This is a genomic window from Aminobacter sp. P4_D5 (assembly GCF_056401815.1).
Map to the genome: position 1 here is coordinate 1 of NZ_JBFUIP010000011.1, position 57,671 is coordinate 57,671.

General features: G+C 59.1%; 50 protein-coding genes and 2 pseudogenes (1 of these 52 running past the window's edge). 38 read left to right on the forward strand and 14 right to left on the reverse strand.

Annotated features, from left to right (window positions below; all coding sequences use genetic code 11):
* Nucleotides 1–174: 174 nt before the first annotated feature.
* The gene (gene tssH, locus AC1DWF_RS04520) at nt 175–2,940 is read left to right on the forward strand and encodes a type VI secretion system ATPase TssH (RefSeq protein ID WP_476841473.1); all 2,766 of its coding nucleotides are present in this window, start codon (nt 175–177) and stop codon (nt 2,938–2,940) included.
* A gap of 386 nt (nt 2,941–3,326) precedes the next feature.
* Here tssH and AC1DWF_RS04525 read toward each other — a convergent pair whose 3' ends face one another.
* Entirely contained in the window at nt 3,327–6,098 is a 2,772-nt protein-coding gene (locus AC1DWF_RS04525) for a caspase family protein (RefSeq protein WP_476841474.1), read from the reverse strand.
* Nucleotides 6,099–6,356: 258 nt separating this feature from the next.
* Between AC1DWF_RS04525 and AC1DWF_RS04530 the strand changes: the two genes are divergently transcribed.
* The 15 genes from AC1DWF_RS04530 to AC1DWF_RS04600 all read left to right on the forward strand — a co-directional run bounded on the left by AC1DWF_RS04530 (nt 6,357) and on the right by AC1DWF_RS04600 (nt 21,472).
* Nucleotides 6,357–8,414, forward strand: a complete 2,058-nt coding sequence (locus AC1DWF_RS04530) for a serine/threonine-protein kinase (protein ID WP_476787830.1) — start codon at nt 6,357–6,359, stop codon at nt 8,412–8,414.
* Between the two features lie 1,150 nt (nt 8,415–9,564).
* On the forward strand, nt 9,565–10,536 hold the full coding sequence (trbB, locus tag AC1DWF_RS04535) for a P-type conjugative transfer ATPase TrbB (protein WP_476787829.1): 972 nt from the start codon (nt 9,565–9,567) through the stop codon (nt 10,534–10,536).
* Complete coding sequence (locus AC1DWF_RS04540; protein WP_476785246.1) at nt 10,526–10,900, forward strand: TrbC/VirB2 family protein; 375 nt, start codon at nt 10,526–10,528, stop codon at nt 10,898–10,900. The genes trbB and AC1DWF_RS04540 overlap by 11 nt, the downstream gene beginning before the upstream one ends.
* A complete protein-coding gene (locus AC1DWF_RS04545) occupies nt 10,893–11,192 on the forward strand; it encodes a conjugal transfer protein TrbD (protein WP_476785247.1) in 300 nt (99 codons plus the stop codon). Before AC1DWF_RS04540 ends, AC1DWF_RS04545 begins: the two co-directional genes overlap by 8 nt.
* A gap of 14 nt (nt 11,193–11,206) precedes the next feature.
* Nucleotides 11,207–13,678: a conjugal transfer protein TrbE gene (locus AC1DWF_RS04550; RefSeq protein WP_476841475.1), complete on the forward strand. Its 2,472-nt coding sequence runs from the start codon at nt 11,207–11,209 to the stop codon at nt 13,676–13,678.
* Nucleotides 13,650–14,459 (forward strand): P-type conjugative transfer protein TrbJ, encoded by an 810-nt coding sequence (gene trbJ, locus AC1DWF_RS04555; RefSeq protein ID WP_476785249.1) that lies wholly within the window; start codon nt 13,650–13,652, stop codon nt 14,457–14,459. Before AC1DWF_RS04550 ends, trbJ begins: the two co-directional genes overlap by 29 nt.
* Before the next feature lie 68 nt (nt 14,460–14,527).
* Nucleotides 14,528–14,668 (forward strand): DUF2749 domain-containing protein, encoded by a 141-nt coding sequence (locus AC1DWF_RS04560; RefSeq protein WP_476785252.1) that lies wholly within the window; start codon nt 14,528–14,530, stop codon nt 14,666–14,668.
* Nucleotides 14,662–15,852: a P-type conjugative transfer protein TrbL gene (trbL, locus tag AC1DWF_RS04565; protein ID WP_476785250.1), complete on the forward strand. Its 1,191-nt coding sequence runs from the start codon at nt 14,662–14,664 to the stop codon at nt 15,850–15,852. The genes AC1DWF_RS04560 and trbL overlap by 7 nt, the downstream gene beginning before the upstream one ends.
* 14 nt (nt 15,853–15,866) lie before the next feature.
* Nucleotides 15,867–16,529 (forward strand): conjugal transfer protein TrbF, encoded by a 663-nt coding sequence (locus AC1DWF_RS04570; RefSeq protein ID WP_476787827.1) that lies wholly within the window; start codon nt 15,867–15,869, stop codon nt 16,527–16,529.
* 17 nt (nt 16,530–16,546) lie between these two features.
* Complete coding sequence (gene trbG / locus AC1DWF_RS04575; protein ID WP_476787826.1) at nt 16,547–17,380, forward strand: P-type conjugative transfer protein TrbG; 834 nt, start codon at nt 16,547–16,549, stop codon at nt 17,378–17,380.
* A gap of 2 nt (nt 17,381–17,382) precedes the next feature.
* Entirely contained in the window at nt 17,383–17,817 is a 435-nt protein-coding gene (gene trbH / locus AC1DWF_RS04580; RefSeq protein WP_476787185.1) for a conjugal transfer protein TrbH, read from the forward strand.
* Nucleotides 17,818–17,831: 14 nt separating this feature from the next.
* Entirely contained in the window at nt 17,832–19,142 is a 1,311-nt protein-coding gene (trbI, locus tag AC1DWF_RS04585; RefSeq protein ID WP_476787825.1) for an IncP-type conjugal transfer protein TrbI, read from the forward strand.
* 252 nt (nt 19,143–19,394) lie between these two features.
* On the forward strand, nt 19,395–20,102 hold the full coding sequence (locus AC1DWF_RS04590) for an autoinducer binding domain-containing protein (RefSeq protein ID WP_476787824.1): 708 nt from the start codon (nt 19,395–19,397) through the stop codon (nt 20,100–20,102).
* 159 nt (nt 20,103–20,261) lie between these two features.
* The gene (locus AC1DWF_RS04595) at nt 20,262–20,714 is read left to right on the forward strand and encodes a transposase (RefSeq protein WP_476787823.1); all 453 of its coding nucleotides are present in this window, start codon (nt 20,262–20,264) and stop codon (nt 20,712–20,714) included.
* 176 nt (nt 20,715–20,890) lie between these two features.
* On the forward strand, nt 20,891–21,472 hold the full coding sequence (locus tag AC1DWF_RS04600; RefSeq protein ID WP_476786271.1) for a hypothetical protein: 582 nt from the start codon (nt 20,891–20,893) through the stop codon (nt 21,470–21,472).
* 639 nt (nt 21,473–22,111) lie between these two features.
* Here AC1DWF_RS04600 and AC1DWF_RS04605 read toward each other — a convergent pair.
* The 5 genes from AC1DWF_RS04605 to AC1DWF_RS04625 form a co-directional block, all read right to left on the reverse strand.
* Nucleotides 22,112–22,879 carry a transporter gene (locus tag AC1DWF_RS04605; protein ID WP_476787890.1) on the reverse strand — a complete coding sequence of 256 codons (768 nt, stop codon included), beginning with the start codon at nt 22,877–22,879 and terminating at the stop codon, nt 22,112–22,114.
* 112 nt (nt 22,880–22,991) lie between these two features.
* Nucleotides 22,992–23,786, reverse strand: a complete 795-nt coding sequence (locus AC1DWF_RS04610; protein WP_476786269.1) for a hypothetical protein — start codon at nt 23,784–23,786, stop codon at nt 22,992–22,994.
* Nucleotides 23,787–23,910: 124 nt separating this feature from the next.
* Nucleotides 23,911–24,084 (reverse strand): hypothetical protein, encoded by a 174-nt coding sequence (locus AC1DWF_RS04615; RefSeq protein ID WP_476786268.1) that lies wholly within the window; start codon nt 24,082–24,084, stop codon nt 23,911–23,913.
* A gap of 58 nt (nt 24,085–24,142) precedes the next feature.
* Nucleotides 24,143–25,039: a DUF1254 domain-containing protein gene (locus tag AC1DWF_RS04620; protein ID WP_476841476.1), complete on the reverse strand. Its 897-nt coding sequence runs from the start codon at nt 25,037–25,039 to the stop codon at nt 24,143–24,145.
* A 232-nt stretch (nt 25,040–25,271) separates the two neighbouring features.
* Complete coding sequence (locus AC1DWF_RS04625; RefSeq protein ID WP_476786131.1) at nt 25,272–26,096, reverse strand: acid phosphatase; 825 nt, start codon at nt 26,094–26,096, stop codon at nt 25,272–25,274.
* 201 nt (nt 26,097–26,297) lie between these two features.
* On the opposite strand from AC1DWF_RS04625, the gene AC1DWF_RS04630 reads away from it, so the two are divergent.
* The 3 genes from AC1DWF_RS04630 (at nt 26,298) to AC1DWF_RS04640 (ending at nt 29,732) form a co-directional block, all read left to right on the forward strand.
* Nucleotides 26,298–27,299: a helix-turn-helix transcriptional regulator gene (locus AC1DWF_RS04630; protein WP_476786132.1), complete on the forward strand. Its 1,002-nt coding sequence runs from the start codon at nt 26,298–26,300 to the stop codon at nt 27,297–27,299.
* A 665-nt stretch (nt 27,300–27,964) separates the two neighbouring features.
* The gene (locus tag AC1DWF_RS04635) at nt 27,965–28,705 is read left to right on the forward strand and encodes a GHMP family kinase ATP-binding protein (RefSeq protein ID WP_476786133.1); all 741 of its coding nucleotides are present in this window, start codon (nt 27,965–27,967) and stop codon (nt 28,703–28,705) included.
* Complete coding sequence (locus tag AC1DWF_RS04640) at nt 28,695–29,732, forward strand: PLP-dependent cysteine synthase family protein (RefSeq protein WP_476787820.1); 1,038 nt, start codon at nt 28,695–28,697, stop codon at nt 29,730–29,732. Before AC1DWF_RS04635 ends, AC1DWF_RS04640 begins: the two co-directional genes overlap by 11 nt.
* Before the next feature lie 16 nt (nt 29,733–29,748).
* On the opposite strand, the gene AC1DWF_RS04645 is transcribed toward AC1DWF_RS04640, so the two are convergent.
* Both AC1DWF_RS04645 and AC1DWF_RS04650 read right to left on the reverse strand, forming a co-directional pair.
* A complete protein-coding gene (locus AC1DWF_RS04645) occupies nt 29,749–31,035 on the reverse strand; it encodes a threonine synthase (protein ID WP_476786459.1) in 1,287 nt (428 codons plus the stop codon).
* On the reverse strand, nt 31,032–31,253 hold the full coding sequence (locus tag AC1DWF_RS04650) for a hypothetical protein (RefSeq protein ID WP_476786458.1): 222 nt from the start codon (nt 31,251–31,253) through the stop codon (nt 31,032–31,034). The genes AC1DWF_RS04645 and AC1DWF_RS04650 overlap by 4 nt, the downstream gene beginning before the upstream one ends.
* Nucleotides 31,254–31,306: 53 nt before the next feature.
* On the opposite strand from AC1DWF_RS04650, the gene AC1DWF_RS04655 reads away from it, so the two are divergent.
* The 3 genes from AC1DWF_RS04655 to AC1DWF_RS04665 all read left to right on the forward strand — a co-directional run bounded on the left by AC1DWF_RS04655 (nt 31,307) and on the right by AC1DWF_RS04665 (nt 33,146).
* Nucleotides 31,307–31,567: a helix-turn-helix domain-containing protein gene (locus tag AC1DWF_RS04655; RefSeq protein ID WP_476786457.1), complete on the forward strand. Its 261-nt coding sequence runs from the start codon at nt 31,307–31,309 to the stop codon at nt 31,565–31,567.
* A 398-nt stretch (nt 31,568–31,965) separates the two neighbouring features.
* Nucleotides 31,966–32,610, forward strand: a complete 645-nt coding sequence (locus AC1DWF_RS04660; protein ID WP_476787819.1) for an acyl-homoserine-lactone synthase — start codon at nt 31,966–31,968, stop codon at nt 32,608–32,610.
* Between the two features lie 23 nt (nt 32,611–32,633).
* Nucleotides 32,634–33,146 carry a GNAT family N-acetyltransferase gene (locus AC1DWF_RS04665; RefSeq protein ID WP_476786947.1) on the forward strand — a complete coding sequence of 171 codons (513 nt, stop codon included), beginning with the start codon at nt 32,634–32,636 and terminating at the stop codon, nt 33,144–33,146.
* 325 nt (nt 33,147–33,471) lie between these two features.
* Here AC1DWF_RS04665 and AC1DWF_RS04670 read toward each other — a convergent pair whose 3' ends face one another.
* Nucleotides 33,472–33,768, reverse strand: coding sequence for a hypothetical protein (locus tag AC1DWF_RS04670; protein WP_476786949.1), 297 nt, complete (start codon nt 33,766–33,768; stop codon nt 33,472–33,474).
* Nucleotides 33,769–34,172: 404 nt separating this feature from the next.
* Between AC1DWF_RS04670 and AC1DWF_RS04675 the strand changes: the two genes are divergently transcribed.
* The 7 genes from AC1DWF_RS04675 (at nt 34,173) to AC1DWF_RS04705 (ending at nt 42,245) form a co-directional block, all read left to right on the forward strand.
* Entirely contained in the window at nt 34,173–34,433 is a 261-nt protein-coding gene (locus AC1DWF_RS04675; protein WP_476786950.1) for a type II toxin-antitoxin system TacA family antitoxin, read from the forward strand.
* Nucleotides 34,434–35,499: 1,066 nt separating this feature from the next.
* The gene (locus AC1DWF_RS04680) at nt 35,500–37,080 is read left to right on the forward strand and encodes an ABC transporter substrate-binding protein (protein ID WP_476841477.1); all 1,581 of its coding nucleotides are present in this window, start codon (nt 35,500–35,502) and stop codon (nt 37,078–37,080) included.
* 11 nt (nt 37,081–37,091) lie between these two features.
* Complete coding sequence (locus AC1DWF_RS04685; protein ID WP_476785340.1) at nt 37,092–38,027, forward strand: ABC transporter permease; 936 nt, start codon at nt 37,092–37,094, stop codon at nt 38,025–38,027.
* Between the two features lie 2 nt (nt 38,028–38,029).
* Nucleotides 38,030–38,914 (forward strand): ABC transporter permease, encoded by an 885-nt coding sequence (locus tag AC1DWF_RS04690; RefSeq protein ID WP_476785339.1) that lies wholly within the window; start codon nt 38,030–38,032, stop codon nt 38,912–38,914.
* Between the two features lie 43 nt (nt 38,915–38,957).
* On the forward strand, nt 38,958–39,929 hold the full coding sequence (locus AC1DWF_RS04695; RefSeq protein WP_476841478.1) for an ABC transporter ATP-binding protein: 972 nt from the start codon (nt 38,958–38,960) through the stop codon (nt 39,927–39,929).
* Complete coding sequence (locus AC1DWF_RS04700; protein ID WP_476785337.1) at nt 39,916–40,947, forward strand: ABC transporter ATP-binding protein; 1,032 nt, start codon at nt 39,916–39,918, stop codon at nt 40,945–40,947. The genes AC1DWF_RS04695 and AC1DWF_RS04700 overlap by 14 nt, the downstream gene beginning before the upstream one ends.
* A 53-nt stretch (nt 40,948–41,000) precedes the next feature.
* Nucleotides 41,001–42,245 carry an aminotransferase class V-fold PLP-dependent enzyme gene (locus AC1DWF_RS04705; protein WP_476841479.1) on the forward strand — a complete coding sequence of 415 codons (1,245 nt, stop codon included), beginning with the start codon at nt 41,001–41,003 and terminating at the stop codon, nt 42,243–42,245.
* Here the strand turns inward: AC1DWF_RS04705 and AC1DWF_RS04710 are convergent.
* A complete protein-coding gene (locus tag AC1DWF_RS04710; protein WP_476804343.1) occupies nt 42,232–43,281 on the reverse strand; it encodes a M24 family metallopeptidase in 1,050 nt (349 codons plus the stop codon). The genes AC1DWF_RS04705 and AC1DWF_RS04710 overlap by 14 nt on opposite strands.
* Nucleotides 43,282–43,433: 152 nt before the next feature.
* A complete protein-coding gene (locus AC1DWF_RS04715) occupies nt 43,434–44,168 on the reverse strand; it encodes a UTRA domain-containing protein (RefSeq protein ID WP_476786409.1) in 735 nt (244 codons plus the stop codon).
* Between the two features lie 760 nt (nt 44,169–44,928).
* Here AC1DWF_RS04715 and AC1DWF_RS04720 point away from each other — a divergent pair.
* The 5 genes from AC1DWF_RS04720 to AC1DWF_RS04740 all read left to right on the forward strand — a co-directional run bounded on the left by AC1DWF_RS04720 (nt 44,929) and on the right by AC1DWF_RS04740 (nt 50,365).
* On the forward strand, nt 44,929–45,846 hold the full coding sequence (locus tag AC1DWF_RS04720; protein ID WP_476841480.1) for an ABC transporter substrate-binding protein: 918 nt from the start codon (nt 44,929–44,931) through the stop codon (nt 45,844–45,846).
* 71 nt (nt 45,847–45,917) lie between these two features.
* Nucleotides 45,918–47,588, forward strand: a complete 1,671-nt coding sequence (locus AC1DWF_RS04725; protein ID WP_476789297.1) for an ABC transporter permease — start codon at nt 45,918–45,920, stop codon at nt 47,586–47,588.
* A gap of 6 nt (nt 47,589–47,594) precedes the next feature.
* Nucleotides 47,595–48,680: an ABC transporter ATP-binding protein gene (locus AC1DWF_RS04730; protein ID WP_476804342.1), complete on the forward strand. Its 1,086-nt coding sequence runs from the start codon at nt 47,595–47,597 to the stop codon at nt 48,678–48,680.
* Between the two features lies 1 nt (nt 48,681).
* Entirely contained in the window at nt 48,682–49,527 is an 846-nt protein-coding gene (locus AC1DWF_RS04735; protein WP_476787205.1) for an inositol monophosphatase family protein, read from the forward strand.
* 55 nt (nt 49,528–49,582) lie between these two features.
* Nucleotides 49,583–50,365 (forward strand): MurR/RpiR family transcriptional regulator, encoded by a 783-nt coding sequence (locus AC1DWF_RS04740; RefSeq protein ID WP_476789299.1) that lies wholly within the window; start codon nt 49,583–49,585, stop codon nt 50,363–50,365.
* Between the two features lie 174 nt (nt 50,366–50,539).
* Here AC1DWF_RS04740 and AC1DWF_RS04745 read toward each other — a convergent pair.
* Nucleotides 50,540–50,961 (reverse strand): annotated as a pseudogene (locus AC1DWF_RS04745) (PIN domain-containing protein).
* A complete protein-coding gene (locus tag AC1DWF_RS04750; protein WP_476789300.1) occupies nt 50,958–51,212 on the reverse strand; it encodes a type II toxin-antitoxin system Phd/YefM family antitoxin in 255 nt (84 codons plus the stop codon). Before AC1DWF_RS04750 ends, AC1DWF_RS04745 begins: the two are co-directional and overlap by 4 nt.
* 639 nt (nt 51,213–51,851) lie before the next feature.
* Here AC1DWF_RS04750 and AC1DWF_RS04755 point away from each other — a divergent pair.
* Nucleotides 51,852–52,610 (forward strand): LuxR family transcriptional regulator, encoded by a 759-nt coding sequence (locus tag AC1DWF_RS04755; RefSeq protein WP_476841481.1) that lies wholly within the window; start codon nt 51,852–51,854, stop codon nt 52,608–52,610.
* Between the two features lie 313 nt (nt 52,611–52,923).
* Here AC1DWF_RS04755 and AC1DWF_RS04760 read toward each other — a convergent pair.
* Nucleotides 52,924–54,079: pseudogene (locus AC1DWF_RS04760) on the reverse strand (IS30 family transposase).
* A 559-nt stretch (nt 54,080–54,638) separates the two neighbouring features.
* Here AC1DWF_RS04760 and AC1DWF_RS04765 point away from each other — a divergent pair.
* The 3 genes from AC1DWF_RS04765 to AC1DWF_RS04775 form a co-directional block, all read left to right on the forward strand.
* A complete protein-coding gene (locus tag AC1DWF_RS04765) occupies nt 54,639–55,328 on the forward strand; it encodes a FadR/GntR family transcriptional regulator (protein ID WP_476786138.1) in 690 nt (229 codons plus the stop codon).
* 77 nt (nt 55,329–55,405) lie between these two features.
* On the forward strand, nt 55,406–56,908 hold the full coding sequence (locus AC1DWF_RS04770; RefSeq protein ID WP_476841482.1) for an ABC transporter substrate-binding protein: 1,503 nt from the start codon (nt 55,406–55,408) through the stop codon (nt 56,906–56,908).
* Between the two features lie 75 nt (nt 56,909–56,983).
* Nucleotides 56,984–57,671 carry the 5' portion of an ABC transporter permease gene (locus AC1DWF_RS04775; RefSeq protein ID WP_476789303.1) on the forward strand. Its footprint extends 260 nt past the window's final position, so the window shows 688 of its 948 coding nt (coding positions 1–688); its start codon is at nt 56,984–56,986; its stop codon lies off the right edge, out of view.

Below are 57,671 nucleotides of genomic sequence, written 5' to 3' on the forward strand. Positions count from 1 at the left end.
CGCTTCGCTTAAGCTTTGGTAACCAGCCTGGCACGAATTGTTCCCGTCGCTCCTGGTGCTCCAACGGATGCCCTGGTGCCATAGCTGGGCACGGCTTTGTAAAGTCGTACTTTGTGTGGCAAGTTATTGCGAACGCAGTCCGGCCATTGGAGAAACTCCGTGGAACCAAAGGGCATGCAACAGCGCAGGGCATCACAAGGCTTCAAGCGCAAGGAACTGGTCGGCAAGCTCAACCCCACCTGCTTGCGCGCCTTCAAGGCGGCGGCTGATGCGGCAAAGCTGCGTGGTAACCCCTACGTTGAACTCGTTCATTTCATTGAACAACTTGTTCTTTCGGATCGCTCGGACGTGCAGATGATCCTGGCCGATGCGGGCGTTGATGCTGCCCGCATCGCCAGCGACATGACGCGCGCGGTCGACAAGCTGCCTTATGGCGCGACCTCGATTGAGGAATTCTCCGACCATATATTTCACGCCATCCAGGAAGCCTGGAACTTGGCGACGCTCCAATTCGGTAGCGAAGAGGTGCGCAGCGCCCACATCATCCTCGCATGCCTGAAGACGCCGGTTCTCGAAGGGCTGGTGTCGAAGATCAGCACGGAATTTGACAAGATCGACGCGGATGGCGTGATCACGCGTTTCGCTGACGTGGTCGACGGCTCGCTTGAGGGATCGGCCACTGGGGCTGCGGCACCTTCTGCGGAAGCTCCGCGGCGCCCATCGATGGGAGGGGAGTCGGCGCTGGCGAAATATGCAACAGATCTCACCCAGCGGGCACGTGACGGCAAGATCGATGCCGTCGTCGGCCGCGACCCGGAAATCCGCCAGATCGTCGACATCTTGATGCGGCGGCGGCAGAACAATCCGATCCTGACCGGCGAGGCCGGCGTCGGCAAGACGGCGGTGGTCGAAGGGTTCGCGCTGCGTATCGCCGAGGGCGATGTTCCGCCGATGCTACAAGGTGTGAGCCTGCGCATGCTCGATGTCGGGCTGATGCAGGCCGGTGCCAGCGTCAAGGGCGAGTTCGAGAAGCGGTTGAAGGCAGTTATCGACGAGGTGCAATCCTCCGAGACGCCGGTGATCTTGTTCATCGACGAGGCGCATACGCTGATCGGCGCCGGAGGGGCTGCAGGTACCGGCGATGCGGCGAACCTGCTCAAGCCAGCGCTGGCACGCGGCGAGCTCCGCACGATCGCGGCGACCACCTGGGCCGAATACAAGCAACACATCGAAAAGGACCCAGCACTCACTCGCCGTTTCCAGGTGGTCAAGATCGACGAGCCCGATGAGGCGGCCGCAATCCTGATGTTGCGCGGCGTTGCTGGCGTGCTCGAAAAGCACCATCAGGTGCAGATCCTCGACGAGGCGATCGAGACGGCGGTCAAACTCTCGCACCGCTATATTCCAGCGCGCCAGCTTCCCGACAAGGCGGTCAGCCTGCTTGACACCGCCTGCGCTCGCGTCGCCATTTCGCAGCACTCCCGGCCGGGCGAGGTTGAGGACCTGATGCGCCGAAGGCAGGCGCTGGTGGTTGAACAAGGTATCATCGGACGCGAGGCCGCCATCGGTATAGATGTCGACGAGCGTCAAGCTCGCGTCGAGACGGGACTGAGTGATACCGACACAGCGCTCGCCTCTGCCCAGGGGCGCTGGGATCGAGAGAAGGAAGTCATTGCTGAAATCCTCGAATTGCGTGCCAGATTACGTGGGCTAGGCGTGGCGCTCGATCCCGTCGTTGCGGAGACGTCCCCGAAGGGCGAAGCAATTGAGGAGCCGGTCGCCGCCAATGATGATGACGCCGCACAGTCAGCGCCAGTCGAAACGGCGACAGCAACTGAACCAACCGCAGATCGAGCCGCTGATCTGGCGCGGCTCAAGGAATTGATGGCGGTGCTTGCTGAAGCACAGGGCGAGACGCCGTTGATCCTGCTCTCCGTCGACCGCAATGCGGTTGCGGCGGTGGTGCAGGATTGGACCGGCATTCCCACGGGGCGGATGCTGACGAGCCAAACTGAAAAGGCATTGCGCCTGGCGCAGACGCTATCCGAGCGCGTGGTGGGCCAGGATCACGCAATGGAGATGATTGCCAAGCGCGTGCAAACCAGTCGCGCTGGGCTCGGCGCGCCGGAAAAGCCGGTCGGAGTCTTCTTGTTGTGCGGACCGTCGGGCGTCGGCAAGACGGAAACCGCGCTGGCACTGGCCGAAACACTATACGGCGGCGAGCAGAACCTGATCTCGATTAACATGTCTGAGTTCCAGGAGGCGCACACGGTCTCGACGCTCAAGGGAGCGCCGCCTGGATATGTCGGCTACGGCAAGGGCGGCATCCTGACTGAGGCCGTGCGCCGCCGGCCCTATTCGGTGATCCTGCTCGACGAGGTCGAGAAGGCGCACCCCGATGTGCATGAGATCTTTTTTCAGGTCTTCGACAAGGGCATGATGGACGACAGCGAGGGCCGGCGGATCGACTTCAAGAACACGCTGATCCTGCTCACGTCGAACGTCGGTTCCGAAGTCATCATGCAAAAAACCAAGGGCGGGGAGCTGCGCGAGAAGATGGAGAACCTCGACGYGGCCTTGCGTGCGCCGCTGCTCAAGGTATTTCCGGCCGCCTTCATAGGGCGGGTGGTGACCATTCCGTATTATCCATTGTCTGATTCGATGATCGAGGCGATCACGCGGCACCAGTTCGGCAAGATTGCACGGAGGCTGCAAACCAGTCACGGCGCGGAACTGGTAGTCGGCGATGGCGTGATGGAACTGATCAAGGCGCGCTGCACCGACATCGAGTCCGGCGGCCGCATGATAGACGCGATCCTGACCAATACGTTGCTGCCGGAACTCAGCCGCGGCGTGCTCAACCGCTCGCTTGACGGCGAGAAACTCTCCAAGGTGACGGTCGGCGCGTCAGGCGAAGGATTTACCTACGAGTTTGCGTAGCGCGATACTGGCAATTCGGGGTCGCGCGGACAAATCCTCTACCAAGGATTGGTATCACCATCGCCGGTGCCCCCGCCATCACCGGTGCCACCGCCACCACTGCCACCGCTACCAGTGCCACCGCCACCAGTGCTGCCGCCACCACTGCCACCGCCACCGCTGCTGCCACTATTGGCGCTATCGCTGTGCCCACTGCTAGAATTGGCAGCCACTTTACGTGATGGAGCCGCCGCCGCCCTCCTCGCCGGGGGCGCTTTCTTGACCTGCGACGTCTGTGCGACAGAAGGGTCGCCAGCGTTCGTCAGCGAACCGCATCCCCCTAGCGGTATGAGCGCGGTCGCCAGAAGTAGCCTGAGGGTAAGCGATCGCATGTAGCGTCTCCCTTTCTAACCCAGCATGTCCAGCCGTGGTCGTGACTCGATCCATTCCTTATGGAGGAGGGCAATTAGAAGCTCACGAGGATCACGAGGCGCAGCAGCCCCCAGAACGGCACCTGCGGCCTCCCGTGTTCGCGCACCGAGCTTTCCGTCGATGTCGCCGACGTCCTGCCCCGCTCGTTTAAGCGCCAATTGCACTTCCTTGCCGATCGCCAAGTTGTCTATGTGATCCAGTGCAGCCTGTGCCTGATCGGAAACATCCTTGATGTTTTGTGAGGCAGATAGGGCATAGAGACGCGCCATCTCACCACTGTCATGCTGTAGCGTAGGATTGTCCTTCAAGAGTTCGGCGGCAAAGAACGCTCCCCAAGCGTCGCCGCGTTCGGCGCTTTCCCGATACCAGCCAGCAACAGTTGTCAGGTCGGCGCTCTTGTCGCGCAGAGCCATGCGCCCTAGCAACCTACCTGCATAAGGATGGCCCTGCGCACGTGCCCTTTCAAACAAGTCGGCCGCGCGCGCCGGGTCTTTCTGCACGCCCGTACCATCGCGATATAGGACGCCAAGCAGGACCATGCCATAGACGTCATTGCGATCGGCAGATTCCGTGATGAATTTTAGAGCGCGTGCCTCATCCTTCGTGACATGGTCTCCAGACAGATACTCTCCCCCGAGCATGTTCATCGCGTAGGTATGTCCGGATTCGGCCGCTTGCGTGACTAGGGCCATGCCTCGTTCGACATCCGGTTTGCTGCCCAGCCCGATGACCAAGGCGCGTCCGAGCGCGTATTGCGAATAGGGATCACCCCTCTTCGCGCCGGTTTCATACAAGGGGATGGAGCGCTTGGGGTCACGTTCCACAGCTGCGCCAAATTGATAAAGCCTGCCAAGTAGATAACTGGCGCGGACATGTCCTTGCCCGCTCGCGGCATTGAGCTCGGCCAGCGCCTCCTTGAAATCGCCTTCGGCATAAAGCGCGCGCGCATACTGATATTTGAAGCGTGCGACATCGGGGTGTTCGCTCACCGCCGCCTTGCACGCCGTCAGCGCTTTGGGCACATCGATATCGTTGGGCAGCTTGCCGTCGGCAACCGCCTGGACGTCAAGCGGCTCGGCCGCAAGCGTGTCGCACTCGTTGACCGAGACGGCCACGTTGATGGTGATCGGCGCCGGGGTGACGGTCTTGATCGCCGGAACCAGAACGACGGTTCGCACTGGAGCACTGGCGGCTTTCTTGTCCACGGGCAAGGGGATCGGCTTGACCTCCATGCTGTCCGTACCCGTGTCGAGCGACTTGGATTGTGTGGTTGCGGAAACGGTCTTGACCGCTGGCCCTTCGCTATCGGCAGCACTTACCACCTTGAGCGACGGTCGAATGCGCAGTTTGGTTATGTCCTCGGCTTTGATCAGGTCACCTTCGGAGACGATCTGCCCGCCGACCGCCACCTGGGTTTCGGGATCGCGGCTTTCGAGGCGGAGCCAGCCGGTCGACGCGCTGGATCGCACGACCTCGTCAGGCATGGCGGCAAATCCGGTGCCGATATCAGACGCCATTGCGACCAGGATCGGCTTGGCCGTTTCGGCCTGTTTCGGCTGCGGTTCGTCGCCTTGCTGGATGGTCAGAGCAGGTTTAACGGGCACCTGTGCGACTGCCTGGGCATCGACGACGACCCGGACAATGCCGCTCGCGCTTCGGCCACTGTCGGTCGTGACGGTGTAGCGCACCTCTTCCTTGGTCATGTCATCTGACGATGATTTGAACATGACATCTTCGACACGGTCGGCAGATATCTTGCTGTCGAGGTTGAGTTGTTCGTCGCCCAGCCAAAGCGTTCCCTGGTCCGGAAGCTTGGTGAAGCTTACGGTCAACGGCGTGTTGCCGCTGGTAATTGGCGGTGAAATGCGTAGCGCCACTTCCTTGGAATGCGGCGGAACGCGAACCTCGCGCAGATCCTCGATGATCAGAAGGTTCTGCCGGGTCACGAAGAAGAAAGAAGAAGTCAGGCTCGATGTGTCCCAAGGCGTCTGCCGTCCGTCGGTGCGCTTGATGACCTCGGCGCGGATATCGCTGAGCAGCTTCCTGATCTCGACATTGGGCTTCAATGCATATTCGGCGAAGGTGCCGGTGAAGGGGCTGAGGCCATTATTGCCGTCCAGCGCTACCCTGTCGGGTGYGGTCGAGTAGACGATCAGCGTGCCATTTTCGGGAGCGACCGAGGCAAGTCCTTTTTTGCCTTCGACGGCGACCTTGGCCTGGCCGACATAGTAGGAATTGTTGGCGAAAGGATTGTCGCGGCAGGCGTCCAATATCGCGATCTGCAGCGAGGAGGTCTCGCGCATATATTCGAGCAGGCTCGACATGTTGTAGGCCTGAACCTCGAGATCATAGGAGGTCTCCAGGCTGGCATCGACCGGCAGCATGAAGTTGTGGCCACCAACCTGTACGGCATGGCCGCTATAATAGAACAGCGCGACGTCACCATCGTTGAGCGTCCTGAGGAAGCCGAGGATAGTTTCTTCAAGACCCTTCTTGTTCAGGTCCTTGCCGAGCGTGACCTCAAAATTTGCCCGCTCCAGCACTTCGCGGATGCGGTCCGCATCATTGGTTGCATTGGGAAGCTTGGCGAGATGCTCGTAGGCCGAATTGCCGATGACCAGCGCGGCGCGGCGACCAGAGACGCCCTCGGCAGCGAGAACCGTGCCAACAGCAAGCAGTAAGAAGAGGCCGCACGCCAAAATGGCGCCGGTCAGACGTGCGACAATGCCAATATTGCGAGCAGGCAAGCAGCCCCCGCATACCATTACTGCCCCCTTGGGATTGCAGTCTTTAAAGGCTTGGCACGGCTTGCATTCTTAGAAGATCAGCATCCTCCTTGTGACGAAAGCTGTCAACGGCGATCAGACACTGGAAATTGCACGGTCCTGTAGGCCGGCAAGAGCAGAGCCCATCACGAAAATCCGTGTTATTGTCGAGGCATGATCCAAACACCGCAGGTGTGAAGCAATGGCCGGATGGCGCTCACGCATGGATGGAACCAGGTCATGACGCCGGAGGACAAAACACGCATCGCCCCTGATAGCGGTGTTCACAAGGGCGTGCAGCTCAACGGCATCTATGAGATCGACGAGCACATCGCCACGGGCGGCATGGGCGAGGTCTATCGCGGCCACAACATCCAGACCGGCGACCCCGTAGCGATCAAGCTAGTGCTGCGCGAATTCGCCCGCGACCAGGGCATTCTCGCGCTGTTTCGCAAAGAGGCCTCGATCCTCAATCATCTCTCCAACGATGCCATTGTGCGCTATCACGTGTTTACGATCGACCCGACGATCGGCAGGCCGTATCTCGCCATGGAGTTCGTCGATGGGCAGTCGCTGGGCGAGCGCATCCGCAACGGGCCACTCGATACGCGGGAAGCCCGCAAGATGCTGGCCAGGGTGGCGTCCGGGCTCTCCGTTGCTCATGAGGCGGGCGTCATCCACCGGGACCTGTCGCCCGATAACATCGTGCTGCCGGGCGGAAAGGTCGAAAAGACCAAGATCATAGATTTCGGTATAGCGCGTTCGGCCGACGTTGGCGGCGGCACGCTGCTCGGCGGCAGCTTCGCTGGCAAATACAGTTTCGTTTCGCCCGAGCAGCTGGGCTTGTTCGGTGGCGATGTCACTGAGCAGTCGGACATCTACAGTCTCGGGCTGGTGCTCGCAGCGGCGTTGCGCGGCAAGCAGCTCGACATGGGGGGCTCGCCGGTCGAGGTGATCGAAAAGCGGCGGACTGTGCCCGACCTGACAGGGGTTGACCCAGATCTGCTTCCGCTGCTTGAATCCATGCTCCAGCCGGATCCACGGGATCGTCCGGAAAGTGCCGCGGCGATCGTCGAGTGGCTGCGCGAGACGAGTGGGGTGACGGCAGCGCCTGGAACATTTCCAGGGGTCGACGCCCAACATGATCAGCAGCAACGAAATGATCAGCAGCAACGAAAGCCTGCGGACCTTGCCTGGCGACCGCCGGGCTCGGGCGCTGTTGGGCAAAAGCCTCAACCGCCTGAGGCCCTGTTGCCGCGCGATGCCCCGTGGCGCCATGCCGGAGCGGCCGGAAAATCCGCGACGGACACTCGGCATAAAACAGCTTCTCGGCCTTTGCCTGTCCGTCAACCGCCAAAATCCGGACGTCGTGCGCTGATCGGTACTGTCATGCTCGTTGCGCTGGCAGCGGCGGGCGGCGGCGCCTACTATTCGGGGTTTCTGGGTGGCTTTCTGCCCGGGGGCACAACGTTGACGCCAAGTGATGAAGCTGCCAGCGGCAAGCTTACGCCCGCGCCACCCAAGGCCCCCGTGCCATCTCAGGAGCCGACGGCAAAAGACCCGCCGACTGCCAACACTGAGGTGAAAACACCCATCCCGCCCGAAATCGCCAAGCCAAAACCGCCGGAGCCGATCAAGGAGGTGGCTGTCCAACCAACTCCAAAGACTGCGATTACGGTGGCGGAGTGGTTCAAATCCTTTGACGGCGGCCCATGCTTCTACGTCTCGGTCGCGGACGCGTCAGCACCGCGCCCTCAGGTGGAGGGGCTCGCGACCTCAAAAGCACCGTTCGACAAACTTTCCCGGGATTTTGCTTCCGCCTTCGGGGCTGGTCCGGTCGTCAATCCGAGGATGATCGAAAGAGAGCAGTGCCCCGTGGCCGATTTTCTGGAGGCCGTGCACCCGGACAAGGGCAACGGACCAATCCTCGAACTGAGCAAGGACAATCTCAAGGTCGGAGACTCGCTCCAGGGCAAGTTGAGTGGGACCGGCAGCCGCGACATCAATCTGCTTTTGGTCGGCAAGGACGGCGTGGTCTACAATTTCGCTAGTCTGCTGAAGAAGACTGGAGCTGACGAAGCTTCCTTCAGTATGAAGCTCTTCCCGCTCAACGACCAGGAGGCATCGGCACCGGAACCGCATCTGATCGTGGCGCTTGCCAGCGACAACGGCATCAGGTCGGCTGACATTAAGGATCCCGAGTTGGCGTCAGACCTGTTTCCCAAGATCCGGACGGAGATCGAGGCGCAACAAAACGGAGCTGGCGTCGCCTTCGGCTATTTCCTGTTCGACCGTTGAGCGGTTGCCCAGAGGGCTGCGATTGCTTCAAGCTTCGTATCTGGCCATCAGGCCAATATATCTTTCAGGTATAGGAGTTCACGTTGTTTGAGATCGGTCCGATGTACCACCAAGAGCTATGCATCGAGGATACATGTTGGGACGCGACTATTTTAGTGCAATGCCCGGAATTAGAGGCTGTGGATCATCGCTTTCGACCGAGTGCCCATGAAGTGATTCATGGACACTCCGACGGCGCCTGGTGAGCCGCGATTGTCGTGTTCCAATGCAGATGTTTGCGGAGCTCTACCCCCGTCTGGTACTGCGAACCGCCTTTGGACAGGCTTCCTTGGAGCGCGCAACTTTGTTGCAAGTTGCCTAGCTTGGCCTACCGGTTCGACCGCGCTCCCTAGCGATAGGGGAGCGCTGCGAACGAGTCGGCGCGCGGGTGGGGTATGACGCGCCGATCGCCCGCGGCCTTTTTGGGGGAGGATAGGGCYGCAGTCAAAGGCCGGATGCAGTCCGGCCGTTGATTTCAGATTGGATGTTGGGAGCTGGCAGCGGCATTAGAGATGCCACCGCCAATTTGTAACACGGTTCGATCCTACCACTTGACCCTGGAGCCGGCGGTGCCGGCAAGGCGTAGCTGTCGCCGAAGTTTTCGAGCGACCTGTTGACCGAGCCCCCCCCAAGGAGCGCCCACCTGCGTCCTAGAATTGGGACATCCGGCGATCATCTCACCCGACTGTAGAATTCTACACTCTCCCCAAGACTTAATCTGTGATGACTTCGCGTGCATCTGGCAACCGGGGGCTTAGAGGGACGATGACACGTGCAATACATGGTTCTACGCCGAGCCAGCTGCGAGCGAGCCACCATCGCAAGCGGGTGCGAAGCTTCCACGAGCGGTGTCTCTGGAACCTCAAAGCTGCGATGATCGAACACTCGTGTTTTCGCGCTGATGCCGGGCATGCTGCAAGCAGGGCAGGAGGGATGTCCCACGAGGCAAATTTCCTGAGATTGTGCGATCCAAATGCACTTGCAAACAGCTCCAACGGCGCGTTGAGCGGACGTTTCCAATCGTGGCGTCGCCGGCCGATTGTGGGTTTGCTCGCGTCGTTTTGCTCCGAAGTCTCAGTCACCTGTCATCGAGAAGCTTGAGGCAGGCGACATGGCGCAACTTCGCTCCCATCCCCGTCTCATACGCAAGCTGCAGGAAGCCCTTGGGGACGACCTTTGCATGGCGCTCGATGATGAATGTGTCGTCGAGATCATGCTGAACCCCGACGGACGGCTTTTCATCGAACGGCTTGGGCACGGGATTGCGCCAGCCGGCAAGATGACTGCCGCAACGGCCGAGATCGTCATCGGCAGTGTCGCGCACGCGCTTCACTCCCAAGCTGATGAGGACCGCCCGATCATCTCTGGCGAGCTGCCAATAGGTGGGCATCGTTTCGAGGGGTTGCTGCCGCCTGTTGTCTCGGCTCCGACTTTCACCATCCGGCGGCGCGCCTCGCGGCTGATCCCGCTCATCGATTATGTGACTTCGAACGTTATGACCAAGAACCAAGCATCGGTGATCAGCAACGCGATCTCTTCGCGGTTGAACATCGTTATTTCGGGTGGCACGGGGTCGGGCAAAACGACGCTAGCCAATGCGGTCATCGCCGAGATCGTCGAAACGGCGCCGGAGGATCGGTTGCTCATTCTTGAGGACACGGCGGAGATCCAGTGTGCGGCTGAAAACGCGGTGGCGCTGCATACGAGCGACACTATCAACATGGCCAGTCTGCTAAAGAGTACAATGCGGCTGAGACCGGATCGCATCATCGTCGGCGAGGTGCGTGATGGTGCGGCTTTGACGCTTCTGAAGGCCTGGAACACTGGTCATCCCGGCGGCGTAACAACGATCCACTCCAATACGGCGATGTCGGCGCTACGCCGCCTCGAACAGCTGACTGCTGAAGTCAGCCAGCAGCCGATGCGAGAAGTGATCGGAGAAGCCGTCGATCTCGTCGTGTCGATCGAGCGAACGCCGAAAGGTCGAAGGGTGCGTGATGTCGTCCATGTCGAGCGCTTTGCCGGCACTCACTATCAGACCGAGAATTGCGCGCAGATCGAGGAGCAGCGCCATGTCGCATGACCATCAAACCGTTGTCGTCAGTGCGTTCGTGCTGTCACTTTCACTTATGCTGGCCGATCCAGCGCTTGCCAGTTCAGGCGGTGGGCTGCCTTGGGAAGGCCCGTTGCAACGGATCCAGCAATCGATCACTGGGCCCGTCGCGGGCTTCATTGCGCTGGCAGCTGTGGCCGTTGCCGGCGGCATGCTGATCTTCGGTGGCGAGCTCAACGATTTTGCGCGCAGGCTTATGTATGTTGTGTTGGTAGCCGGCATCCTGCTCGGTGCCACTCAAATCGTTGCGCTGTTCGGTGCAACAGGCGCCTCCATCGGCGATGTCGTATCCTCTGCCGCTTTTCCCCAAACAGGGGAGGGGCCGCATGGCTGATGTTGGCTCCAATCTCCAGCGCAACCGCATCCATCGCGCTCTGTCGCGCTCGAACCTGCTGATGGGCGCGGACCGCGAACTGGTGCTCGTCACAGGGCTTGCGGCAGCGATCCTGATCTTTGTGGTGCTGACGCTCTACTCCACTCTGTTCGGGATCGCCGTCTGGGTCTTGGTGGTTGCTGCACTTCGCATGATGGCCAAGTCCGACCCAATGATGCGGCGCGTCTATATCAGACACATCTCCTACCGGCCGCACTACCGGCCCACTTCGACGCCGTGGCGTCGCTACTGAAGGACGGTTGGACTATGGCCGCACTGCGTTCTTTTCGTCATTCCGGCCCGTCCTTTGCCGATCTCGTTCCTTATGCGGGGCTGGTCGCTAATGGCGTCATCCTGCTCAAAGATGGGAGCTTGATGGCCGGCTGGTATTTCGCAGGTCCGGATTCGGAGAGTTCCACCGATGCCRAGCGCAACGAGATCTCGCGCCAAATCAACGCCATCCTTTCGCGCTTCGGCTCAGGCCGGATGATACAGGCCGAGGCGATACGGGTACCGACCGTCGCGTATCCGGCAACTGCGGAATGCCATTTTCCCGATCCCGTCACGCGCGCAATTGACGACGAGCGGCGTGGGCATTTCGAGCGCGAGCAGGGGCACTATGAGAGCCGGCATGCACTGATCCTGACCTATCGCCCGCCGGCGCGGCAGCGATCAGGGCTCACCCGCTATTTCTATTCGGACGCGGGAGGCAGGGCGGCAACCTATGCCGACACGGTGCTGGTGACGTTTGAGAATTCGATCCGTGAAGTCGAGCAGTCTCTGGCCAACGTTTTGTCGATCAGGCGGATGGTAACGCGATCGGTCGAGGAGCGCAGCGGTTTTGTGACCGCGCGCTACGACGAACTGTTCCAGTTCATCCGCTTTTGCATCACGGGAGAGAACCATCCAGTCCGCCTGCCTGACATCCCGATGTACCTCGACTGGCTGGTGACGGCCGAGCTTCAGCATGGGTTGACGCCGGTTGTCGAGAACCGCTTTGTTGGCATTGTTGCGATCGATGGGCTGCCGGCCGAAAGCTGGCCAGGCATCCTCAACTCCCTCGACCTGATGCCGCTGACTTATCGCTGGTCCTCGCGTTTCATGTTCCTCGACGACCAAGAGGCCCGCCAGAAGCTCGAGCGCACCCGCAAGAAGTGGCAGCAGAAAGTCCGGCCGTTTTTCGACCAGCTGTTCCAGACGCATTCGCGTTCGGTCGACCAGGACGCGATGACAATGGTGGCAGAGACGGAAGATGCGATCGCACAAGCTTCCTCGCAGCTTGTCGCCTATGGCTACTACACGCCGGTGATCCTGGCTTTTGACGAAAACAGCACTCGTCTTCGGGAGAAATGCGAGGCCGTACGGCGCCTGATCCAGGCAGAAGGTTTCGGGGCGAGGATCGAGACGCTGAATGCGACCGAGGCTTTCCTCGGCTCGTTGCCCGGCAACTGGTATGCCAACATCAGAGAGCCGCTGATCAACACACGTAACCTTGCCGATCTCATTCCACTTAATTCGGTCTGGTCAGGTAGCCCCATTGCCCCTTGCCCTTTTTATCCACCGGCCTCTCCACCATTGATCCAGGTTGCTTCTGGCTCAACGCCGTTCCGGCTCAATCTGCATGTCGACGATGTCGGTCACACACTTATCTTCGGGCCGACCGGGTCCGGCAAGTCGACGCTGCTGGCATTAATTGTCGCCCAGTTCCGCCGCTATCCCGGGGCCCAAATATTCGCCTTCGACAAGGGCAGATCGATGCAGCCACTGACACTGGCTGTGGGTGGCGACCACTACGAACTCGGCGCTGATAGCGAGGCTTCAGAAGAGGAGAATCCCAGTGGGGTGCTAGCCTTTTGCCCACTCGCCGATCTCTCCACCGATGCCGACAAGGCCTTCGCGTCGGAATGGGTCGAGACGCTTGTGGCGCTACAGGGTGTTTCCATCACGCCCGATCACCGCAACGCGATCTCGCGGCAAGTAGCACTTTTGGTGGAGGCCCGCGGACGATCGCTATCCGACTTCGTCTCCGGCGTTCAGATGCGCGAGATCAAGGAGGCTCTCCACCACTACACCGTCGACGGTCCGATGGGGCAGTTACTCGACGCCGAAACCGACGGCCTTTCGCTTGGATCGTTGCAGACCTTCGAGATCGAGCAACTGATGAATATGGGGGAGCGCAATCTCGTCCCGGTCTTGACCTATCTGTTCCGCAGGATCGAGAAGCGCTTGACCGGCGCGCCCAGCCTTATCGTCCTTGATGAGGCATGGTTGATGCTGGGGCACCCGACTTTTCGCGACAAGATCAGGGAATGGCTGAAGGTGCTGCGCAAGGCCAATTGCGCCGTGGTCCTCGCCACCCAGTCGATCTCCGATGCCGAGCGCTCCGGCATCATCGACGTGCTTAAGGAATCCTGCCCGACAAAGATCTGCCTGCCGAATGGTGCGGCACGCGAAGCAGGTACGCGTGAATTCTACCAGCGCATCGGGTTCAACGATCGCCAGATCGAAATCGTTGCAACAGCTGTGCCCAAGCGCGAATACTACATCGCTTCGCCGGAGGGACGGCGACTGTTCGACATGTCGCTTGGACCGGTAGCCCAGTCTTTCGTGGGCGCCTCCAGCAAAGACGATCTCAAACGTATCCTGGCACTGAAGCGCGAACATGGCCGCGATTGGGCGGCCCGTTGGCTCGATCTGAGAGGAGTTGGCCATGCTGCATCGCTCTTTACATCAAAATAGGCTGACCACTGCAGGTGCTGCGATCATGTTTGTAGTTACCGCGGCCGCGACCGAAACCGGGCACGCCGGTGGGGTGACGGGCGAGGCAACCGAATGGACGCAGCTCCTCAACAATGCCGAACTGGTTGCCCTGGTTGGCAAGTCGACCGAGCAGGTCAATAACCAGGTCAAGCAGATCACGCAGCTGGCCGAGCAGATCCAGAACCAGCTCAACATCTACAATAACTTGCTGCAGAACACCGCCCGGCTGCCGAACCACATATGGGGACAGGTCGAAGGCGATCTCAAGAAGCTGCAGGCCGTTGTCGGACAAGGACAGGGGATCGCGTTTTCGATGGGCAACGTCGATGACGTGCTCAAGCAGCGCTTTCAAAGCTTTGCCGATTTCAAGACGGGTCTCGCGGACGGCGAGACCTTTTCTGGCAACTACCAGACCTGGTCGACAACCAACCGCGACACCATTGCCGGTACGCTGAAGGCGGCGGGGCTTACGGCAGATCAATTCACCTCGGAAGAATCGACCATGAGCTCTCTGCGCTTCATGTCGGAAACTGCCGACGGCCAGATGAAAGCGCTTCAGGTCGGCCATCAGATAGCAGCCCAGCAGGTGGTGCAATTCCAGAAGCTGCGCGGGCTGGTCTCGCAACAGACAACGATGATGGGAACGTGGTTTCAGTCCAAGCAGGCGGACAAGGATCTGGCGCAAGCGCGGCGCGAAAGCTTCTTCAGTTCGACGCTGCCCAATGTGCGGGGCGGCCAGATGATGGAGCCGCGCTGGTGAACTCTTCCATGGTCATAGGGGTAGTGATCGGGATCGCCACTAGCTTCTGCACGGGTATCACCATCCGGATGCTGCGGGAACCAGTTCCGGCGAATGAGACCCCCGCGTCCACATCGGATACGGCGCGCCGGGAGCGGGCGGAAAATTTCTTCGGTGGCGATCCGGATAGGGACATACTCGGCGGTCAGGAGCTGCGGCTCCGATGGTAACAGTCAAGCAAGTCACCAGGTGCCATTTCGCCATCACAGTGATTGGCGCAATCCTTCTCGCCAGCACGCCTGTATTGGCGCAGCAGGGCTCGGTGCTGACCACACTGGAGAACCAGGTCGTGGCGGCCGCTCGCGGCTGGCAGACGACAGTAATGAACGCGGCGCGCTCGCTGTTTTGGATACTCGCCGGGATCGAGGTTGCGATAGCCGCGGTCTGGCTCGCGATCAACACTGCATCGCTCGACAGCTGGTTTGGAGAGCTCGTACGCCGTATCATGTTCATCGGCCTTTTCGCCTTCATCCTCGACCAAGGACCTAGCTTCGCGAAGGCTGTCGTCGACAGCCTGTTTCAGATCGGCGCCAATGGCGGATCAGCCTCACCTGCTAACATCTTCGACGCCGGCATTCGTGTCGCTTCGAAGATGTCTGAACAGGCAAAGTTCGGCTTGTTCGAAGACAACGCACTGGCGATTGCCGCCGTCTTCGCCATGGTCGTAGTGGTCGTCTGTTTCAGCCTGGTCGCGGCGATCTTTGTTGCGGTCCTGGTCGAGATGTATGTTGGACTTCTCGCAGGCATGATCATGCTCGGCCTCGGCGGCTCGTCCTTCACCAAGGATTTTGCCGTTCGGTACCTCATCTACGCCTTCTCGGTCGGCATGAAGCTGATGGCTTTGGTGATGATCGCGCGGATCGGCTCGGAGGTCTTGCTTGGGCTTGCCGAAGCACCGACGGCCAAGTCCGAACAGTTTGTTACTACGCTCGCAATCGCTGGCATCTCTGTTGTCGTGTTCATCATCGCGATGTATGTGCCGGCCATTCTCCAGGGCGTGGTGCAAGGGGCCTCTGTCGCCGGCGGCATGGAGGGGATACGCCATGGTGGGCAAGCGGCGACCTTCGCGGCTGGCGGCGCCTTCCTTGGCGCAAGTGCGGTCGCCGAGGGCACCTCTGCAGCAGGTGCTGCGCGGGCCGGCGGCTCCTCCATGGCGGCTGCAGCTTTGCGCGGCATGACCTCTGGGATCAGCAGCGCCGGCTGGGCTGCCGGATCGGCGGCCAAGGAAAAGGCGATCGCCTCACCAGGAGCCCATGCCGGCTCTCTGCTCGGGCTCGCAAATGCAAAACTCGACCAAAGCAGGCCATCGGGCAAGGCAGTGCCATCGCCGCAGCCTGTCAACGAGAACAAGTAGCCGGGAAGAGACCCATGGCCGAGCGCAACCCGCCCGAAAACCCCTATCTCGCTGCACGCCAGGAATGGAACGAGCGCTACGGGTCGTATGTAAAAGCCGCCGCCGGTTGGCGTATCGTCGGCATCACGGGAATGCTGATGGCATTGATCGGCTTCTCATATGCTCTGTTCCAGAGCACCCAAGTCAAGCTCGTCCCTTATATCGTGGAAGTCGACAAGCTGGGGACCGCTGCCAGTGCGGGGTTCCCTCAGCAGATCGAATATGCCGATACGCGCGTGGTGCGCGCGACACTTGGCAGCTTCGTTTCGAATTTCCGAAGCGTAACCCCCGATGCGGTCGTGCAGAAGCAGTATATCGACCGTACTTATGCACTCTTGAGAACTTCCGATCCTGCGACCGAGAAGGTCAATGCGTGGTTCCGTTCGAGCTCGCCCTTCGACAAGGCCAAGACCACTACTGTCGCAATCGAGGTAAACAACATCGTGGCACTCTCACCGCAGTCGTTCCAGATCGACTGGACCGAGTTCGAACGCGATCGCAAGGGCAAGGAGACCGCCGTGCGTCGTTTCCGCGGCATAGCCACCGTTACGCTGACCGCGCCACAGGACGAGGGTGTCATCCGGCTCAACCCAATCGGTCTCTACCTCCGCGACTTCGACTGGACCGCGCAGCTGTGAAAGGCGTAGCCTCACAAATGACCATTGCCACCAAAACCATCAGCGCAGCCACGCTTGTCGCTACACTCGCCACAGCTCCGATCTTTCTTTCTGAAGCATGTGCCGAAGGTATGAACGCCAACGAACAAAAGGGCACCGGCATTTCCGGACAGTGGCGAGGGAAAAAGGGCCTCGTGACCAAAGGGGCCGACGGCAAAGTGATCTTCCTCTATGGCGAGGTCCAGCCTTCCGTCGTCTGCTCACCCCTGCAGGTCTGCGATATAGAGCTTCAGGCAGGCGAGGCAGTGCGCGACGTGCTGGTCGGCGATACGGTGCGCTGGAAGGTTGAGCCAGCGACCTCAGGCGCCATCGGCGGCCAGGCGATCCACCTGATCGTCAAACCGTCCGAACCGGATCTTGTCACCTCGATGGTCGTAACCACCTCGCGACGCACCTACCACATTCAGCTCAAATCGCATCAAAGCCAGTACATGGCGCGTGTCGGTTTCGAGTACCCGGAGGATGTGAGCTCGAAGCTCGCGGACGTCAATGCACGATTGGAGGCAAGCATTATTCCGGGCGCCGGCGTTCCGGCGGAGCAACTGAATTTCAGCTATTCCGTCTCGGGCAATGCTCGCTGGAGGCCGACACGGGTCTATTCCGACGGGACCAAGACCTACATCCAGTTTCCGCGATCAGTCTCCGGGCAGGATGCGCCGGTGCTGTTCGTGGTCTCGGGGGGTGAGAATCGCGTCGTCAACTATCGGATGAAAGGGGACATGATGGTCGTGGACTATCATGTCGACCGCGCGGTCCTTGTCTCTGGCGTCGGAAGGAAACAGGAGAAGATCACCATCAGGCGAGGAGGCTGACAATGCGCCACAACATAGCCATTCTGTTTTTGTCGAGCGCGCTTGCCGCTTGCCAAGCCTCCATGACCGATGGGCTCGTCGAAAGTTTAGCGCCGCCGGAGATTTCTGGACCTGTTGCGAGCGCCATTGCAGGCGACATGGTCACAAAGCTTGCCGAACAGATTGGTCCCGCAAGCGGCACCATCATTTTGAAACCTGACAGCTCACCCTTTGGCCAGGCGCTTGAGGCGTCGCTGAAGAGCTGGGGTTATGCCGTCGTCACCGACCAGAAGACGGACGGCCAGAAGGAGATCCCGCTCGCCTATGCCATCGACAGCCATGAAGGCCAGGTCCTGGCGCGACTATCGACAAACACCGTCGAATTAGGCCGCGCCTACAAGGCGACGATGTCAGGAGCCTCTCCGGCAAGTCCGCTTTCGGTCATGCGCCGCGGATAAGGGAGGGGGAAGGCATGGTTCAATCCTTGAAGCTCAGCGGGGTTGCAACGGTGGAGAGCGCCTCCGGCATCCGTCGACTCAACCGGCTGCCGGTCATCCTGGCGGCAGTACTCGTCGTCTTGTTCTTCGCCGTCATCATCTTTGGCTTGACGTCGCGTGGCTTGTATTTCGACCGTGACGAGGGCATTGGCGCCGCGTCGAACAATTCGGCATCGACATATGCCGACCAGCTGAAACGCGGGGTGTCGGACGGGATCATCGGTGAGCCGGTTGGGGCGATCACGCTTGGACCCTTGCCGGCTGTTCCGGCGCAAACGCAGCAGGTAACTGCGAATCCGTTCGCAAGCAGGCCCCAGGGTGAAGAGCATGTTTTGGAGCAGGGCGAGCCGGAAGGGGCGTGGAAGGCTCGCCTCGAGCGTGAACAGCGCGAACAGTATATTCGAGAGCGCCATCGCCAGAAGATGGCACGGTTTCAGGCCAATGATGCTGCCTACGACTCTCCCCTCACCGTGAACCTCAACAAGCTGGAAGCGCCGATGACGGGGGAGCAGACGAAAAGCACACGAAATGTGCCGGCAGCGGCCAGTTCCGACAGCTCTAGAGCCAATCTTTATGCTGCTGCTTACGAGGCAGGCATCGGCGGTCAAAACCTCGATCCGAATGGCCAGCGCGCCAAGGGAGACTTTTTCAACGCTGACATCAGGGAATTCGGCTATCTGCCGAATAGGCTTGTGCCGCAACAGTCACCCTTTGAGCTGAAACGTGGCTCGGTGATACCGGCCACGTTGATCACTGGCATCAATTCTGACCTGCCTGGCCGCATCACCGCGCAGGTCAGCCAGAACGTTTATGACAGCGCCACCGGCCACCGTCTGCTCGTTCCGCAGGGTACAAAGCTCTTTGGCCGTTATGACAGCCAAGTTTCATTCGGCCAGTCACGCGTGCTCGTTGTCTGGACCGATATCATCTTTCCAAACGGCTCGACGCTGCAGATCGGCGGCATGGCCGGAACGGACGCTCGTGGCAATGGTGGTTTCACAGACAAGATAGACAACCACCACTTCAAGACATTCGGCTCGGCGATCCTGCTCGCGATCATCGGCACCGGCGTCGATATGGCCGTGCCACAATCGTCGACGCTCGCCACCCAGGACAGTGCATCMGATGCGGTTCGCCGAAATTTGGCGGACACCTTCGGGCGCGTCGCAGAGCGTACCATTAGCAAGAACCTCGACGTACAACCGACCCTCGAAATCCGGCTGGGCTACAAATTCAACGTGCTCGTCGACCAGGACATTGTCTTTCCAGGTGATTATCGCGGTTGAGGCCGTGGAGAGCGAACTGTCGGCAAAGTGACGTCGACCGTCCTAGTGGATCATTGTTCCGTTCAGACTGTTACTACATATAATACGGTATTTCGCTTCGTCACTGAGCGGCTCTCCAAGAGCTCTATTCTATACCCACAATGTCAATCGTTAAATCATGCGATTGCGTGACATTTCCACTCCGGTACCTCGTCGTTGTTAAGTTCGTCACTTCTTCGGTGGCGGAACAATCTCTGACCCGGAGAAATACATTTGGACGGACAGATCACGACACTAATAGATGCGGTCGACACATCGAACGATCAGCGATCGATCCGCAGCGCGTTGAAGTCATTCTCGTTTGCTTGCGGCTTCGAACGTTTCGCCTACTTTGAGATAACGGCGAAGGAGACTTCCACGATCAATAGTTATCCGCTCGAGTGGCAGCATGCCTATCTGCAAAGCCAATTCGTGCGTATCGATCCGGTCGTTACGATGGCAAAGCGCCTCATGCAAATGTTCACGTGGTCGGCCCAGGACTGGCCGAGTCGTTATCTCACGACTGAGGAAAAGCGGTTTCGGGCCATTGCCAAGCAGTACGGCCTCTGTTCCGGCCTGTCGATTCCTGTACAGGGTAGCTACGGCAGCGTCCTGATGCTTTCACTGACATCTGCGAGTACCAACAATTTGCTCGCCACCCCTGGCAGTGCGGCACGCGCAGAACAAGCCGTTCTCTACATACATCATCGACTTCGAGCTGTCGCCGATGCCGAGTTGATGAGCTGCTCTCTTACTCTGACATCTCAAGAATCGGTATGCTTGAAATGGGCATCGAAGGGGAAGTACATGCGAGAAATCTCAATGATAACGAATCTTCAATACCGAACCGTCCAATTCTATCTGGATAATGCCCGCAAGAAACTGGACGCGACCAATTTGACGCACGCTGTTACGATCGCAAAAGACAAAGGTATTATCTAGCTAAAAGCCCATTGCGTCCCAAGGTACCTGCCGCTTGAGATAGACGCGAGCAGCGTCCGATTGCGCTTGCAGACGCTGGCGTGAAGGTGACTTCCCTGAAGTGTTGACTCTAATTGCTGCACGTTCGAGTAATGGCGTTGTCAAACAAGGGCGACACACATGGCTGAAGAGAACAATGGATCCGTTGTTGCGGATGAAACCGACGCAATAGCGGTCAAGAAGCAGAGAGCCCCAAGGCGCAGCAAGGCGGCTGCAGAGCTTTCCAAGGCACCATCGAAAGCTGAACCTGCTAAAGCTCCGATTGTGAAGCGCAAGACGTACGGCGAACGGGAAAAAGCCGAAAAGCTCAAGCTGATCGCTACACAGATAGCCCAGGGCACAACCCCACTACAACAGGTGGTCAAGAACGCCGGGATTTCGGTGCAGACCTACTATCAGTGGAAGCGCAGTGAAAAGCCTGTCACCAAGAAGGCAGAAAAGGCCGTCTCAGGTGGTAGTGAGTTGGCCGAACTCGTTCAGCTCGAAGCGGAAAACAACCGGCTTCGGGCACTTCTGGCGGAAAAGTTGCGGGCAGAAAATGTCGAACTGCGCAAAAGGCTGGGGCTGGTTTAGGCCGTCAGAAAACTAGCCAATTGAGATGCGGCGCATATCAGTGTGCGCGGCAACTATGGTGAACAGCGACGTCGTTAATGCTGTCCGTTGTCGCGGACAGCCAGGTCCTGTATGCCCACAAAAAGGTGACGCGGCGACGAGCGCTGGCGCCTTTCACGAATTACACGGAATTGACTATGAAGACGCCACAGCGGAATTTCGTTGTTGAATTCAAATCGTCGCGGCGGCTGTCAAAGACGCCGACAAGTTCGATTTGGGGGGACACAGACCTCAAGGCTTTGGCCAGAGAAGTCGAAGATCAGCACTCCGATCTTCCCGGCCAAACACATGGGGTCAGCTCCGCAGCGGACACATTGCCCGATCCGGTCGAAATGGGTCCTTCAAACCAGGCGGCAGTTGATGTTGACACTGTTCAGATTTCGAAGGTGTCGGCCGAAGATTTGAATGCTGACGGGCTGCTTGGCGTCGATGCGCTACATCCTGGGCACGGATCGGCCCCGGCAGCCCCGGAAAATCTGCCCGCGCCCAAACGTCGAAGCATATCCAACCGCGCCCTGAAAGGACGGGTCAGACGGTCGTCAGCGCCGGAGAGCATGATACAGGCCGCCCCGCTAGAGCTTGCCGATGCATCATTGTTACTGGATGAAGTCGCCACGCTTGACGCAGAGAACAAGCGGCTCAAGCAACTGCTGGTCGAGCAGCTTCGCGACCAGAATCTGACGCTCAAGCAAATGCTTGGGCGGTTTGGTCTCAGCTAGGTCGCAGACTCACGGACTCAAAGTCGCGTTGATGCGATTTGAGCCATTGCAAGGAAGTTGGCGGCGAGCTTGTCGTAGCGAGTGGCGGCGCGACAGTAGAGGCGCTTTGGCAATATCGAAATTAGGGTGGTTTGAGTACACAAATATGGATTGTCTCAAAGAGATAGCTCGCCCTGTTCATACGCGGGTCAGGCTTTGTGGGGCCCACTTTCGCCAGTGGCTAAAGCGCGCGCCCCGCCCCCCGCGTGAGTCGACGGACGGTTCCAGTCGAAGCGGATGTTACGGGGAAACTGAACCGAGTCTGATTTGCCGCAGGCCGTTTGTCTTTGGCAAACCCGGTGCGATTCAGCCCGATGTCAATATTGCCTTCGGGCAAACCAGTAGGCGGAGTAACGATGGTATGATGTGACAGCGAAAGCGGAATGGACGCACGAACCGAAGAACCCGCGGCGATGTCTTGCGCATCAATAACGCGTTAACGTGATTGAGATCGGCTCAGGCGAACAACATCGGGGCCAGCGGTCATATCGTGCCGCACAAACAGGCCGGAGACATGACTGCACCCGACCCGCAAAGCTCATCGTCATTCAAATGCACATTGCCAAGCGGGCGCTATCCAGACATGACAGCGCCAGCGAGCTACTTGGGGAAGAGAAGGCTGACGCCGGCGCGAACGCCCCAACCATCCGGCCCATTTTCGGGTGATGCAGCCCAGTAGCGCGGGCCACCCGAGAAACTCACCGGCTGCTTGCCGAACATTACGAGCTTCGACACCGTAAAGTTGACAGGCACGCTCCATTCTTCGCTTTTCCAGTCGTAGGTGCTCTCGGTATCGAGCGCGAACGTCCAAGCATCCTTCGTCGTATAGGAGATGAAGGGCTGCAGGAACGTGGAACTGATGTTGCGCCGATTGCTGTCGCCGGCGACGGACCAGATGTGGTTGGCAAGCGCTCCATAGGTCCAGGGGCCCTCCTGCTTCAACAAGACCGCCGTCGGACCGAGTCCCCATTTTTCTCCGCCCAGAAGCGGATCGGTTGCGGTAGGCAGCAGAATGGCGGGCCCGGCACCCCAGATAAGGGCTCCAGCGGTCGGCTGCTTCGGCGAAAGGAAGAAGCTTTGCACGACGTCGCCTATTCCGGTCTGACTGCCCGAATTCCCCGCGATATCGTTCTGCGAGACGACCGGAATAATCGTACGGGAAATGACATTCCAGTCTTCATTGATCGAGAACGGAATAACCGGCTGGATATTCAAAACCGACTTGTGGCCGCCATTGGGGCCATAGCCGCTGTCATGATTGAACTGGAACGGAACGCTGATCAGCGACGCGACGGGATTCGATAATTGCTTCGCAAGAGCGGCCTCCTCTGCGGCAGCCGGACTGGCCAGGACAGTCGCGGCGACCATGAGCAAGAGGGATTTCGGATTCATAATGTCCTCAATTGAAATTTTCGGGCAGGCCTCCGCAAACGCGGAATGCATAACGCTGCTGTTAGACACAGCTCGTGCGCTATCGATCTCAAAAATGGTAAGCTAGGCCGAGGATTGGCCCTTGCTGGACGACGTCGAAAACAAAGCCGTCATGGCTGTAGTCGACGCCAAGGGCGCGGTATCCGGCTACGGCCAATAGACTATCTTTGATCTGATAGCCGACGGCGGCCGCGACATCCCAATCGAGCTTTGCCTGCCCGGCTCCGACGTTTCCCCAACCCGTCATGTAAATCCGGTCGGAGAGGAAATACGTTCCGCGCACGCCTGCCACGGCATTGGCCCACGTCGCGCTGTCGGTGCGGTTTTTGCCATCGAGGAGCCCTCCTTGCAGCGACAGCTCCGTGCTCGCGTACCAGACGCGCGCGCCGGCAATCACATCCAGATGGTTCCTGCCGTCCGCCAGGACACTGTAGCCGCCGCCGAAGAAGCCGGTGAAGGTCTGCGACGTCACACCGATACTTTGCGTCAGAATCCCCTTGGGGCTCGCATCGGACATGGAAATCTTCGTGTAGATTATGTCGCTGAAAACGCTGAAGCGGTCATTCCTGCCTTCGGCCATTCCCATGAAGGCGAAGTCCAGGTCGTCGAGAATGTCGCCGAAGTTGGAATCGAGGCGCGCCGGAGGAAGGCCGAACTGCCCGACGGTGCCATCGACCCCCGCGGCCCACAAATACGGACTGGCGCTGAAATGCCAGCCGGGGGCGGCCTCGCTGCTGTAGTCGCGCTTCAGCGGCAATGGCGCTATTGCGTCGGCCGCCCGCGCCGACAGGCAAAGCGTCAGAAGCGATGCGAGCGCAATGGAGGATGCCGAAAGAGACTTCATGCTTTTCCCCAAAACGGGTTCTGTTCAATCATTTCTGTGAAAACGCAGCCGCTTCGGCGGAACAGTCGGCTTTGATAGCTTTACGTGCCGCCGCGCTGCCAGCAGAAGGCGGCGGTCCCAGAAGCTACAGCCTGTCAGGAAAATCTGGCTGGTCGCGATAGCTCGGGCTCAGCTGGAAATTCTGATCCGTCACGCCGGGAGCCTTGTCGTCGCCCTGCGCACCAGATCCGCATTGCGTCGCCATCGTCCTTCCCGACAACAACCGGCGGATCGGCTTGCGCGGGACGTCGCGGCGCATCCTCGATCCGCCTTGCCGTCAGGGCAGCGTGTCGAACGCTGCCCTTTTGACCAACTACTTACTGCTCGGGCTGAGCCTCTGGCATCTTCCACGTGCCGTTCAGGAACTCGGCCCGAGGGCGATAGAGCCGAAATGTGTAATTCCACCCTTTGGTAATCGGCAGGCAATTCGCGATCTTGCCGTCGCAGCCGCCGAACTGGATGTCGATCGCGCCATCAGCACTCTTCTGGGCGGTGATGCTATTGACCGAATAGGCGTCGTAATCGTTCTTCTGGAAGAAGCCCTTGTCGTTATAGACGCTAATCGACCAGAACGCATCGACGGGGACCTCCCCGACCTTGAGCTTGTAAACCGTCGTGCCGTCGTTTTTGGCCGGGGTGAAAGAGGGGTAGGATGCATCCTTGTCGGGGGTGCCGCCCCAGCCCGCTGCCGTGCCGATCAGGTGCATGACCGGATCGACCTCTCCCTTCGGGCCGAAGGCGTTGGTGAAGCTGCCTGATGCGGCAGACAGCGCCTCGAGCGCGTCACGGATCTTCTTTTGTTGAGCCAGGTCCCAATTCGGGGCCTCGAACGTACCCACCGACTTCTGCTCCACCTTCAGCGCATCCTGCAGAGCGTGAACCTGCGCGAGGTCCTTGGTGTCGTTGGGATCGACAAGGATACGGACCGCAACGAATACATAGCGGGTGCCGACATTATCCTTGGTGAGCGTCGTGGGGCCCGGCTTGTAGACTACCATCGGGGTGTAATGGTCTTCGCTGATTACCTGCATCGAGACGAAGCGCTCGCCGCCATCGGGAAGAGTGATGGTCACCGGGCCGGCGTCGAGGTCGAAGAGCGCCTGGGAATAGAGCGTGTCCCGGTTCATCCGGACCACAGGCTGGTTGTCGATCGGCGTCGGCGTCCTGGTATGAGCGAACTTGCCGAAGCCACCCGCCTCGGCCGTCTTGCCCATATAGAAATCGCTTTCGGCTCGCTTGAAGTTTTCGACGTTGACCGGAACCGACTGTGCGGACGCCGCGCTTGTCGCGAGAACCAAGAAACTCAGGCTGTAGACCAACTTCATTCGCATCGAACGGTACCTCATTGGAGTCTTTGATTTCCATTGTTCGCAGGAGGCAAGACCGAATGGTCCGCGCCCGTGCTTCGGCTGATCGTCAGCCTTGGGTCGGGAGAGCAGCAGCCCGCTACTGCGCAGACAGTGCAGCGGCCTCCCCGGCGCATTCGGATGCCGAGGGCACCTGCGCAGCCTTCACTTCCGCTTTTGCGGCCTCGAGATCGGCGAGGAAGTCCGCATTGCCATGAAGGTTCGCTACCGTAGCCGCGCCCATGGTCCGTCCTGCATCGACGTCGCTTTGCCAATGCGCGTTGCAGATCACACGGCTCTGGCCGAATTCCAGACCGCGTTTCAAGAGAAGATTGGCGCGCTCGGGGTTGATTTCGCTCAATACCAGCGCCCAAGCCCAACCTGCGGCAGTGTGGCCCGAAGGATAGGAACCGTCATTGCGCAGGAGCGGCTCCTGATCAGGATAGCAGGTGCCTTCGTTGTGAACCACGAAAGGACGGGTACGATTGAAAGCGTTTTTTACGCCATAGGTCGACAGGCCCGCGTCGGTTAGCACCTTCTGCATCAAGCGATAGAGATGAGGTGTTTCCTTTTCGTCGATGTCGACACCCATTGCGCAAGAGAAGGTTTTCGCCGGCTGCGGAAACTGCAGATCTGCGTCCGCGCGCGCCAAATCCCAGCGCGGTTTGCCGCGCAGCGATATGGTTGCGCTTCTCGCTTCTTCGTCACGCGCCAGCGTCGCGCTTCCCTCTGCCGGCGGCGGTCCGAGCAGTTCAAGGCTGTCGGGCAAATCCTTTTGCTCGAGATAACCCGGAGCCAATTGGAAATGCGGGTCTGTGACTTTGGGCTGGGCTTCGCCTGCCTGTGCCAGGGCCTGCCCGCAGAGCGCGAGTAGCGCAAGCAGGGAAACATGTGCGGCCCGCACCGCAGTCCCGGTCATCGACATTCGCATTCCTCTCGACATTTCCAAACGCATAAAGGCCCGGTCATCGGCAAGCGAATCCCGTTGCGAGCATTTCGTCCATGGGCAACTTGCCCGTCTTGCCATTTCACGCCAATCGCGACCGGCTATGCTCCGTCCCGCCGGTCGTGAATCCCTCGTGATTCGGCTTTGTGAAAAGCACTAATCCGGGTGCGGTGAGGTCCTATGGCTGATATCCCCTTGACGCGCGGCCAGTTCCTCCTGCCCTTCGTCAACATCCTCGATGATGTCGGCGCTCCGACGGAGACGCTGCTGGAGAGGTCCCGGCTGCCATCGTCCCTGGCCGAAAAGAGCGATCTCTACCTGCCGCTCCTGCCAGCACTGCGCTTCGTCGAGGCTGCCCAAAGAACCCAGGGCATCGAGGATTTTGGCTTTCTCGCCGCCCAACGCCTGCATTTCTCTCATATGAGGGAAAAGACACGGGCCCTGATTGCACATTCCCCAACGCTGCTCGTCGCGCTCCGGCATGCCTGCCATTGGGCGTCGAGGGAAGACACCATTCTGAGCATGTGGATCGAACAGGGCGCGGATCATGTTCGGGTCTGCAGCAGGCTCGCCGGCACAACCGGGCTCCTGCATCTGAAATACGCACAATGGATCCAGAATGTTTTCTCGATCTACATCGTCCGGCAATTCGCAGGGCAAGACTGGATGCCGACAGCGATTGCCTTTGAATCATCGTATGCGCCGAGCCCGGCAACGCGATCCTCCTGGCCGAACGTGCAGTTTCTGTCAGGTCAGCATTCCGCCTGGATCAGCCTGCCGATCGCGCTTCTCAGCCTCTCCAACCAGTCCACCGCCTTGTTTGCGCCGCCGCGAGACCAGGAAGACGACCCCTCCGGCTACGACATCGTCGAACTGCTCAAGCTGATGTTACCGGCTTATCTCGACGAGGGAACAACGGCACTAGCCGACGTCGCCGACATCGTAGGCGTTAGCACGCGGACGCTTCAACGCAAGCTCGCCCATGTCGGCCTTACCTATTCGGACATACTCGAAACGGCCAGATATGAGAATGCGAGCCGGCTTCTGCGCGACACCGATTGCAGGATCATCGATATCGCCTTTTCCTCCGGCTACTCGGACCCTGCGCATTTCAGTCGCGCCTTCCGCAGGATGACGGGCGTCACGCCGCGTCAGTTTCGTGAGCAATCGCGCCTTGGCTAAGCGTGGTTCATCTGAACCGCGGGCCAAGGCGAGCGGCAACGCGTTCGAAAGGGCGCGCCACCAGGCGCCGTCTCAAAGCATGCGAACGTCCGCTCTTGGGCCATGCGTCAACTTCCGCTCGTGGCGCGACCAGGACCATCGAGTTGTCACAAGCGATGGTCAGCCATCAACTGCTCCGCCGTTACCGTTCTATAGGGTCACAGCCTGGTTGTTCGAGACCGGGCGTCGAGAACAAGCCACAATCGCGGAAAGCAAGGTTCGACCCGTCGGACCATCGTACCCGAGTGATCCCCTTTGTTGATCGTGATCGGCTCGACCTGTCTTTCGGGCACTGCATAGTCGGCAATGTAGAAATCCCGTCAATCGCAAGATGTGGCGAATGACAGGCGTGCCGTTCTCAATCAGTTTTTCCATCCAGCTCACAGCTACGATGGAGAAGAGCGGTGAAGGGATATACGAGCTCTCCGGGCGGTTCGGTCTCGCCTGATAATGTCCCTCTCCTGGTAAGACAGGGAAGGGGGCAGGCACATGCACATCATGGCGAACTCATTCAGGGTGTCTTCGAAGATGAGAGAGGACGTCTTCATCGAGCGCTAGTCACTCTTCCCTTGAGAAGTATGGGCTCTCTCGCGATTTTCCGGATTGCGGATAGCAGCGGAGTCAGCGTGATCCCGCCGGAAAAGATGAAAGCGGCAAAAGCAGCGCTGCTCACGCTAACTCACCTCGATGGGCATCTGGGTGGCGTTCTCGAAATTGAAAGTGCGATTCCGGTGGGCCATGGATATGGGTCATCGACCGCCGATGTCGTTGCCTCGATACGGGCTGTTGCTGATGCATTCGAGGTGGAGCTTCGCCCTTCAGTCATCTCCCGCCTCGCGGTCAAGGCTGAGCGAGCGAGTGACGCCATAGCATTTGAAGACCAGGCCGTTTTGTTTGCTCAACGCGAAGGCGTGGTTATCGAACATTTTGGCGATGCGCTGCCACCGATCTGCGTCATAGGCTTCAAAGCAAATGACGGGCAGTCAGTCGATACGCTCGCATTGCGGCCGGCTCGCTACTGCGGTGAAGAAATCCAGACCTTTGCATTGTTGAGAGGGTTGGCGGCGCGCTCAATAAGATATCAAGACCCGTATTTGCTGGGACAAGCAGCCACACTCAGCGCAAAAATTAGCCAACGCCATCTCGCCAAGGCGCAATTTGCGACCGCCCTTGGCATCGCAAACGAGTTTCGGGCCTGCGGAGTTCAGGTCGCCCATAGCGGATCTCTCATTGGCATCCTCTTGGATGCCTCGGCGCCCGGTCTCGCCGACGTTGCGCGCAAAATTGCAGAGGCAGCCGCCGCAGCCGGGTTCAAAGACGTCGCTATACAGCCGAACTATCCGAGGGCAGGCGCAGATGCGGATTGAAGCAGACTACTTCAAGGCGCTCGAGACGCCCCGAATGGCCAGGTTGGCGGACAACCTTGTTGTGGCAGCCTTTCCGCTGATGAAGCTGATGCCCGCTCGTTTCATCCTCGATCGAGCTGAAGCGTCAGGTGAGCTCAAGAGGGGAGCTCATATCGTCGAAACGACATCAGGCACATTTGGCATGGCGGTGGCTCTCCTCGCCGCAGCCCGTGACTATCGCCTAACCCTTGTGACCGCATCAAGCCTGATGGATCCAAAGTACCAGGCACGACTTCAGCGACTGGGAGCCGAGGTCGTTGCGCTCGATGATATCAGTGGCGACGGCAACCAGACCGGTAGGCTCGAAAGTCTGAACACCATTTTGCGCCTGGAGCCGGATGCCTTTTGGACACGCCAATATGACAGCGACGGAAACTGGCTTGCATACGCCCGTTTGGCCGATCTTTTTGTGCGCGCAATGGGGCAGATAGACTGCCTTGTCGGATGTGTCGGGACAGGCGGGTCTCTGTGCGGTACCGGCACTTTCTTGCGATCGGTGTTTCCTGATCTGAAGATTATCGCGGTCGACACGCATCGCAGCATTTTGTTTGGACAGCCGCTCGGGAAACGAGTGCTGCGAGGCCTGGGAAATAGCGTCTTACCCAAGAATGTTCGCCACGAGCTGATAGATGAAATTCACTGGGTTGGGGCATATCCGGCATTCCATGCTGCCCACCACTTGTTCCGACAGCATGGCATATTCATGGGCCCAACCAGTGGTGCCTCCGCACTGGTTGGGCAGTGGGTGAGCAAAACCAACCCCGACGCACGGGTCGCTGTGATCATGCCGGACGAAGGGCATCGGCATTCCGATACAGTTTACAGCGATATTTGGCTTGCCACACTGCCTGGTTGGAGAACTCCGGCATACGACGCTCCAACGAGAATCTCCAAAATTGAGCCCAGATCAGAGGCTGCTTGGACACGTTTTGACTGGCGACGGCGCAGCCTTGATGAAGTGATGCGCCTCCAGCAAAATATGCGCTGACGATGCGTTTCGCGTGTCACACCTGACCGTCCTGCGTAGGGGAATGTCGCGTCACTGACCGGCTTTTCAAGAACCAGTTCCAGGCATCAGCGGTCGTGGCGAACGTCTCATGGCGCGTTTGCGGATCGGTAGACCGATCGAGATCCTTGAGACCCCCAGCAGTAGCAACTGCAACGACCCTATCCCCGGCGGCTATTACCTTACGATCGGCCAGTGTCCTTATCGCCATGAGAGGGGTAACCGATGCCAGTTCTGCGAAAATTCCTTCGCCCCTAGCCAGGCGGGACTGCATCTCCATTAGTCCATCGTTGGATACCGGCACAGCATGTCCTGACGATTCTCGGAGTGCTCTAAGCGCCTGGAAGGTACTTCGCGAAGTACCAATCGACACGGCGAGAGCGTCGAAGCAAACTCTTTGTTCCGGAATGTGGTCCGACCCTTCTGCGAGTGCGGTCGACAGAGAGCCATGAACCTCTGCCGCCACCATTTTTGGTAACCGGTCTATGAGGCCAGCGTAAAACAGCTCCTTGAAACCAGCCCATACGCCTGACAAAGCGTCGCCATAGCAGACCGGCATGACGCACCAGTCCGGAACATCACCCGATCCTTGTTCGATGATTTCGTAAGCGATCGTCTTGTAGCCCTCGATAGCAAGTGGATGACTACCAACGACAGGCGCGCTGAAAGGAGACGTGACAAACCATCCAAACCGCTCTTGGGCCTCAGCAAGGAATTTCCACCTGTCCTGCTTGTTGGTCAGCGAAAGGACAGTGGCGCCGTGCCTCCTGATCTGGGACAGCATTGGGCTGGCCGTGCCTGCAAATGTTGCTACAACACAACCTATACCCGCTCGTGCTGCGTAGGCGGCAAGCGACGCACCGGCATTGCCTGATGACGCTGTGGCAACCAGCTTTGCGCCCTGCGCGCGCGCAATTGAGACCGCTACCGTCGAGAACCTGTCCTTGTACGACCATGTCGGATTGCGGCTCTCATCCTTGATGAACAGGTTAGCCACCCCCATCGATGAACCGATCCGCGGACAAGAGATCAGGGGCGTCTGCCCTTCACCCAGGGTGACGATGTCCTCGGGCGCGCACGGCAGCCATTGGCCATACTTCCACAATGACGAACGACCGTACTGGTCACCTGCAACAGCACTGCTAATCGCTGACTGTCCATAGATGGGCGCCAGATTGGCAGGGGCGACCGGCGCGCAGAACGGACAGCCCTTGGAGTCGATCGTCAGTGCTGCGGGAAAATGCGCGTCGCACCTGATGCAGGAATAGCCCTCTATGCCCCTCACGCCTGGAACCCTACGAAAGGCTTGGCGGTGCCTGCGGTTGCAATAGCTAGATCTTGCGAAAAAAGCCGGATGTCCTTGCTGTAGGGCTGTTTGGCATTGTCTTCAGACAAGGCGTATCTGACCTTCCGAGGTTGAGTGGCCTGCTTCATCATTCCTCTCAAGGCTGTGAGTTTATCCAAGTTCGATTTGAAACAGGCATGCCGGTTGAAGTCAATCAAAATGACTCCTAAAGTGTGCCATTCTATAATGATCACGGAGGTGCTGCGCTATCATGGATTTACGTTGTCGTCTGGGCGTGAATGTGCGTCGGCTACGCAAAGAACGCGACCTGTCGCAAGAACGTCTGTCGCTCCTCTCGGGCCTCTCACGCGCCTATGTGAGCAGCGTTGAGACCGGCCGCCGAAATGCAACACTGGATACGCTGGAAATCCTCGCACGGACTCTTGGAGTCGAAGGCTGGGAGCTGATCGCGACAGTTGCCGGGGTGGACGCGGATGCTGGGCCCTATCACGACAGCGATGCGAGAGACTGATGCCTGCTCGTTCAAAGAACAGATAAAATGTGGCTATTGATCGCGTTGCTTATTTGGCGATTTGGTAAGTTTGATTTATCGATTAAGTAATACTTCGGTTAAGTTTTATTTTATACATCACGTATAATGATTTAATTCTCTACGCTATTCAGCGCGAGGAGTCCTGCGATACCGATCGAAGAAGAAGTACCAATCCTCGGGAGTGCCGCTGCGGAGATCTTGGAGATCAAGACGACGGCAGGGGTCTTGAAAATGCTCCAAACGAAAAAATCGGCGCAAACAAGGTCTCCCAAGCCGTATCGAAAGCAATGGTCTTTGGAGAAATACAGGCAGTCAATGACCATATTTGGCGATAGCGACGAAGACCCCGACCAAATACAAACGGACAGGAGGTCGCCATGGGTCGTATCCTCGTTGTCGATTGGTCAAATAGACAGCTCTATCAACAACAGCTAGAGCGACATTTTCGGCTGCGTCATGAAATCTACGTGGTCGAACGACGGTGGCAGGCACTTGGGCGCCCCATCGACATCGAAATGGACGCGTTCGATACGGAGCATGCAGTCTATCTCCTTGCCGTCGATAGCTCTGGCGACGTCATAGGCGGGTCCAGGATGGTGCCTACGACCCAGCCACATCTGCTTGGCAACGTCTTTCCACAACTTGCCAATGGCACGCCCCCTCGCGCTCCTGACATCTATGAGTGGACCCGCTTCTTCATCGCATTTCCCTACCGGAGAACAGGCACGTCCGCGCGCCTAGCCGGAGAAGTGCTTTGCGGCTTGCTTGAGGCGAGCCTGAGGTTCGGAATTCGAAAGATCAGCGTCGTGTGCGAAGCGTTCTGGCCAGACCGACTGAGAGCACTCGGCTGGACGGTGGAGGTTCTTGGCGAAAGGTTGCAGCTCGAAGACTGCGAGACAGTCGGTGCCCTCATTGAGGTCTCTCAAGAAGCTTTGGGAAGTACCAGACGCTTTTATGGCATTGAAGGACCGGTGCTCTTTCCACCAGGCGCACCGCCGCCAGGTCGTGGCCTGAAAGCGTAAGACCATAGGCAAAGGCGCCGCAGATGGAGTTACATCTCCGAGAGGTTCCACTATCAGACGAGCAATTCGTTACAGCGATATACCTCGACGAAGACCAACAGGAATTTTCTGGTGGGGACATTTGGGAGCTGTTCGACCGCCTGCGCAGCATCCCACATCCGGAGGCCGTTCATCCCTTCATTGTGGCCCACGACGACAGTGCAATCGGCTTTTGCGTTCTCCGAGAAGAGCCTGCACTCCCCGCATGGGCGTTGCCCGATGTGATGACGCTGCACAATTTCCGCATCGGCAGACAGTTTCAACGCCGGGGCTATGGAACCGCCGCCGTCCGAACGGCAGCACGATGGGTGGCTGAGAACCGCCCAGCGGTTTCGCTACTGATGTTGTCCGTGAATGTTGAAAACGAACCGGCGACGAGCCTTTACCAGAGCTGCGGCTTTCGTCCGACTGGCGCCACCTTCGATGGACGCATCGGTTGCGAAAGGATCATGCTGGGAACGATTGCCGCCATTCTCACCAAATGCTGTACTCGATGAGAAACACAGGGCAGTACGGCATGGCTATTTGCCCTAGCCATACGTCTTGATGGCATGCGAGGGACTTGGCGGCAGCGAGGTCAGGAGGAAGGCCTTCTTGACGCCCTGCGCGATGGCGAAATCGGCGATCGCGGCCTGCACATTGTCGGATGCGTAACAGAAGGCCGGCAAACATTCTGACTGGACTGTTGGGCTTCGTATGATCTTCCCAGTGCCATTCGTAGAACCCGCCATGTCGGACGCAGTGGTCATCGACGGCGCCGAGCACGTCATGAAGGACTTTTGACTATCCTAGCGGCGGGCATGGCAGCCGCCTATGTCGCTTTCATCGCGGGTTAATTCTGGCAGGCATCGAAATGCCGGTCTGGAACCTGAGAACGCCCGCCGCCCAGGTGCGCATCTCCGGTGATGCATCGCCCGATTTCAGGATTGAAATGGCCAGTGAAGCCATGTCTTCGGGTGGTTTTTGGTTGGCGGCCACGTAGGTGAAATATCCTACTACGATCGCACATCCTATCGATACGACCGGCGAAGCGAACGGCATTGTCGCTCGGACAATTGATCGGCTGCGTTGAAGCAGGCTGGGCTTCGGAAGCTCTTCCTGGTCAATAGGATCAGACATTCTACTCTCCTGCGCAGAACACCAATGCAGGAACAATGGCATACATTAGTTAAGATGCGGATAAACCCTTACGACGAGTAGAGGTCGGGTAGTCGATGCTCAAGCGGCGCCGGTCCAACCGGCTGGCACGGTCGTGGCGTACAAGGCTTGGTGTGCGGCGTAAAGCGAGCGTGCAAGCAAACAAACGATCAGCACGGCAGCAATGAACAAATCGGACCACATGGCCAACCTTCTCATTCCATTAGGGCGACGCTACTACGCGGGCCGGTGGGAGAACCGAAAGAGGAGGAGCGACTGGCAACCTGATGTTATGCTGTATTGCAATTTGCACTACCATCAGCTGCCTCCTGAACAAGGAGAGTGACATAGCCATTTACGTCAAACGCAAGGAACATCCGATCTCGATGCGCCTCCCCAAGGTCGACATTGCCATGATCGATCGCGCTGCTGGTCTGCGCGGCCGGTCGCGCACGGATTTCGTGCGCGATGCGGCTGTGCGCGCCGCCGAAGACGTACTGATGGAGAACCGGCTGATCCGCATGAGTCCGGAAGGCTTCGTCGAGTTCATGGCCGCTTTGTCCGCGCCAGCGACCTCGGTGCCGGAGATGGTCGAACTGGCGAAGCGTTCCGCCCCTTGGGAACCAGACTACGTCGCGAAAAGCTGACCCTTCGCTCTCACCGTTCCTGAGCCGCTGACCGTTGATAGCAATCGAAACTGAGGTCTTAAGTGGTGTGGGGTTCGAGACGCCGGCCCAGGTCTTCTTCGGCGGCACGCCCGCGGCTGTCATCAGCCAAACGTCGACCATCGATGCTGGCCGCGACGACAGTCGAGGTGACAGTGACTAATCAGTGGGAAGACTCATCGGAATCCTGCCCTGTACCGCAGTTCCTTTGTCTTCCAATCGTGTGATTGGTCGACACGCAGCTAATGGCATTCGCCAGTGAGAACTGATGGTGAAAACAAAATAAAATCAGATATTTATTGTAATATGTGTGTGTAAAAACTGAACACGAAAGTTCTCCTTCTCTTCCATCTTCGTTCCTGCCGCGGGATGGCCATTTTGCTTCACGAGGCGCTTTTTTCTCGCGGCGCTCACTAGTCCCGCGAGTCTGCCCGCCAGCATTGATCGGGCTCGACGGGCTGAGCTCGGTGAGTATCAGGCAATGATCAACTGGTCGGACGGGCCGCGGGCKATGGGTTTCGCCGAAACAGGTGGCGACATCACATCATTTCCTCGATCAGATCGAAGGCCTTGCTGTCGGGTTGAGCGCGCTCCTCGGATGACGTGCCCCGGAGCCGGCCTTCGGTGGATAGGGTTTCGAGATGCAGCGGCGGCAAGGAAATCAAATTATCACAAGGGTTTGGTTGCCGGAATTAATGAACGCGAGTGACGCCGTCTGGCTCKCCAGCAGGGCACGCGCCGCTCATGGCTCCGATGCTCCGCACTCTCGAAGCCGTGCCCCTCATAGATCGCCCTTTCCTGACTATCTGGTGATGAGCTGGAGAGAACCCCAAGTCGCTCCTGCGTGGCAGTGGATGGTCTCTATCCCCCAATCGCCGTGATGAGAAAAAGTTAGCCGCCGATGCTGCCCTGATACACCAAAAATCCTATTGCATAGACAAAAGAAGCGCGTTACAAATTTAATGTCTAGACAAAAGAGCGCCTCCTCCTGGCTCGCTATCGCGAGCCGAGCGACGGCACCGAAACAAATGTCACAAGGGGAACTAGGATGACCGCATCAAGACGCACTTTTCTCAAGGGCCTGGCGGTTGCGCYGGCCATATTCGGCGGTCTCTCGTCGAGCATTGCTGCCTACGCCCAGGAGGCCAAGGCGCATGGCGATCTGATCGTTGCTATCGCCAAGCCGGCCGGAAATCTCGACCCGCATAAATATATCGGCCTGTGGGCTGTGCAGGATCTCATGTTCGAGCCGCTCATGCGTTACGGCAAGAATGGTCAGATCGTACCGGCCCTCGCCACGGAGTGGGCCGTCGAGGACAACGGCAAGCTGCTCCGAGTCAAGCTTCGGCAGAACGTGACCTTCCAGGACGGCACGCCCTGGGACGCAGATGCCATGATGTGGAACCTGGATCGCTGGATCGGCAAGCCTGCCAACAATTGGATGAATTCATCGCGGCTGTACTCGGGCCACAAGATCGTGGATTCACACACTGTCGAGCTGCAATTCAAGGAGCAGGTACTCGGGTTGCTCTACGAATTCTCCTATGTCCGGCCATCGCGCTTCCTAAGCCCGAAATCGGTCGACAAGGATGGCAGTTATCAGGCGCCGGTCGGTACCGGACCATGGATCCAGGAAACTGCGTCGAACAGCGAAAGCTCCTTCAAGCGGTTTGATGGCTATTGGGGCGATCTGCCGTCATTCGAGCATGTCGAGCTGAAGGTCCTGCCGGATTCACGCAGCCGCATGGCGGCGCTTAGGGCAGGCGAGATAGATCTGGCCGGCGGCGACTACCTGGCTCCCATTAAGGCGACGGAAGCCAAGGCGCTGGAAAGCGCTGGCATCCCGGTCACGGTTGAGACCGGAACGACAACGATCGTACTCGCTTACAATCCCGACCGGAACGAAGCGCTGAAAGATGTGCGTGTACGCAAGGCGATCAACATCGGCTTCGACAGGGCGGCAATCGGGCAGGTGCTTTACCAGAGCCTGGCTGAGCCGGCGGGCAGCCTGTTTCCCGCCAATGTTCCGCATGCCGGCAAGCGCTTCGATGTTGCCATGCGCGATGTAGAGGCGGCCAAGGCTCTGCTCGAGGCGACAGGCTGGAGCGGTACGGGGATCCGCGAAAAGGACGGCAAAAAGCTGTCGCTTGAGCTGGTAGTTTCCGAAGAACAGATGGCAGGCTCACGCTCGCTCGGCGAGATCCTGCAGTCGCAACTCGGTGAGATCGGCATCGAACTGACGATACGCTCGGTAGATCATGCCTCGCGCCACAGTGACATCCCGGCACGAAAATACGACATGGCTCTGTTCTACACGTTGGGCGCGCCCTACGAGCCGTTCGGAACGCTGGTCGGCTTGTTCTTGTCGACGTTCAACAATGGCGTCGACGGCAAGCTGTTTCTCGATCCGGCAAACCTCGACCCGCTAGTCCTGGCCGCTGCATCAGCCTCGGAAGGCGACGTGGAGGGCGCAACGCAGGCCATCTATGACTGGCTCTACAACGAGGTCGCGATTTCTCCGCTGTTCTACGCGCCGATCATCTGGGCGCACGCTCCGCGGGTCCAGGGCTTCACGCCGCCGTCGACGGAATACGACCTTCCTTACAAGAACATCACCTTGGGCGCGTAAGGGCGGATCCGATGCTTACACTAGTCTCGCGGCGGTTACGCAACTCGCTCGTCCTGCTCGTGCTGGCGACGCTGCTCTGCTTCACCCTGGTGGTCTCGGCGCCCGGCAACATCGCGGTCCTGATCGCGGAGCTGCGTACCCCCAAGGCCACCTTTGCTGACATCCACAAGATCGAGCTGGAACTGGGGCTGAACCAACCGATCGTAACCCGCTACTCGCATTGGCTCACCGGCGCCCTGCAGGGAAATCTCGGAATTTCCTACAAGACTGGTGAGGATATCGGGCCGGCTTTGTCCAGCCGCCTGCCGATCACCGCGACGCTCGTTGCCGGTGGTGCGATCTTCGCTATGCTGCTCAGCTTCGCGCTCGGCTTTGCCGGCGCGCTCTGGCCGGGTCGTTTTGCCGATGTCGCGACCCGCACCATCGCCTTGCTTGGCGCCTCGATGCCATCGTTCTTTGTTGGCGCGCTCTTGATCTATGGGTTGGCGGTGCAGCTTCGGCTGCTGCCCACCTTCGGATCGGACGGACTTTCGAGCTGGATCCTACCCTGGATGACGATCGGACTGTTGCCTGCCGCCGTGCTCAGCCGGGTTGTGCGTGTCGGCTTGGAAGAGGCGATGTCGCGGCCCTTTGCACTGACGGCCGTTGCCAAAGGCCTGACACGGCGGACGATCCTTGTCCGCCACGCTCTACCCAACATAGCACCAACCTACATCAACGCGCTGGGCGCCCAGACCGGTGCGATGGTGGTTGGCGCGGTTGTAGTGGAGCCTCTGTTCGCCCTGAAGGGCGTGGCAGACCTGTTCCTGTCGGGAGTTCTGTTCCGCGACTTCATGGTCGTTCAGGCGTGTCTGCTGGTCTTCATATCGTTCTTCATTCTCCTCAACCTCCTCGTCGACATCGGGATGATGTTCACCGATCCCAAACTTCGGCGTCAGGGAAGCTGACCATGAAATTTCTTCGCGAATTCCTGTCTTACACTTCAAGCCTACCCAGGCTGGCGATCTGGGCTGTCGGCACCTTTCTCTTCCTCGGCATCTTCGCGCCATGGCTGACGCCACATGATCCGAATGCGCAAAACCTGCTTCAGGCGCATATGGGCCCGTCCTTCGCCCATTGGCTTGGTACCGACCATGTCGGCCGGGACACGCTGAGCCGGCTGATCCTGTCGGCGCGAACCTCGGTTGTCGGCATGACGCTTGTCCTAGTGCTGGCACTTTCGGTTGGCGTCACCATCGGCACTGTCGCGGGCTATCGTCGAGGCTGGGTCGAAGAAGGCCTTATGCGGATCGTCGATGTCGGGTTGGCGATGCCCAGCCTTATCGTGGCGCTGGCCGTCATCGGGATTTTCGGAACCGGCTACTGGAACATGATCCTTGCTTTGGCACTTGCCTGGTGGCCGGGCAGCGCGCGCATCAGTAGGGCGGTTGCGGTCAACGTCATGAACAGGCCGCACATCGAGTCCTTGCGAGTGCTCGGGGCAAGTCCCGCCCGGATCTATTTCCATCACCTGCTGCCCGCCACTTTGGGTGCCGTGCTGGTCTACGCGACGGCAGATGCGGGCGCGGTGGCCCTGGCGATCGCAACTCTGAGCTTCCTTGGGCTGGGTATCCAGCCGCCAACGCCGGAATGGGGCCAGATGCTGGTCGATGCATTGCCATATCTAGAGTCTTCGCCGCGCCAGGTCATCCTCCCAGGACTGGCGCTCACCTTGGCCGTGATCGGCTTCAATCTGCTTGGCGAATCCATTGCGCTGAACCGGGTGCCTACCTCGCTTTCCCGCAAGACCCTTCGCCAGAGGCGGATAACGGCAGCTGCATGGAAGAAGGCATAACAGGATGGCTTCGAAAGATATTCTGAGGGTTTCAGATCTGTCTGTGGATCTATTCACCCAGCGCTCGGTCATCCGGCCGGTCGACGGCGTCAGCTATTCGGTCGCTGCTGGCGAAACGCTCGCCATCGTCGGTGAGAGTGGCAGCGGCAAGACGGTGCTGAACTTTGCCCCTCTCGGCCTGATGCCGACGGGCGTCAATGTCGATCTGAGCGGCTCGATCCTGTTCAATGACATCGAACTGGTCGGCATCGCCGAACCTGAGTTGCGAAGGCTTCGCGGCGGTTCGATCGGTACGATCTTCCAGGATCCGATGAGCGCGCTGAACCCGGCACGCACCATCGGCAGGCAAATCGCCGAAGTGACTGAACTTCATATGGGCCTGAGCTCCAGCCAGGCTGAAAGCAGGGCGCTTGACCTTCTCAAGCTGGTTAGGATGTCTGACCCCGATGCGCGGTTGAAACAGTACCCGCACGAGCTCTCAGGCGGGCTTCGCCAGCGCGTTATGATCGCGATTGCTGTTGCCGCTGAGCCGAAGCTGTTAATCGCCGACGAGCCGACGACCGCTCTCGACGTCACTGTGCAAGCGCAGATTATCGCCTTGCTGAAGGACCTGCAGAAGCGGCTGAACATGGCCATCGTGCTCATCACCCACGACATGGGTGTGGTGGCCGGCATCGCCTCGCGTGTTGCCGTCATGTATGCCGGCCGGGTTGCCGAATACGGGCCGGTCGGGGATGTCCTGGTCGAACCGCGCCACCCCTACACAATGGGTCTGATCGACGCCATTCCGCGCGCCGACGATGCGCCCGGCTCGTTGTTTCGTGGATTGCCCGGCGCACCGCCGATCCTGGGAGCACCTATCCCCGGATGCGCCTTCGCGCCCCGCTGCCACGCGGCAATCGAAAGCTGTCACGTCAGACGCCCGGCGCTGGTGTCGACGGTTCAGCCGCTGGTTTCAGCAGCTTGCCCGATCATGAACAAGCAAAGTCACGAGGGCGTGTATGTCCAGCACTAAGTCAGTCCTGCGCGTCGAAAACCTGGTGACGCGGTTCAAGAGTGTCGAACGCGGCAAATGGGTCAAGGCGGTCGATGGCGTCAGCATCGAACTCCGTCCCGGAGAAATTGTCGGTCTGGTCGGCGAATCCGGTTGCGGAAAGTCGACACTTGGCCGCTCGATCGTCGGGCTAGAACGTCCGCAAGGCGGTCGTATCCTGCTAGACGATGTCGACCTGAGCGGCCTCAGCGGACGCAAGCTGCGCGAAACCCGGCGAGCGGTCCAATACGTCTTCCAGGACCCTTATGCCTCGCTCAACGATCGGCAAACGATTGGCGAGGCGATAACCGAAGCGCTGGTGATCATCGGCATTCACGACCGTGCCCGGCAGCGCCGGCGGGTTCACGAATTGCTCGACCAAGTTGGACTGCCCGACACGGTGGCGGAACGCTATCCGCGCGAACTGTCCGGCGGTCAGCGCCAGCGCGTAGCGATCGCCCGCTCGCTTGCCGTGGAGCCTCGCGTGCTGATCTGCGACGAACCGGTCAGCGCGCTCGACCTGTCGATCCGCTCTCAGGTCATGAACCTGTTCCTGAGCCTGCAGAAGGATCTGGGTGTCGCCTGCCTTTTCATCGCGCATGACCTGGCGCTCGTCCGCCAGGCCGCGTCGCGGGTCTATGTGATGTATCTCGGAAAGATCGTCGAGCAGGGGACTTCTCGCGATGTCTATGAAAGGCCGACCCATCCCTATACACGCGCGCTGCTCGCCTCGATCCCGAGTGCCGATCCGCGCATCGAGGCCACGCGGGAGGTTCCGGCACTGCTGGGCGACATTCCGAGCCCCACCAATCCGCCGTCAGGCTGCCGGTTTCGAACGCGGTGCCCGAGTGCGATGGAGGCGTGCGCTGCAGCCGAGCCGCCTACGGTCTGGGTTGATCCCGGCCATGGTGCGGCATGCATCATCGCCGATCAGATCAGGACCACCGAGGTCGTGCCGCGACCTGAGCCGCGACGCCTGCAGCAGCAATTATCCGCTTAAGCGCCGGCAACGGCACAGACACAGAATCAGACTGAACGACGGAGACATCTAAGATGTTTTTGAACAGTGACACTGCTCATGCGAGCTCTCTGAAGAATGCGCCCGACAACGAAGAGTTCTGGGGCGCGGTGCGCAAGACCATGGAGCCGATGTACACCCACACCCAGTTGGTCAACACGCGGCGAGGGTCGTCGCCACTTGAAGTGCGCGACCGGGTCAGGTCGCTCGTCGATCTGTCGCTTTCGTACGAGCTGGATGAATACGAGCCGTTTCGGGACCTCAAGGAAAGCGGTTCTTCGCTGAACATCAGGCAGATGCTGGCCGACTATTTTGGCGGTGGCGCCGATGAGATTGCCCTGACGCGCAACGCCATGGAAGGTATTGCTACGGTCTTGAACGGCGTGACTCTGAAGCCAGGCGACGAAGTCATTGCGACGAAATACTGCTACGATTCAAACCTTGCGATCTTGCKGCAACGCGTTGAAYGCGATGGCATAGTGCTCAAGCTCGTCGATCTTCCCTTCGGTCGCGGCAATGATAACGAGTTCGTCAAAGCCTTTTCGGACGCCATCACTGAGCGGACGCGACTGATTACATTTCCCCATGTCGTTGTCCGAACCGGTCAGGTGCTGCCAGTGAAGCCGTTGGCGGAACTGGCAGGCGCCAAGGGCATCTTCAGCTTCGTCGATGGAGCCCATTCGGCTGGGCATATCTGCTTTCGTCTCGATGAGCTTGGCTGCGATGCCTTTGCGACCTGCCTTCACAAATGGATGTACGGCCCGCGCGGCACGGGCTTTCTGTACGTCAGGCGGGACAAGATAGCCGACGTCTGGCCAATGTGGGCAAGCTGGTCGAACAAACCGGCAGACTCCATCGAGAAATTCGAGGAGGTTGGGTCGGTGTTCAAGGCGCTACCGGCATCAATTCCTGATGCATTGGCGTTCAACCTTCAGATCGGCCAGGAAGAGAAGGCGGCGCGGTTGCGCTATCTGCGCAACCGCTGGATGATCCCGCTGAGCAAGCACGAGAGGGTCACAATGCTGACCGACATCGACGCCGAGCCAGGTACTGGCTTTGGCGCATTCGTGCTCGACGGCATCGATCATGGACAGTTTGCCAAGGCGCTGCTCGACGAATTCAAGATCAACGTCCTGTCGTTTGCAATGGATGAAGACCCTTCGCTGAAAGGCATCCATGTGTCGCCGGGCCTATCGAACAGCCTCGAAGAGATCGATCGCTTCGTCGAAGCGGCCCATATCGTTCTTGGCCGGCTGGGCTCGAACCTCACGCGGGTATGACAAACAATTCGCGGTTGAGTGTGGTGAGCGCCTCCGCTCCGGTGGCGGTCACCACGAAGGTGTCTTCGCTCATCATACCGCCCCAGCCGGGGCGGTAGTAAGGCGCCTCGATGTTGACCACCATGCCTGCCCGCAGCGCGACGGGATTTGAGGCCGCGATTGTCGGATACTCGTGGCTCTCGATGCCTAGGCCATGCCCGACATGGTGACGCTTGTATTGTGGCAGCCCGGCCTGGCGGACGGCTGCCACGGCCTCATGAAAAAGCGCATCGGTGGTCACTCCGGGGGCAACCATGTCGGAAGCCTTGCGGTGGCCCATCGAGGCTGCCGCAAAGGCCGAGAGCACATCCTTGCCCGGCTCGCCGATGAAGGCGGTTCGCGCGGTGTCTGACCAGTAGCCGCCGAAGGTGGCGCCGACATCAATGCGGACGATGTCGTTGGCGGCGATCCGCCGCCGGGTGGGATAGGCATCGGCAAGCGCGCTACGTTCCCCCGAGGTGACGACCACGAAACCCGGCAAGCCGCCTTGCGAGATCATCTCGGAAGATATCCTGGCGGCAATCTCGTATTCCATCATGCCCGGCTTGGCATCGCGCAGTGCGTTGCCAAGAGCGACTTCGGTTATCGCGGAAGCGCTGCGCAGAAGGCTTATCTCGAGTGGGTTCTTGATCGCACGGGCGTCGCGGAAAAAGGCTGCGGTCGCGCGCGTGTCGATCAGTTGCAGCCCTTGTGCCGAAACGAGCTTGGGGGAGTTCCCATGCCCGCTGTCTATGGCGAGCTTGTGCCTGCCGCCGGCTAGTTGGGTGATGGCAGCGGACAGTGCTTCATCGAACGTAGCGAACTCGACGACATCAGTGCCTTTGCGTTCGCGCAGTTCCCCGTCGTCGAAGAAGAAGTTGCCATAGCAAAAGTATCGCAAATCCTCGCCGACAGCCTCGGCGGCGGACCAGAGGTCGGCTTTGGGGCCGACGAGAATCCAGTCGTCTGCAACGAAGACCACTGCCATCTTGAGCAGCCAGCTGGTATCGAAGCCCATGCTTCTATAGCCACTGCAGTAAAAGACATGGTGTGGTTGGGTCGTCACCAATACGATGCTGCTGTCGCCAACCTGATTGAAGATTGCCTCGCGGTTTCTGCGAGCCAGCTCTTTGAAGTCCACCGACGCGCCGTCCATTTGGTCTGCTGTGCTCACGGTTGAAGAGGGTTGAACTCGCCCACAAACTCGTTGCGGTCGGCAGGGTAGATCAATTTTACCCAGGTGACCGGCATGGCGTCAGCCCATGTTTGCCGAAGTGACACCAGCAGCGGCGCGTTTGCCGCGACACCCAATTGCGCAGCCTGTCCTGCAGTTGCGATCTCGGCGCGGATGGTGTGACGGAGCCGCGTGCAGGGAAGCCTGGCGAGTAGCCAGATGTTTGGCGTCTCGGCCTCGAAATCCGCATGCACTGCGTCCGGGGCCGCCTGCAAATTGATGAGTCGTTCCTCCAGCACTTCCGGCTTGCCGAAGCCGCTATGCACGGCATGAAGGCGCAGCAATGGCGTGCCTGCCTCCACCTCAGGCCAGAAGGGCGTGTCTGCGCCGGCAGTGATAAGGGACGAGCCGACGACCCGGTAGGCATAGGTCCTGCCCTTGGCTTCGATGTCTTGCCGGATGTCGAGATAGCCGATCACCGCATGTGATTCAGTGGTTTGCGCAACGCGCGTTCCCTGCTTGCGCCTGCGTTCCAAAAGCCCTGCTTCGGTGAGCTTGGACAGCGCCTTGCTGACGGTTGCCCTGGTCGTCGAGAACTTTTCAAGCAGCGTATGCTCGGAAGGAATGCGGTGGCCGGCGGGCCACCGGCCGCTCATGATTTCGGCCCGCACGGCCCGTTCGATCTGCCTGTAAATCGGACCGTTGCCGTCCAACTCGATTGTATCGGCCAATTCGGTGTTTGTTTCTTGGTCCGTCAACGTCCTGGAGGCCCCTAGAATGCGCTTTCAAACCACGTGGGTCGTATTGTCTACACATAAGATAGCAAACCAGATTCTGCAATAACTTGCGAGCGTATTGAACCTTGGCAGAGCTTCTGCCTTGTTGCGACGCCGCCGCGGTTGGCGGTATGTGCCGCAATGTCGGCTGAATCCCCTCCAAGGCGTTGCTTCACGTCGCGGCGATCAAAGAAGTGGCTGAGCGCCTCGTTGACCGATGCACTAGTCGTCACGACGAGAGGCGAGGGCGCCGGTGTGAGGCGCTACGACCTGATCCTGCAATCGGCCGGCAGGCGGTCTTCCGCGGAGGCGCTGCCACTGGCTATGGTCGGCGTCACACTCGACAGCAAAGGCTTCATCGAAGCGATGCGCAGATGCGCACTGGTGCTGCAAGCATCTTTGCCGTCGGCGACGTCACCGGTCCGGCCGCGTGCATGACCGGCTATGGTCCTATTTGATGTTGTTGCGCGGGAAGGCCTAGTTCGGTTGAGGCTGGAGCGCTGCCACCGGGGCAGCGGTAGCGCTGGTTTGTAGTAAAACTCCAAAGATATTGACTGTCTGTAGTTTAAATGCATATCGTATCGGACTCCCGTTGGTTGGGGGTTGGTGAGGGGGAAACATGACCAAAGTTCGTACAATCTTTCTGTCGCTAGGCGTCGCTCTGGCGCTATCGACGACAGCTTCCTATTCGCAGGATTTGACCGCTTATTGCCCAATGTCTGAAGACGATTGTGCATCGGTGCTCAAGGCATTTGAGGCCGACTCCGGAATCTCAGCGAACTTTGTCCGCATGGGCGCCGGTGAAGTGCTGGCGCGCGTAAGGGCTGAAGCTGCGAACCCGCAAGCTGGTCTGTGGCTCGCGGGGACTGCTGACCTCTTCATCCAAGCCGCCAGCGAAGGCTTGCTCGAGGCTCACACTGCAGCCAATATCGACAAGGTCGATGCCAAGTTCCGCAGTGAAGATAATAGTTGGACGCCAATGGCAATCTCGCCGATCGCGTTCTTTTACAATCCCAAATATCTGGCCGAACTCGGTGGCGAACCGCCCACCAGTTGGGAAGACTTCGCCAATCCGGTCTTCAAGGGGGCAGTCGTTCTGACCCATCCGGCTTCCTCCGGCACGGCCTCGGTGGTTCTGGCCACCATGGTACAGATCTACGGGGAGGACAAAGCCTTTGAAATCCTCAAGGCGACCGATCCAAACGTCTTGCAATACTCGCGTTCCGCAGGCTCGCTCACCCAAATGGTCGCGTCGGGCGAAGTAGCAATCTCACAGTCCTTTACCCACGGACTTGAGGCGGCGCTCAAGCAGGGTTTTCCGATCGAAGTGTCGTTCCCCAAGGAAGGCACCGGTTATGAGTTGAACTCGGTCGCCGTGATCGCCAACGCTCCGCAAGCTCAGCGCGACGCGGCCAAGAAATTCCTCGACTGGGTCCTCACCGATGCCGGCCAGAAGGCGCTCGGCGCGACCCATYGTGAATCGGTGATCCCAGGCTTTGTGAACCCGGATCTTAAGATCAAGACCACGGACATCAAGCTGATCGACTACGACTCCAAGTGGGCCGGCGMAAATCGTGCTCGCCTCTTGGAGCGCTACGAAGCCGACGTGCGCGACGCCTCGGCCGCGAAGTAGGCAGCTCTCCGCAGTATGGGAAGGCGTTCAAGGCGCCTTCCCACCTCTTTCCCAATTGCTGAGAGGCTGGCATGGCTGAGGCCGTCACGCGGCAACCGCTTTCCGCGGGTGTCAAAAAAATACTGGCCGATCCCTGGTTGTTCGGCATCTTCGTCCTTCTGACGATCACGGTGCTGATTTTCGGCATCCTCCCCATCTTGAGCGTTCTGAGCCTGGCGCTATCGGGCGGCGAGGGCGACGTGTTCGGCACAATTGTCGACCGTCTGACATCGCCTCTCGTCCTCAGGGCCTTCGGCAATACGCTGATGCTGGGGGCGACCTCGGCCGTGGTGGCCACGCTGGTCGGGTTTGTCCTCGCCTTCGCGATGACGCGCACGAATATGTGGGGCAAGCGCGCGGTGCATCTGATCGCGCTGCTGCCAGTGATCTCGCCGCCATTCGTCATTGCGCTGGCAATGATCCTGCTGTTTGGCCGTTCGGGGCTTGTTACGCGAGAGCTGCTTGGCATTCGCAATAGCAACATTTACGGCTTTCATAGCCTCGTCTTTATCCAGGCACTGGCGTTCACGCCGATCGCCTATCTCAACATCCGCGGCATGCTGCAGGCGATGGACAGTGCGCTGGAAGACGCTGCCGCCATGTTGCGCGCATCGCAATGGACCATCTTTCGCCGTATCACATTGCCGCTGGCGATGCCGGCGATCCTCAGCTCAATGCTGCTGGTGTTTGTGAAGTCGATAGAGGATTTCGGCAACCCACTAGTCATTGGCGGCAACTTCAACACCTTGGCAGTCGAGGCCTATTCCCAGCTGATCGGCTATTTCAACCTTCAGGCGGGTGCACTGCTGGCTAGTGTCCTGCTGGTGCCGTCGCTGTTGGCCTTCATGGTCCATCGCTATTGGGTCAGCAAGCGCAGCTATGTGACCGTCACCGGCAAGCCCGCCACCCAGACTATTCGCATCGTCCATCCAGCCATCGTCTTGCCGCTGGCGCTGGTGTGCTACTCGCTCGTCGGCGTTATCATCTTGCTCTACAGCACCATTGTTTGGGTGAGCTTTACCAAAATCCCCGGCATCGATTGGACGCTGACCTGGGAGCACTATGAAAAGATTTTGGCGACCGGGCTACAGCCGCTTTGGAATTCTCTGACGCTTGCCGCTTTTGCCACGCCGATCGTCACTATTGTCGGAGTGTTGATCGCCTATCTGTTGTCGCGCCGCAATTTTCCCGGCAGCTTCATTCTTCGCTTCGGCACGCTGCTAGCGTTCGCCGCGCCGGGTACCATCATTGGTATCGGCTATGTCTCGATGTTCAATACCGCGCCGCTGCTGCTGACAGGTACTGCCTTTATCATTGTGGCGGCCATGGTGGTGAAAACACTCCAGGTTGGCATTGAAGCAGGCACCAACCAGATCCGCCAGGTTGACCCGGCGATCGAGGAGGCCGCTTCGGTGCTCGGTGCCTCGAACGCGCGTGTTTTCACGCGGGTGACGCTGCCGCTGCTCAAGCCAGCGCTTTTTGCAGCGATGTCTTATGCGTTCACTCGTTCGCTGACGACGCTGAGCGCGATCGTCTTCCTCGTGTCGGCCAATTGGACGCTCATCACCGTGACCATCCTGAACCAGGTGGAAACGCTCAGGATGGGCCTCGCCGCCGCCTACAGCGTCATTCTCATTGCAATCGTTCTGACCGTATTGGCGGTCATGCAGCTGCTCCTCGGGCGCAGCCACAATCAAAGGTAACCCGCCATGTCCCGCGTCACACTCAAAGGCATCAACAAGGTCTATCCGGGACGCAATGGGCGGCCGGATGCTCATGCGGTCAAGGATCTCGATCTCGTTGTCGAAGACGGCAGCCTCGTCACGTTGCTGGGACCGTCCGGCTGCGGCAAAACCACAACCCTGCGCATGCTGGCCGGGTTTGAAATTCCCACCACCGGTCAGATCCTGATCGACGATCGCGACATCACCACCACTCCGGTCAACAAGCGCGGCATCGGCATGGTGTTCCAGTCCTATGCGCTGTTTCCGCATATGTCGGTACGCGAGAACGTGGCGTTCGGACTCAAGGTGCTTGCACTGTCGTCTGCCGAGGTGGAGCGCAAGGTCGCTGAAATTCTGGAGGTAATGGACCTGTCCCAGCTTGCAGATAGGCAACCATCCCAACTTTCCGGTGGCCAGCAGCAGCGCGTGGCGCTCGCCCGCACCGTGGTGGTCGAGCCGCGCGTGCTGTTGTTTGACGAGCCGCTCTCTAACCTCGATGCGCAGTTGCGCGAGCGCATGCGTGATGAACTGCGCATGCTCCAACAGCGTTTGGGCATTACCAGCCTTTATGTGACCCACGATCAGAATGAAGCCATGGCCATTTCGGACCGGGTGGTGGTGATGCGCAATGGTGTCATCGAGCAGGATGATGCGCCCAACAACATCTACGCCCGTCCGAGTACGGCTTTCGTTGCCGATTTCATGGGTAAGGCCAACATCATCAAGGTGCGTGCGCAACTTGTTGCTGCCGATCACATCGTGGTCGGCATTGGCGGCGGTCGCGTGCAGCTTCCGAGCAACGGCCTGAAACTGAACGTGGGCGATCTGGTCGACTATGTCGTCCGCCCCGAACAGATGCTGATCTCCGGGGATGGCCCAGTTTCGGCGGTGGTCCAGCGCGTCGTCTATCAAGGCGCTTACACCGAGTATCAGGTTGCCATCGATGGTCAGGCTTGCACCGTAGTCGATTACCGCCACCATATGCACGGCGTGCACCCCGTTGGTTCGGGGCTGCAGATCGACCTTGGCTCGTCAGTACCCTGGCCGCTGGCCGCAAAGACGAGTGCGTGAAATGACGCCATTAACGGACGCATTCTTAGCCCAGGTCGCGGAAGTCGCCGCCCGGGAGGCCGGAGCGCTCATTCGCACGTCGTTCCTTGAGGCGGCGCAGGGAGCGGTCCTGGGCATCGAGCAGAAGCACGGCTATTCCGATATCGTCACTATCGTCGACAGGCAGTCCGAGCAGTTGATCTGGCGTGTGATCCGCGATCGTGTGCCGGACTCKCGCATCCTTGGCGAGGAAAGCGGCTGGCAGGGCGAGGGCAGGGTGATCTGGTATGTGGACCCCATCGACGGCACCAGCAATTTTGCTTCTGGACTGCCTTTCTTTTGCGTGTCGATCGCGGCTTTTGCTGCTGACGGTCGGCCAATCGCCGGTGTGGTCTATGACCCCATGCAGGACGAAATGTTCACGACCCACTCGGGCCAGCTGCTGCTCAATGGCGATGCCGTAAAACCTGCGGTACGTGCCAGGAGCGACAGGGAAGCTGAACTGTTGACCAATCTGCCACGCGAGGGCAGTCGGCCGAGCCCGGCGGAACTTGAGCGCTTCGGTGATCTCGTGTTGAATTTCCGTGCCGTGCGCCGGCTCGGCTCGGCTGCCTTGCAACTAGCATATGTCGCCATTGGGCGCGCCGCCATCAACTATGATGAGGGCTGCCATCCATGGGATATCGCAGCTGGCCTGCAGCTTGTCGCCGCGTCGGGCGGGCAGGTGTTGTGCTGGTTTAAGGGGGATGACAAGCTCATGGTCGATCCACTGCGTAGCCTGGAGGGTGTGGGCAAGTTGGTTGTCACGACACCGGGCTACGATGTACGGAATTCGGCAGTCCTGAGTGGGTGGGCTTCAGTTTCTTGAGCCAGAGCGCTAAGTGCAGCAGGCGATCTTAGGCGTCGAAAACAGGGGGACCGCCATGCTGGCCCACATCAGAGCATCTCTCAACGAGATGACGCCGGCCGAACGGCGTGCCGCCGAGACAATTCTCGGCAATCCGCAGGCCACAATTGGCTGGTCCCTGGCAGACGCCGCACGCTTTTCCGGCGTCAGCGAACCTTCCATCATCCGCTTGTGCCGGCGTCTGGGGTTTGACGGCTATTCAGACTTCCGCCTCAAGTTCGCGCAGGCCGTGGCGTTGATCAGGCAGGATGACCAGGCCCTGCTGGGGGCCACCGATGATCCGGTCGCGGCAAGCATCCTCGATAACTGCAATCGCGCCATCGCTTCGATCAACGACCTCGCTCGCGATATCGACAGCGCCGCGGTGTCGAAGGCGGTCGACATCCTGCTGAAGTCTCGGCGCGTGGAGCTTTACGGCCACGGCGGCTCAGGATTTCTTGCAGGAGAGGCGCAGCACAGGCTGGCCCATCTCGGTATTGCCAGTGTCGCTTACTCCGACCCGGCACTTCAGATGTTTTCGGCGATGGCTCTGAGGCAAGAGGATACGGTCATGGCTTTGTCCTTCTCAGGGGTGACCACGCACATGATGCCGAACCTCGAGATCGCCCGCAACGCCGGGGCGAGGATTATTGCCCTGACCCCGACAGCATCGCCGATCGCCAAAATGGCAGACGTCAACATCCCCATCAACGCCTATCGCCAGAAGAAGAATGCTGGCTTCATACCGAGCGAGCGCGTGTCGATGTATGTCATGCTCGACGCCCTGATCGGGCTGATCAGCGCCCAAAGAATGGAATGACGGGGCCTGATATCGACTTGGCCAATTTGGAAGCCTCGCGAATGTGCGATCAGACGGTGTCTTGCTTGAGCCAAAAAACGGTATCTGCGAAAGGCCCGCGACAGCAATCAACACTCAGCCGATTCCGGCATGACGCAGTAAATCCGGCCGAAGAACCGGCGTTCGTTGTCGGGATCAAGCTTCCCAAGGGTTCACGAGCTCCACCTTGAGCGCAGAAAAATCCGCGAGAATTTCGTGTGACCATCGTCATTCCATGAACTAGTGCTGTTGCGCCGATCAACGCGTCGCGCTCGGCGCGCGGATCTGGAACATGTAATCGCGCGCAGCGCAGCGCGACTGTCGCATCGACTGGCAGGGTACGATCCGCAAATTCAGGAATGACGTGCGTATCCATCCAGGTCCGCAAGCGCATCCCTTGTTCCGCTTCGCGCCGTTCCATGTGTTGCACCCCGATCTCGAGTTCCATGAGCGAGATTGCGGAATGAAGAAGTTTGTCGCGTCACTTCGGGATAGCCATGCGACGACATTCGGTCCGCTTTGCCATCGCCGGCCTTGCGCAACTCGGAAATAATGTTCGTATCGAGGAGAAACATCAGGAAAGATCGACCTCGCGGCTTTCAATGGTGGCGCTGGGTGGATCGAAATCCGTATCAGAGAGACCTGGCATGGACAGGACTTCAACGAGATTGCGGCGCTTTCCGATCAGTCTCTGATATTCTTCAATGCTAAGAAGTACATGGGCGGGTTTGCCTCGGTCCGTGATGAACACCGGGCCATTCAGAGCCGCTTTTTTTGCTCGCCCAACATCTTGGTTGAGATCGCGGCTCGATAAAGTGGTGATGGGCATTCTTCACCTCCGTCGTTAATGTAGTAATGTTGCTACATTGAACGCAATGGCTGGGCCACCTCATTTTCTTCGTTTCAGGTCGTCCTGACGGACGCCACCCTTCGCGGAAATAGTTCTCGGGCCCGCCGTCAGCCTCGCGGCCCAGGGGCGTGCAAAGAGCCTCAAAGTCGCAGTTTTGTTCTGGAGCCTGCCCGCGCATCACCATACCGGCCAGCGGCATAGTCAGCGCCGCGATCAAAGGCCTGACTCGTGAACGCTACCGATCACAGTCAGCGCGGTTCGATAGTCTACTTACGCCCACGGGGCATTCTCACATGCACGCCTGATCACAGTCGCCGTCGCATCGGAGATCAGAGGTGAGGTCTGGCGCGGGTGAAATGCAACGCTGGATACCTTGGAAATCCTGCCGTGGACCCTCAGAGTGGATCCGAAGCCAACGCCTCCGAAGCAAAAAAATGATACTTGCTAAGTTGCTTTGAAAGAAAGCGCTAAGACAAGAAATGGCTATTGACTGCACCGTGCGATAATAGGTTACTTTGCTGAGATGGCGTTTTCAATAATATCTTCGTTATATTGCGAATCTTTCTTCTTAAATTAGGATTGCTTGCTGAATGCTGTCCAGCTGTTGGGAGGCCTACGATGCTGATCAAAGACGAAAGACTAATCCTCCAACTTGGGCAGGCCGCCTCTGGCATTGTGGAGGTGAAGACGACAGCCGACGTCCTGAAAGCCCTCCAAGGCCAGCTTGCCCGCTACGGCTTCAGCGACGTGCTGATCACGGGTCTCCCGGTTCGTCAGGACCAACATTGGCAGAGTGCGATCGTCTGCGATGGCTGGCGTCAGGAGTGGCACCGTCGCTATCTCGAAGAGGGGCATTTTCAACATGACCCTTGTGTCGCTCGATGCAGGCATCGAGCTTTCCCGTTCCTCTGGAGCGATTTGCTGCCCGAGTTCATGTCGCCACGCGCAAAGCTGGTTATGGACGAGGCGCGGGATTTCGCAATGAAAGACGGGCTTTGCGTCCCTATTCACATCCCGTATCACGGACCGGTGGCGGTGAGTGCTGCCGGGGAGCGCATAGAATTGTCGCCATCCGAGCGGCCCCTTGTTGAAATCCTATGCTTGAAAGCTTTTCAGACAATTTGTCAGCTTGAAGGACGACTTGAACCCGAACGCGGCCCGACCTTGGGGCAACGAGAAGCCGAGGTTCTCCAGTGGAATGCCCAGGGCAAGACCGCTGTAGAAACAGCGATCATACTGAATGTGTCAACATTCACGGTTCAAGCCCATCTCCGCCATGTCCGTGAAAAGCTCGGCGCAAACAACGTCTCGCTAGCAGTGTCAAAAGCAATGGCTATRGGAGAAATACAGGCAGGAACTGACAAGATTTGGCGATAGCGACAGACGCACGGCCAGGAGGTTGCCATGAGGCCTTGCGCCGCAACTGTCCGGAAGGCCGCCCAATGGGTAGCTGAGAACCGCCCGACCATTCGAAGCTTGTGTTGTCCGTGAATGCTGAAAACGAACCGGCTGCGGCACTCTACCGTAGGTGTGGCTTTAGTCTGGCTGGGGCGACGTTTGGTCCCGAAAGGAGTATGGTGGGAGAGGTCTCGACCAGACTCGCCTAAGCGAGATTTTGTTCGGCCTCAGCACCACGCGAGTTGCTGGCAAACAATCGCTCCAAGGCAATGACCGCTTTGCGCCGGTGGGTTCAACCGGTCATCGCAACACCTTCCGTAGCCTATCGGCCGGCGTTTCGAAGTCCAGGGTTTTTCGGGGGCGCTGATTGAGACGCAGAGCGATGGCGTCGAGCTGGTCCTGCGAGACTTGGGAGAAGTTGGTTGCCCTGGGGAAGTACTGCCTGAGCAGGCCGTTGGTGTTTTCGTTGCTGCCGCGTTGCCAGGGACTGCGCGGATCGCAGAAGTAGACCTGTAGGTCGGTTGCAACGGTAAAGCTCCTGTGAAGAGCCATCTCCTTGCCCTGGTCCCAAGTCAACGAGCGTCGTAACTCTTCGGGCAATGTGCCCATCTTTTGGGCGAGAGCCGCCACGACGGTGGCCGAGTCCCTTCTGGTCAACTTCACAAGCATCGTGAACCGGCTGTGTCGCTCGACGAGGGTGGCGATGTTGGTGTCGTTCGCACCGGCGAGCAGATCACCCTCCCAATGGCCTGGTATGGCACGATCCTCCGCCTCGGCGGGGCGCTCGCGGATGGAGACCATATCGAGGATTTGTCCTTGCCCCGTTTGGCTCTGTGCGCCCTTGGCGAGGCGCATCTGCCGTCTGGTGCGCAGATGCGCCGTCAGTTCCTTCTTGAGCACCCCTCGCGACTGGATGAACAGGCTGCGATAGATCGCTTCATGAGATATCCGCATGATGGGATCGCCCGGGTACTCTCGCCTCAGCCAGCCTGCAATCTGCTCCGGCGACCACTGCAGCGCCAGCTTTTGCGCCACTCGCCACCTTAGCCGTCCAGAGCACGCCAGACGACACTGCTTCGGACGAAGCGCTCGCTCCCAAGCTTGCTTGTCTGCCCGAGTTGCGCGATACGTTTTTGCACCGCCATTGCGCGCGATCTCGCGACATATCGTTGATGGGGATCGCCCCAGACTGCGTGCAATAGCGCGGATAGCAAGACCTGCCGCAATCCCCCGAGAGATTCTTCGCGCTCCGCCAGCTCAAGCGCCGAAGCCGCTCTACGCCTTGCTGCCGGAGCAATGCCGCCGTGCAAGGATACGATCCGCTGAACACCGCCCTTGTTCCGGCGGTCCAGTGACCGCGAGATCGACGAAATGCTCTGACCTTGCTTCCATCGTTCCCAAAGCTCGGCCTTCTGCGCTGACGTAAACCAGACCCGTGACGTCACCATGCGACACCTCCTCATCCTCTCAGATTAAAGGTGTTGCCACGATCGGTTGAACCCGCCGCCTGATCCCGGTCGTTGAGCTGACTGTTGCCACTGCCTGAAAGCAGATGACATTGTTGGCGCCCCTTCTGGAGGTCGCGGTTCGCGCTGCGGGCGGGCATTGGACGTTTGCCAGCAAGCGGACGTTGACAACGAACACCCCAAAGAAGCGCCTCGCTGGTTCCTCTCGATCTTCGCTATCTCGCTGTCAGTCATCCGCTCCGTTAGATCAAAGAACACCCAGGCCCGGCTTGGGAGGAACATCCAACAAGCAGGAGGAGCCACGGCTGGCGCACTTTGAAGCCAGACTGGTTCATTCGAATTTCCAACTGCGAACCAATTGACATAATGGTTCTCAGCGCTTGTTGGTTGAGTGTATCGGTTTATCGAACACCGCGTCGTATTTGTGGGGAAACTTGCTATAAGTCAGCCGCGCAGCCGATTGCGGAATGTCGAAACTTTCAATACGGTCCGAAAGCTAATGTGAACCTTTCGTCATAATGATTACAAATTAGAGGCTTCCATGCCGCCTCGTGCCAAAACTGCCGCAAGCTCTGGATACGCCGTCAAGCGGTTGCGCGTTCTATTGGGCGCAGTTCCGTCCGATGGTGAACTGCGGTTGCCGCCCGAGCGGGAACTGGCGGAGGAAATCGGCGTCGGGAGGCGCGCTCTGCGCAGCGCGCTGGACATTTTGGAAGACGAGGGCCTCATCTGGCGCCGGCAGGGCAAGGGAACCTTTGGCGGCTCTCAACAGGTTTCGAGCACGCTGCGCGTCAACAACCTCGCCGAATTCACCAATCCGCTCGAAGTTATGGAAGTGCGCATTGAAATCGAGCCGGTTCTGGCGCGCCTCGCAGCCACAAAGGCGACGCCAGCGCTGATCCAGCAGCTTGAACGATTGGCGACAAAGGCGGGGGAGTCCAACGACACGGATTCCTGGGAGCTTTGGGACGGAGCGTTTCACCGCAAGATCGCCGAAGCCGCAGGCAACCAGCTTTTCATCCTTTTCATGGGCATGATCGATCAGATCAGGCAGAACGATGCATGGCGCCATTTTCGTGAGCGTACACGCTCGGCTGGGCGCACCACGCTGTCGATTCAACAACACGAAGCCCTGATCGAAGCAATTCGCCGGTTCCATCCCGCCGAGGCGGAGGCCGCGATGCGCGAGCATCTTATGTCGCTGCGCGCGGCGCTGATCGAAAAAATGTAGGCGGGCAAAACCGGCTGCAGACAAAGACATGTCCGACGGGGTGCGGACTTGGAAAGTTAATTCACGGAGGGAATGAAATGAATTGCCTAAAGAAACTGCTGTTGGCCGCGACCGTCATGGTTTCCGCCTCGTCGGCTTTTGCCGCCGACTTGCGCATCGGCCTGCAGGACGATGCCGATATCCTCGATCCACACCGCGCCAGGACCTTCGTCGGACGCATTCTATTCACCTCGCTGTGTGACAAGCTTTTCGACATCAACGAGAAGCTGGAGATACGGCCGCAACTGGCCAAGGAATGGACATGGTCGGCTGACGGCAAGGCACTTACCGTCAAGCTGCGCGACAATGGCAAATTCCATGACGGCACGACAATCGACGCCACCGCGGTCAAGGCCAATCTCGAGCGGGCCAAGACGCTGCCTGATTCGCTTCGCAAAAGCGAAGTTGCCTCGATCGATACCGTTGAAGTTGTTGATGCCACAACCCTAGTGATCCACCTCGTCAAGCCGGACGCGTCGCTGTTGTCGCAGCTCTCGGACCGCGCCGGCATGATCCTGTCGCCCAAGGCCTTCGAAACCGCCGATTTTGGCCAGAACCCGGTTTGCTCCGGCCCTTACAAGTTCGTCCAGCGTATCCAGAATGATCGCATCGTGCTGGAGAAGTTCGCCGACTATTGGGATGCGGCCAATTTCAACTATGACAAGCTTACCTTCATCCCGATTTCGGATTCCACGGTGCGCCTGGCGAACCTTCGGGCGGGCGATCTTGATCTCATCGAGCGCATCGCTCCTTCGGATGTCGAGACCGTGAAGGGCGATTCCAATCTGGCGTTCTATCCGGTCACCGGAACCGGCTACCAGGCTTTGACCTTCAACATGAAGAAGGGCGACAAGGACACGTTCCCGATCGGATACGACAAGCGCATCCGTCAGGCGTTCGAACTGTCGATCGACCGCAGCGTCATCAACGAAGTTGTCGGACAGGGCATCTTCCAGCCTGCCTATCAGCCGTTTCCGCCGACAAGCTTTGCCTATGACAAGAAGTTCGAAAGCCGCCAGCGCGACGTCGCCAAGGCCAAGGCTCTGCTGGCCGAAGCCGGTCATGAGCGCGTGAAGCTGGAAATCGCCTTCGGCAATAGCACCGCCTCGCAGCAGGTCTACGAGCTGATCCAGGCCATGTCGGCAGAAGCCGGTTTCGACATCTCGCTGCGCCCGACAGAGTTCGCCGCGCTGCAGTCGGCGCTGAAGGAAGGTGACTTCGAAGCCGGCCAGAGCGGCTGGTCGGGTCGTGCCGATCCGGATGGCAACATCCACGGCTTCGTCAGCTGCAAGGGCAATCTCAACGATGCTCATTTCTGCAGCGAGAAAGTCGATGCGCTGCTCGAGGAGGCGCGTAGCCTGACCGATACGGCCAAGCGCAAGGCGCTATATGACCAGGTCCAGGAGATCACCCAGGACGAGTTGCCGATCGTCTATCTCTACTATCAGCCGTGTCCGTTCGCGCTGCGTGCCAACATCAAGGGCTTCACCGCCTATCCCGACGGCATGATCCGCCTCAAAGGCGTTTCGACCGAAGGTTAACGTTCGTCGGCATGGAGCGGCCAGTCCAGCGGCCGCTCCCTTGTTTTCCCGCTCCCGCTTCAAAGTGCTTTTCCCATGATCGAGATCGTTTTCAGACGATGCATCGTCGTCCTGCCTACGCTGCTGCTCGTCTCCATGCTGGTTTTCGGCATGCAGAAACTTCTGCCCGGCGATCCCATCCTCACCATGGTCGGTGAGGATCGTGACCCGCAAACGATCGCGTACCTGCAGGAGAAGTATCGCCTCAACGATCCGATCCCGGTTCAGTATGTCGCGTGGCTCGGGCAGATCATGCAGGGCGATCTTGGAATCTCGCTGCGCACAGAGCAGCCCGTTCTCAGCCTGATCGCCCAGAAGTTGCCCGTCACCATCCAGTTGGCCGCTTTTGCCATGATCGTCGCGTTTTTGATCGGCGTTCCGGCCGGCATCATTTCTGCGATACGCAAAGGCACCGCCACCGACTATGCGATCAACGTCGTGGCGCTTTCAGGCCTATCGATCCCCAATTTCTGGCTCGGCCTCATGCTTATTCTGCTGGTGTCGGTTCAATGGCAATTGCTTCCGGCATCCGGCTACACCTCGCCTTTCGAAGATCTCGGCCAAAACCTGCGCACAATGCTGATGCCTGCCTTTGTTCTGGGAACAGGGCTTGCCGGGGTGTTGATGCGCCATACCCGGTCCGCCATGCTCGGCGTTTTGCGGTCCGATTACGTGAGAACCGCGCGAGCCAAGGGGCTTAACGAGAAGACGGTGATCCTACGGC

Coding starts and splice junctions, on each gene's coding strand:
- AC1DWF_RS04530 (WP_476787830.1), top strand. CDS start 6,357: ATGACGCCGGAGGACAAAACACGCATCGCCCCTGATAGCGGTGTTCAC.
- trbB (WP_476787829.1), top strand. CDS start 9,565: ATGGCGCAACTTCGCTCCCATCCCCGTCTCATACGCAAGCTGCAGGAA.
- AC1DWF_RS04540 (WP_476785246.1), top strand. CDS start 10,526: ATGTCGCATGACCATCAAACCGTTGTCGTCAGTGCGTTCGTGCTGTCA.
- AC1DWF_RS04545 (WP_476785247.1), top strand. CDS start 10,893: ATGGCTGATGTTGGCTCCAATCTCCAGCGCAACCGCATCCATCGCGCT.
- trbJ (WP_476785249.1), top strand. CDS start 13,650: ATGCTGCATCGCTCTTTACATCAAAATAGGCTGACCACTGCAGGTGCT.
- AC1DWF_RS04560 (WP_476785252.1), top strand. CDS start 14,528: ATGCTGCGGGAACCAGTTCCGGCGAATGAGACCCCCGCGTCCACATCG.
- trbL (WP_476785250.1), top strand. CDS start 14,662: ATGGTAACAGTCAAGCAAGTCACCAGGTGCCATTTCGCCATCACAGTG.
- AC1DWF_RS04570 (WP_476787827.1), top strand. CDS start 15,867: ATGGCCGAGCGCAACCCGCCCGAAAACCCCTATCTCGCTGCACGCCAG.
- trbG (WP_476787826.1), top strand. CDS start 16,547: ATGACCATTGCCACCAAAACCATCAGCGCAGCCACGCTTGTCGCTACA.
- trbH (WP_476787185.1), top strand. CDS start 17,383: ATGCGCCACAACATAGCCATTCTGTTTTTGTCGAGCGCGCTTGCCGCT.
- AC1DWF_RS04595 (WP_476787823.1), top strand. CDS start 20,262: ATGGCTGAAGAGAACAATGGATCCGTTGTTGCGGATGAAACCGACGCA.
- AC1DWF_RS04600 (WP_476786271.1), top strand. CDS start 20,891: ATGAAGACGCCACAGCGGAATTTCGTTGTTGAATTCAAATCGTCGCGG.
- AC1DWF_RS04605 (WP_476787890.1), bottom strand. CDS start 22,879: ATGGTCGCCGCGACTGTCCTGGCCAGTCCGGCTGCCGCAGAGGAGGCC.
- AC1DWF_RS04610 (WP_476786269.1), bottom strand. CDS start 23,786: ATGAAGTCTCTTTCGGCATCCTCCATTGCGCTCGCATCGCTTCTGACG.
- AC1DWF_RS04615 (WP_476786268.1), bottom strand. CDS start 24,084: ATGCGCCGCGACGTCCCGCGCAAGCCGATCCGCCGGTTGTTGTCGGGA.
- AC1DWF_RS04620 (WP_476841476.1), bottom strand. CDS start 25,039: ATGGGCAAGACGGCCGAGGCGGGTGGCTTCGGCAAGTTCGCTCATACC.
- AC1DWF_RS04625 (WP_476786131.1), bottom strand. CDS start 26,096: ATGTCGATGACCGGGACTGCGGTGCGGGCCGCACATGTTTCCCTGCTT.
- AC1DWF_RS04630 (WP_476786132.1), top strand. CDS start 26,298: ATGGCTGATATCCCCTTGACGCGCGGCCAGTTCCTCCTGCCCTTCGTC.
- AC1DWF_RS04640 (WP_476787820.1), top strand. CDS start 28,695: ATGCGGATTGAAGCAGACTACTTCAAGGCGCTCGAGACGCCCCGAATG.
- AC1DWF_RS04655 (WP_476786457.1), top strand. CDS start 31,307: ATGGATTTACGTTGTCGTCTGGGCGTGAATGTGCGTCGGCTACGCAAA.
- AC1DWF_RS04660 (WP_476787819.1), top strand. CDS start 31,966: ATGGGTCGTATCCTCGTTGTCGATTGGTCAAATAGACAGCTCTATCAA.
- AC1DWF_RS04665 (WP_476786947.1), top strand. CDS start 32,634: ATGGAGTTACATCTCCGAGAGGTTCCACTATCAGACGAGCAATTCGTT.
- AC1DWF_RS04670 (WP_476786949.1), bottom strand. CDS start 33,768: ATGTCTGATCCTATTGACCAGGAAGAGCTTCCGAAGCCCAGCCTGCTT.
- AC1DWF_RS04675 (WP_476786950.1), top strand. CDS start 34,173: ATGCGCCTCCCCAAGGTCGACATTGCCATGATCGATCGCGCTGCTGGT.
- AC1DWF_RS04685 (WP_476785340.1), top strand. CDS start 37,092: ATGCTTACACTAGTCTCGCGGCGGTTACGCAACTCGCTCGTCCTGCTC.
- AC1DWF_RS04690 (WP_476785339.1), top strand. CDS start 38,030: ATGAAATTTCTTCGCGAATTCCTGTCTTACACTTCAAGCCTACCCAGG.
- AC1DWF_RS04700 (WP_476785337.1), top strand. CDS start 39,916: ATGTCCAGCACTAAGTCAGTCCTGCGCGTCGAAAACCTGGTGACGCGG.
- AC1DWF_RS04710 (WP_476804343.1), bottom strand. CDS start 43,281: ATGGGCTTCGATACCAGCTGGCTGCTCAAGATGGCAGTGGTCTTCGTT.
- AC1DWF_RS04725 (WP_476789297.1), top strand. CDS start 45,918: ATGGCTGAGGCCGTCACGCGGCAACCGCTTTCCGCGGGTGTCAAAAAA.
- AC1DWF_RS04730 (WP_476804342.1), top strand. CDS start 47,595: ATGTCCCGCGTCACACTCAAAGGCATCAACAAGGTCTATCCGGGACGC.
- AC1DWF_RS04740 (WP_476789299.1), top strand. CDS start 49,583: ATGCTGGCCCACATCAGAGCATCTCTCAACGAGATGACGCCGGCCGAA.
- AC1DWF_RS04750 (WP_476789300.1), bottom strand. CDS start 51,212: ATGCCCATCACCACTTTATCGAGCCGCGATCTCAACCAAGATGTTGGG.
- AC1DWF_RS04765 (WP_476786138.1), top strand. CDS start 54,639: ATGCCGCCTCGTGCCAAAACTGCCGCAAGCTCTGGATACGCCGTCAAG.
- AC1DWF_RS04770 (WP_476841482.1), top strand. CDS start 55,406: ATGAATTGCCTAAAGAAACTGCTGTTGGCCGCGACCGTCATGGTTTCC.